Annotated in this window: 55 protein-coding genes, 4 tRNA genes and 1 riboswitch (2 of these 60 cut by a window edge); of the genes, 14 read left to right on the top strand and 45 right to left on the bottom strand. The window is 59.9% G+C overall.

Features of this window, described 5'->3' with window-relative positions:
- The 14 genes from AACW30_RS13760 to AACW30_RS13825 form a co-directional block, all read right to left on the bottom strand.
- On the bottom strand, window positions 1-129 hold the start of the coding sequence (locus AACW30_RS13760; protein ID WP_124418283.1) for a GTP 3',8-cyclase MoaA. Its footprint begins 840 nt before the window's first position; 129 of the gene's 969 nt are visible here — the first part of the coding sequence; the start codon lies at window positions 127-129; the stop codon falls past the left edge of the window.
- A 139-nt stretch (window positions 130-268) separates the two neighbouring features.
- A complete protein-coding gene (locus AACW30_RS13765; protein ID WP_200622855.1) occupies window positions 269-937 on the bottom strand; it encodes a TetR/AcrR family transcriptional regulator in 669 nt (222 codons plus the stop codon).
- Between the two features lie 443 nt (window positions 938-1,380).
- Window positions 1,381-2,166 carry a TatD family hydrolase gene (locus AACW30_RS13770; RefSeq protein ID WP_200622856.1) on the bottom strand — a complete coding sequence of 262 codons (786 nt, stop codon included), beginning with the start codon at window positions 2,164-2,166 and terminating at the stop codon, window positions 1,381-1,383.
- 63 nt (window positions 2,167-2,229) lie between these two features.
- Window positions 2,230-3,219 carry a DNA polymerase III subunit delta' gene (locus tag AACW30_RS13775; protein ID WP_106576160.1) on the bottom strand — a complete coding sequence of 330 codons (990 nt, stop codon included), beginning with the start codon at window positions 3,217-3,219 and terminating at the stop codon, window positions 2,230-2,232.
- On the bottom strand, window positions 3,212-3,844 hold the full coding sequence (tmk, locus tag AACW30_RS13780) for a dTMP kinase (RefSeq protein ID WP_119741997.1): 633 nt from the start codon (window positions 3,842-3,844) through the stop codon (window positions 3,212-3,214). Before tmk ends, AACW30_RS13775 begins: the two co-directional genes overlap by 8 nt.
- 19 nt (window positions 3,845-3,863) lie before the next feature.
- Window positions 3,864-5,009 (bottom strand): endolytic transglycosylase MltG, encoded by a 1,146-nt coding sequence (gene mltG, locus AACW30_RS13785; protein WP_119741995.1) that lies wholly within the window; start codon window positions 5,007-5,009, stop codon window positions 3,864-3,866.
- Between the two features lies 1 nt (window position 5,010).
- Window positions 5,011-5,826: an aminodeoxychorismate lyase gene (pabC, locus tag AACW30_RS13790; protein WP_106576157.1), complete on the bottom strand. Its 816-nt coding sequence runs from the start codon at window positions 5,824-5,826 to the stop codon at window positions 5,011-5,013.
- Window positions 5,826-7,070 carry a beta-ketoacyl-ACP synthase II gene (gene fabF / locus AACW30_RS13795; protein ID WP_106576156.1) on the bottom strand — a complete coding sequence of 415 codons (1,245 nt, stop codon included), beginning with the start codon at window positions 7,068-7,070 and terminating at the stop codon, window positions 5,826-5,828. Before fabF ends, pabC begins: the two co-directional genes overlap by 1 nt.
- A gap of 144 nt (window positions 7,071-7,214) precedes the next feature.
- Window positions 7,215-7,451 (bottom strand): acyl carrier protein, encoded by a 237-nt coding sequence (gene acpP, locus AACW30_RS13800; RefSeq protein WP_016973676.1) that lies wholly within the window; start codon window positions 7,449-7,451, stop codon window positions 7,215-7,217.
- Between the two features lie 192 nt (window positions 7,452-7,643).
- Window positions 7,644-8,387: a 3-oxoacyl-ACP reductase FabG gene (gene fabG, locus AACW30_RS13805; protein WP_106576155.1), complete on the bottom strand. Its 744-nt coding sequence runs from the start codon at window positions 8,385-8,387 to the stop codon at window positions 7,644-7,646.
- Between the two features lie 32 nt (window positions 8,388-8,419).
- Window positions 8,420-9,358, bottom strand: a complete 939-nt coding sequence (gene fabD / locus AACW30_RS13810; protein ID WP_179609588.1) for an ACP S-malonyltransferase — start codon at window positions 9,356-9,358, stop codon at window positions 8,420-8,422.
- A gap of 144 nt (window positions 9,359-9,502) precedes the next feature.
- Complete coding sequence (gene plsX, locus AACW30_RS13815) at window positions 9,503-10,513, bottom strand: phosphate acyltransferase PlsX (RefSeq protein WP_200622858.1); 1,011 nt, start codon at window positions 10,511-10,513, stop codon at window positions 9,503-9,505.
- A gap of 4 nt (window positions 10,514-10,517) precedes the next feature.
- Window positions 10,518-10,700, bottom strand: a complete 183-nt coding sequence (gene rpmF / locus AACW30_RS13820; protein ID WP_008152339.1) for a 50S ribosomal protein L32 — start codon at window positions 10,698-10,700, stop codon at window positions 10,518-10,520.
- A gap of 13 nt (window positions 10,701-10,713) precedes the next feature.
- Entirely contained in the window at window positions 10,714-11,244 is a 531-nt protein-coding gene (locus tag AACW30_RS13825) for a YceD family protein (protein ID WP_032886799.1), read from the bottom strand.
- A 105-nt stretch (window positions 11,245-11,349) separates the two neighbouring features.
- Here AACW30_RS13825 and AACW30_RS13830 point away from each other — a divergent pair, with 105 nt between their 5' ends.
- A complete protein-coding gene (locus AACW30_RS13830; protein ID WP_200622860.1) occupies window positions 11,350-11,928 on the top strand; it encodes a Maf family protein in 579 nt (192 codons plus the stop codon).
- 130 nt (window positions 11,929-12,058) lie between these two features.
- Here the strand turns inward: AACW30_RS13830 and AACW30_RS13835 are convergent, their stop codons facing one another.
- From AACW30_RS13835 to rluC, 3 genes are read right to left on the bottom strand one after another with little or no spacing between them, the layout of a single operon-like run.
- Complete coding sequence (locus tag AACW30_RS13835) at window positions 12,059-13,042, bottom strand: S49 family peptidase (protein ID WP_200622862.1); 984 nt, start codon at window positions 13,040-13,042, stop codon at window positions 12,059-12,061.
- A gap of 21 nt (window positions 13,043-13,063) precedes the next feature.
- On the bottom strand, window positions 13,064-13,726 hold the full coding sequence (locus tag AACW30_RS13840; protein ID WP_200622864.1) for an HAD-IA family hydrolase: 663 nt from the start codon (window positions 13,724-13,726) through the stop codon (window positions 13,064-13,066).
- A complete protein-coding gene (gene rluC / locus AACW30_RS13845; protein WP_058427510.1) occupies window positions 13,713-14,672 on the bottom strand; it encodes a 23S rRNA pseudouridine(955/2504/2580) synthase RluC in 960 nt (319 codons plus the stop codon). Before rluC ends, AACW30_RS13840 begins: the two co-directional genes overlap by 14 nt.
- Window positions 14,673-15,431: 759 nt before the next feature.
- Here rluC and rne point away from each other — a divergent pair.
- Window positions 15,432-18,644 carry a ribonuclease E gene (rne, locus tag AACW30_RS13850; RefSeq protein ID WP_442793481.1) on the top strand — a complete coding sequence of 1,071 codons (3,213 nt, stop codon included), beginning with the start codon at window positions 15,432-15,434 and terminating at the stop codon, window positions 18,642-18,644.
- 121 nt (window positions 18,645-18,765) lie between these two features.
- Here rne and AACW30_RS13855 read toward each other — a convergent pair whose 3' ends face one another.
- From AACW30_RS13855 to AACW30_RS13865, 3 genes are all read right to left on the bottom strand, one after another.
- A complete protein-coding gene (locus AACW30_RS13855) occupies window positions 18,766-19,356 on the bottom strand; it encodes a nucleotidyltransferase family protein (protein WP_106576146.1) in 591 nt (196 codons plus the stop codon).
- A complete protein-coding gene (locus AACW30_RS13860) occupies window positions 19,353-20,339 on the bottom strand; it encodes an XdhC family protein (protein ID WP_200622868.1) in 987 nt (328 codons plus the stop codon). The genes AACW30_RS13855 and AACW30_RS13860 overlap by 4 nt, the downstream gene beginning before the upstream one ends.
- A 258-nt stretch (window positions 20,340-20,597) precedes the next feature.
- Window positions 20,598-21,929: a dicarboxylate/amino acid:cation symporter gene (locus AACW30_RS13865; protein ID WP_106576144.1), complete on the bottom strand. Its 1,332-nt coding sequence runs from the start codon at window positions 21,927-21,929 to the stop codon at window positions 20,598-20,600.
- Between the two features lie 339 nt (window positions 21,930-22,268).
- Here AACW30_RS13865 and AACW30_RS13870 point away from each other — a divergent pair, with 339 nt between their 5' ends.
- On the top strand, window positions 22,269-23,267 hold the full coding sequence (locus AACW30_RS13870) for an AraC family transcriptional regulator (RefSeq protein WP_200622869.1): 999 nt from the start codon (window positions 22,269-22,271) through the stop codon (window positions 23,265-23,267).
- Window positions 23,268-23,397: 130 nt separating this feature from the next.
- Here the strand turns inward: AACW30_RS13870 and AACW30_RS13875 are convergent, their stop codons facing one another.
- From AACW30_RS13875 to AACW30_RS13885, 3 genes are read right to left on the bottom strand one after another with little or no spacing between them, the layout of a single operon-like run.
- Entirely contained in the window at window positions 23,398-24,744 is a 1,347-nt protein-coding gene (locus AACW30_RS13875) for an ATP-binding protein (protein ID WP_106576142.1), read from the bottom strand.
- Window positions 24,741-25,418: a response regulator gene (locus tag AACW30_RS13880; protein ID WP_017138377.1), complete on the bottom strand. Its 678-nt coding sequence runs from the start codon at window positions 25,416-25,418 to the stop codon at window positions 24,741-24,743. The genes AACW30_RS13875 and AACW30_RS13880 overlap by 4 nt, the downstream gene beginning before the upstream one ends.
- A gap of 18 nt (window positions 25,419-25,436) precedes the next feature.
- Entirely contained in the window at window positions 25,437-25,745 is a 309-nt protein-coding gene (locus tag AACW30_RS13885) for a hypothetical protein (RefSeq protein ID WP_200622870.1), read from the bottom strand.
- 138 nt (window positions 25,746-25,883) lie between these two features.
- Here AACW30_RS13885 and AACW30_RS13890 point away from each other — a divergent pair, with 138 nt between their 5' ends.
- On the top strand, window positions 25,884-26,600 hold the full coding sequence (locus AACW30_RS13890) for a 4'-phosphopantetheinyl transferase family protein (protein ID WP_200622876.1): 717 nt from the start codon (window positions 25,884-25,886) through the stop codon (window positions 26,598-26,600).
- Between the two features lie 84 nt (window positions 26,601-26,684).
- Here the strand turns inward: AACW30_RS13890 and AACW30_RS13895 are convergent, their stop codons facing one another.
- Together AACW30_RS13895 and AACW30_RS13900 are read right to left on the bottom strand one after the other, a co-directional pair.
- Complete coding sequence (locus AACW30_RS13895) at window positions 26,685-28,295, bottom strand: ATP-binding protein (RefSeq protein WP_200622877.1); 1,611 nt, start codon at window positions 28,293-28,295, stop codon at window positions 26,685-26,687.
- The gene (locus AACW30_RS13900) at window positions 28,292-29,017 is read right to left on the bottom strand and encodes a response regulator (protein ID WP_106576138.1); all 726 of its coding nucleotides are present in this window, start codon (window positions 29,015-29,017) and stop codon (window positions 28,292-28,294) included. The genes AACW30_RS13895 and AACW30_RS13900 overlap by 4 nt, the downstream gene beginning before the upstream one ends.
- Before the next feature lie 716 nt (window positions 29,018-29,733).
- Here AACW30_RS13900 and AACW30_RS13905 point away from each other — a divergent pair.
- Window positions 29,734-32,631, top strand: a complete 2,898-nt coding sequence (locus AACW30_RS13905) for a ribonucleoside-diphosphate reductase subunit alpha (RefSeq protein ID WP_200622878.1) — start codon at window positions 29,734-29,736, stop codon at window positions 32,629-32,631.
- An 89-nt stretch (window positions 32,632-32,720) separates the two neighbouring features.
- Here the strand turns inward: AACW30_RS13905 and AACW30_RS13910 are convergent, their stop codons facing one another.
- From AACW30_RS13910 to AACW30_RS13940, 7 genes are all read right to left on the bottom strand, one after another.
- Complete coding sequence (locus tag AACW30_RS13910) at window positions 32,721-33,815, bottom strand: hypothetical protein (RefSeq protein WP_200622879.1); 1,095 nt, start codon at window positions 33,813-33,815, stop codon at window positions 32,721-32,723.
- A gap of 189 nt (window positions 33,816-34,004) precedes the next feature.
- Window positions 34,005-35,315: a flagellar hook protein FlgE gene (gene flgE, locus AACW30_RS13915; protein ID WP_106576136.1), complete on the bottom strand. Its 1,311-nt coding sequence runs from the start codon at window positions 35,313-35,315 to the stop codon at window positions 34,005-34,007.
- Window positions 35,316-35,346: 31 nt separating this feature from the next.
- Complete coding sequence (gene flgD, locus AACW30_RS13920; RefSeq protein WP_106576135.1) at window positions 35,347-36,081, bottom strand: flagellar hook assembly protein FlgD; 735 nt, start codon at window positions 36,079-36,081, stop codon at window positions 35,347-35,349.
- A gap of 16 nt (window positions 36,082-36,097) precedes the next feature.
- Entirely contained in the window at window positions 36,098-36,550 is a 453-nt protein-coding gene (gene flgC, locus AACW30_RS13925; RefSeq protein ID WP_106576134.1) for a flagellar basal body rod protein FlgC, read from the bottom strand.
- A gap of 3 nt (window positions 36,551-36,553) precedes the next feature.
- A complete protein-coding gene (gene flgB / locus AACW30_RS13930; RefSeq protein WP_010208346.1) occupies window positions 36,554-36,961 on the bottom strand; it encodes a flagellar basal body rod protein FlgB in 408 nt (135 codons plus the stop codon).
- 434 nt (window positions 36,962-37,395) lie between these two features.
- Entirely contained in the window at window positions 37,396-38,223 is an 828-nt protein-coding gene (gene cheR, locus AACW30_RS13935) for a protein-glutamate O-methyltransferase CheR (RefSeq protein WP_200622880.1), read from the bottom strand.
- A 43-nt stretch (window positions 38,224-38,266) separates the two neighbouring features.
- Complete coding sequence (locus AACW30_RS13940; RefSeq protein WP_106576132.1) at window positions 38,267-39,199, bottom strand: chemotaxis protein CheV; 933 nt, start codon at window positions 39,197-39,199, stop codon at window positions 38,267-38,269.
- A gap of 81 nt (window positions 39,200-39,280) precedes the next feature.
- On the opposite strand from AACW30_RS13940, the gene flgA reads away from it, so the two are divergent.
- From flgA to AACW30_RS13960, 4 genes are all read left to right on the top strand, one after another.
- Complete coding sequence (flgA, locus tag AACW30_RS13945) at window positions 39,281-40,039, top strand: flagellar basal body P-ring formation chaperone FlgA (protein ID WP_106576131.1); 759 nt, start codon at window positions 39,281-39,283, stop codon at window positions 40,037-40,039.
- Window positions 40,040-40,181: 142 nt separating this feature from the next.
- Entirely contained in the window at window positions 40,182-40,505 is a 324-nt protein-coding gene (flgM, locus tag AACW30_RS13950; protein ID WP_106576130.1) for a flagellar biosynthesis anti-sigma factor FlgM, read from the top strand.
- A 48-nt stretch (window positions 40,506-40,553) separates the two neighbouring features.
- Window positions 40,554-41,024 carry a flagella synthesis protein FlgN gene (locus AACW30_RS13955; RefSeq protein WP_106576129.1) on the top strand — a complete coding sequence of 157 codons (471 nt, stop codon included), beginning with the start codon at window positions 40,554-40,556 and terminating at the stop codon, window positions 41,022-41,024.
- 96 nt (window positions 41,025-41,120) lie between these two features.
- Window positions 41,121-41,870 (top strand): flagellar brake protein, encoded by a 750-nt coding sequence (locus tag AACW30_RS13960; protein ID WP_106576128.1) that lies wholly within the window; start codon window positions 41,121-41,123, stop codon window positions 41,868-41,870.
- Between the two features lie 62 nt (window positions 41,871-41,932).
- Here the strand turns inward: AACW30_RS13960 and AACW30_RS13965 are convergent, their stop codons facing one another.
- Window positions 41,933-43,318, bottom strand: a complete 1,386-nt coding sequence (locus tag AACW30_RS13965; protein WP_106576127.1) for an MFS transporter — start codon at window positions 43,316-43,318, stop codon at window positions 41,933-41,935.
- A 280-nt stretch (window positions 43,319-43,598) separates the two neighbouring features.
- A tRNA-Arg gene (locus AACW30_RS13970) sits at window positions 43,599-43,675 on the bottom strand.
- 327 nt (window positions 43,676-44,002) lie between these two features.
- Between AACW30_RS13970 and AACW30_RS13975 the strand changes: the two genes are divergently transcribed.
- From AACW30_RS13975 to AACW30_RS13985, 3 genes are all read left to right on the top strand, one after another.
- Window positions 44,003-44,230 carry a hypothetical protein gene (locus AACW30_RS13975; protein WP_106576126.1) on the top strand — a complete coding sequence of 76 codons (228 nt, stop codon included), beginning with the start codon at window positions 44,003-44,005 and terminating at the stop codon, window positions 44,228-44,230.
- 10 nt (window positions 44,231-44,240) lie between these two features.
- The gene (locus AACW30_RS13980; protein ID WP_200622881.1) at window positions 44,241-44,420 is read left to right on the top strand and encodes a PA3371 family protein; all 180 of its coding nucleotides are present in this window, start codon (window positions 44,241-44,243) and stop codon (window positions 44,418-44,420) included.
- Window positions 44,421-44,812: 392 nt separating this feature from the next.
- Window positions 44,813-45,139 (top strand): Arc family DNA-binding protein, encoded by a 327-nt coding sequence (locus tag AACW30_RS13985; protein WP_003193592.1) that lies wholly within the window; start codon window positions 44,813-44,815, stop codon window positions 45,137-45,139.
- 116 nt (window positions 45,140-45,255) lie between these two features.
- Here the strand turns inward: AACW30_RS13985 and mgtE are convergent, their stop codons facing one another.
- The 8 genes from mgtE to ltaE form a co-directional block, all read right to left on the bottom strand.
- The gene (gene mgtE, locus AACW30_RS13990) at window positions 45,256-46,698 is read right to left on the bottom strand and encodes a magnesium transporter (protein ID WP_053257609.1); all 1,443 of its coding nucleotides are present in this window, start codon (window positions 46,696-46,698) and stop codon (window positions 45,256-45,258) included.
- A 339-nt stretch (window positions 46,699-47,037) separates the two neighbouring features.
- A tRNA-Arg gene (locus tag AACW30_RS13995) sits at window positions 47,038-47,114 on the bottom strand.
- A 72-nt stretch (window positions 47,115-47,186) separates the two neighbouring features.
- A tRNA-Arg gene (locus AACW30_RS14000) sits at window positions 47,187-47,263 on the bottom strand.
- Window positions 47,264-47,371: 108 nt separating this feature from the next.
- Window positions 47,372-47,462: transfer RNA gene (locus tag AACW30_RS14005), tRNA-Ser, on the bottom strand.
- A 62-nt stretch (window positions 47,463-47,524) separates the two neighbouring features.
- On the bottom strand, window positions 47,525-47,713 hold the full coding sequence (csrA, locus tag AACW30_RS14010) for a carbon storage regulator CsrA (RefSeq protein WP_003175645.1): 189 nt from the start codon (window positions 47,711-47,713) through the stop codon (window positions 47,525-47,527).
- Window positions 47,714-47,888: 175 nt separating this feature from the next.
- Window positions 47,889-49,130 carry an aspartate kinase gene (locus AACW30_RS14015; RefSeq protein WP_056861669.1) on the bottom strand — a complete coding sequence of 414 codons (1,242 nt, stop codon included), beginning with the start codon at window positions 49,128-49,130 and terminating at the stop codon, window positions 47,889-47,891.
- Window positions 49,131-49,227: 97 nt separating this feature from the next.
- Window positions 49,228-51,846 (bottom strand): alanine--tRNA ligase, encoded by a 2,619-nt coding sequence (gene alaS, locus AACW30_RS14020; RefSeq protein WP_106576124.1) that lies wholly within the window; start codon window positions 51,844-51,846, stop codon window positions 49,228-49,230.
- Between the two features lie 146 nt (window positions 51,847-51,992).
- Window positions 51,993-52,997 (bottom strand): low-specificity L-threonine aldolase, encoded by a 1,005-nt coding sequence (ltaE, locus tag AACW30_RS14025; protein WP_200622882.1) that lies wholly within the window; start codon window positions 52,995-52,997, stop codon window positions 51,993-51,995.
- Between the two features lie 192 nt (window positions 52,998-53,189).
- Window positions 53,190-53,359: riboswitch (FMN riboswitch) on the top strand.
- 113 nt (window positions 53,360-53,472) lie between these two features.
- Between ltaE and AACW30_RS14030 the strand changes: the two genes are divergently transcribed.
- Complete coding sequence (locus AACW30_RS14030) at window positions 53,473-53,979, top strand: 6,7-dimethyl-8-ribityllumazine synthase (protein ID WP_119741967.1); 507 nt, start codon at window positions 53,473-53,475, stop codon at window positions 53,977-53,979.
- Window positions 53,980-54,126: 147 nt separating this feature from the next.
- A complete protein-coding gene (locus tag AACW30_RS14035) occupies window positions 54,127-55,641 on the top strand; it encodes a M91 family zinc metallopeptidase (RefSeq protein ID WP_200622883.1) in 1,515 nt (504 codons plus the stop codon).
- A 5-nt stretch (window positions 55,642-55,646) separates the two neighbouring features.
- Here AACW30_RS14035 and astE read toward each other — a convergent pair whose 3' ends face one another.
- The 3 genes in view from astE to astB are tightly spaced (at most 36 nt apart) and all read right to left on the bottom strand, a layout consistent with a single transcriptional unit that may run on beyond the window.
- On the bottom strand, window positions 55,647-56,651 hold the full coding sequence (gene astE / locus AACW30_RS14040) for a succinylglutamate desuccinylase (RefSeq protein WP_106576120.1): 1,005 nt from the start codon (window positions 56,649-56,651) through the stop codon (window positions 55,647-55,649).
- A gap of 11 nt (window positions 56,652-56,662) precedes the next feature.
- The gene (locus AACW30_RS14045; protein ID WP_003214319.1) at window positions 56,663-56,953 is read right to left on the bottom strand and encodes a hypothetical protein; all 291 of its coding nucleotides are present in this window, start codon (window positions 56,951-56,953) and stop codon (window positions 56,663-56,665) included.
- Window positions 56,954-56,989: 36 nt separating this feature from the next.
- Window positions 56,990-57,078, bottom strand: the end of a protein-coding gene (gene astB / locus AACW30_RS14050; protein ID WP_200622884.1) for an N-succinylarginine dihydrolase. 1,258 nt of this gene lie beyond the right edge of the window; the window shows 89 of its 1,347 coding nt (coding positions 1,259-1,347); its start codon lies beyond the right edge, outside the window; its stop codon occupies window positions 56,990-56,992.

The following is a 57,078-nucleotide window of genomic DNA, read 5'->3' on the forward strand; positions in this document are numbered from 1 at the left end:
CGAGAGTTCGTCCTGGGCAGCCACCAGCCGCTTGCCATTAGGCACGCAGTAGGTACACGCGTAGTTGCAGGCTGAGGTCAGGCTGATTCGCAAGTTGCGAAATCGCCTGCCTTGACGATCAACGATCATGGATCACTCCGGCAGAGGATGATTCGGGCGCGCTAAAAGCTGACTTATAAATCAAATTTTAGCAAGGTCCTTGCCTGAGTATATTCCTGGGGTACTGCAACTGGCAGTAAATCATTGCGCCATCACTGTCGGGAATAGCTCAAGCAGCGGGGGTTTCACCGCTCTTAGGCTCAGCGCCCGGCATTTCAGCACTGTGCTTGCGTTTGTTGCCCATGCGCACGCCGATGTCCATCAGGAACTGGAAGAAACCTTCCTGATCTTCCAGCACGTTGCTCCAGAACGGCGAGTGGTACAGCGCCACGGCGCCGTGCACCAACGCCCAGGCGGCGCAGTAGTGGAAATAAGGCGGCACATCTTCAAGCTTGCCTTCGCTGATACGACCTTTGATCAGCAGGGTCAGGCGCTCAAAGTTCGAGGCGCGAATCTTGTGCAGCTCCTCGACCATTTCCGGAACCTGATTGCCCTTGACCACTTTCTCTTCGAGCCGATCGAACAGACGGTAGCGCTGCGGATCACGCATGCGGAACTCGAAATAGGCGCGGGACAAGGCTTCCTTGTCTTTGTCGACATCGGCCGAGTGCAGCAGCTCGTTCAAGTCGCGCTCGTAGTCGAGCATCAGGCGCAGGTAGATCTCGGCCTTTGACTTGAAGTGCTTGTAGATCGTGCCTTTGCCGATACCCACGGCATCCGCAATCATCTCGACGGTGACGCTGTCTTCACCTTGTTCGAGGAACAGCTTGAGTGCAGTGTCGAGAATTTCCTGCTCACGGCGGCGAAACTCACGGACCTTACGGGGTTCTTTTTGCATGAGGGAGAAGTCTGCAGAGGTCAAAGTGGGAGGGTTGCGCAGGGCCAGTGATACGTGGCGATACGATTTACCCAGTGCGAGGGATTATCCCGACTGAACAGTCGTTGGGCAACGCCTATGTGAACCCGTTATGCACTTAACTTTCAGCGCGCCAACGTTTTCGCCGTTATCAGTCAGAAACAATACGCAATATTGACACCCGTGCACCTGCGCAATGAGAACTCAAGCGAAGCGCGCGTATTCCAAATCTGTTTAAAAAACGATCAGATGCGACTGGACTGAATGGGATCCTGATCAATACTTGAACTGTCGGCGTGGCATCTCCCCCAAGTGACGCGTCGACCTGGGTACCGACGGACTGTGTGCCCTTGTTTACTCCTAATGGTCTTAGCCCGGATTCACCCCCCAGAACCCGGGTTTTTTTTGCCTGCAATTTGGCTCCATCAGCCGGCGACGTGGGCCAGCGGGAACAGGCGCTTGAAGTTTTCGGTGGTCTGCTCGGCGAAGCGTTCGTACGACTCACCCCGCAGCATTGCCAGGTAATCCGCCACATCGCGCACGTATTCCGGCAGGTTCGGCTTGCCACGATGGGGGATAGGCGCCAGGTACGGCGAATCGGTTTCCACCAGCAGGCGATCGGCCGGCACTTGGCGCGCCACATCGCGCAGGGCGTCGGCATTGCGGAAGGTGACGATGCCCGACAGGGAAATATAAAAGCCCAGGTCCAGTGCGGCCTTGGCCATGTCCCAGTCTTCGGTGAAGCAATGCAGCACGCCGGCCTGGGGCAACGCAGCCTCGCGCAGCAGCGTCAGGGTGTCTGCGCGGGCGCCACGGGTGTGAACGATCACCGGCTTGCCGGTTTGCCGGGCGGCCTGCAGGTGCAGGCGGAACGACGCCTGCTGCAACTCAGCGGCCTCGGGCTCGTAGTGGTAATCCAGGCCGGTTTCGCCAATCGCCACCACGCGTGGGTGATTGAGTTCGCCCAGCAGCCAATCGAGGGCGGGGGCTTCGCCGGGCTTGAGGTCCAGCGGGTGGATGCCCACCGAACAATCGACATCGGCATAACAATCAGCCAGCGCTTTGACGTCGGCGGCATTTTCAGCGCTGACACCAATGCACAGGAAGTGCCCTACTCCACGCTGGCGCGCAGCTTCAAGGGCAGCGTCGAGGGAGCCACCATGTTGGGCAAGGTCGAGGCGATCAAGGTGGCAATGGGAATCTACGAGCATAGGAATTTACAACTTGAGTCACGGAAAGTGTCTGGCCGACGATACACCCGTCGGCCGCGGAAATTAACGCCGGCCGAGCAAGCCGACCCACTGCACCAGCAGTGCTTCGAGTAACAGCACGCGGTTGAGGTTGGCTTTGCCGAGCACCTTCTGGCGCTGGGCCAGAATCCAGTCCTGGATATTCAGCACCTTGTCCTGCGCGCTTTTCTGCGCCAGGTACTGCACCACTTTGCGCATGTCCGGCAGGCCCAGGCCGGTTTCATCCTGGGTCAACTGGTAGCGCAGGATGAGGCTCGACCAGTCACAGAACCAGTCGAACAGCAGCAATAACGGAATATCCTTCCAGGCGCTTTCGGCCAGTTGCGTCGCGGACAGCTCCTGCTTGAGCAGCTTCTTCACGCCATCGACCACCAGCGCACGTTGCTCACGCACGCCCTGGGCGTGCAGCTTGACGGCCGCCAAGGGAGAACCCGCGGCCAGGGTCAGCAACTCGACGCGTTCGTCTTCGCCGCACTCGGGCAGCGCCTGCGCCAGCCACTGCAGGCTCATCGCTTCACTCGGCAGTGGACAAGCCTGCTGCACACAACGACTGCGAATGGTCGGCAACAGACGGCTGGACTGGTGACTCACCAGCAACAGCACCGTATCGCCCGACGGCTCTTCCAGGCTCTTGAGCAAGGCGTTGGCGGCGTTGATGTTCATCGCCTCCACCGGCTCGATCAGCACCACTTTGCGCCCGCCCATCTGCGCGGTCTGCACCACGAAGCTGACGAGGTCACGCACCTGGTCGACCTTGATCGCCTTGTCGGCTTCCTCAGGCTCCAGCAGGTAATTGTCGGGGTGGCTGCCGGCTTTGAGCAGCAGGCAGGATTTGCACTCACCGCAAGCCTCCAGATTGACCGGGCGCTGGCATAACAGGCTGGCCATCAAGCGCTCGGCCAACGCACGCTTGCCGATACCCGCTGGCCCATGCAGCAAATAGGCGTGCGCATGCTGGGCACGCCCGGCCAGTTGCTGCCAGAGGCTGTCCTGCCACGGATAGGCCTCAGCCACGGGCGCGCTCCAGCAGCGTCGGCACCAAGGCGTCGATGGCTTGCTGTACCTGCGTCAGCGGCTGAGCCGCGTCCAGCAGGTGGTAGCGCGCGGGCTCCGCCTTGGCGCGTAGCAGGAATGCACTGCGCACCGCATCGAAAAACACGTGGCCTTCGAGCTCGAAGCGGTCCAGACGACCCCGGGCACTGGCGCGGGCCATCCCCACCTCCACCGGCAGATCGAACAGCAGGGTCAGGTCCGGACGCAAATCGCCCTGAACGAAAGTTTCCAACGTAGCGATACGCGCCAGGCACAAGCCGCGCCCGCCGCCCTGGTAGGCGTAGGTCGAATCGGTAAAACGGTCGCAAATCACCACTGCGCCACGCGCGAGGGCTGGGCGAATCACCTCGGCCAGATGCTGAGCGCGTGCAGCAAACACCAGCAGCAGCTCGGTGTCCGCGTTCATCGGTTCTTCACCCGGGGCCAGCAATACTTCACGGATGCGCTCGGCGAGTGGCGTGCCGCCGGGCTCGCGGGTCAATACCACCTCGATGCCCTCCGAGCGCAGGCGTTCGGCCAGGTAATCGCGGTTGGTGCTTTTGCCGGCGCCTTCCGGGCCTTCCAGGGTAATAAACAAGCCAGTCACAGGCAGTCCTTAGTCAGAGTCATTGCGGGCTTTGCGGCGTGGCGGTATCCGGCGCAGCCTCGACAGGCTTTTCAACCGGCGCTTCAATCGGCGTATCGGCAGGTGGCGCCGCGTCTTCCAGCGGTTTCACCGCCGGCGCAGGGCTGGAACGGTAATCGGCACGGCGCTTGAGCTGAAACTCGCGCACGGCGGCATTATGCGCATCCAGGTCATCGGAGAAAATATGGCTGCCATCGCCACGGGCGACAAAATACAGGCTGCTGCCCGGCACCGGGTTCAACGCAGCATGAATCGCCTCGCGGCCGACCATCGCGATCGGCGTCGGCGGCAGGCCGGCAATCAGGTAGGTGTTGTAAGGGTTGGCTTCCTTGAGATGCGCACGGGTCAACTTGCCGTTGTAGCGCTCGCCCAGGCCGTAAATCACTGTCGGGTCGGTTTGCAGCAGCATGCCGATCTTCATGCGCCGCACGAACACGCCGGCGATTTGCCCGCGCTCTTCCGGCACGCCGGTCTCCTTCTCGACCAGCGAAGCCATGATCAGCGCTTGGTAAGGGTCGGTGTAGGGCGCATCGGCGGCGCGTTTGCTCCACTCCTGGGCCAGTACATCATCCAGGCGGTTGTAGGCTTTTTTGAGGAACTCGACGTCGGTCATGCCGCGCACGAAGCGGTAAGTGTCAGGAAAGAACCGCCCCTCGGGGAACACGCCGGGGTGACCCAGCTTGTCCATCACTTCACTGTCACTCAGGCCCGACAGGGTCTGCACGATCTTTTCATGCTTGGCCAGGGCCGACCGCACCTGACGGAAGTTCCAGCCTTCGACCAGTGTCAGGCTGTATTGCACCACTTCGCCGCGCTGCCACAGGCCGATCAAGCCTTCGGCGGTGAGGCCTGGAGTCATGCGGTATTCGCCGCTGTGCAGTGGCTGGCCGTCGAGGTTGAAGCGCCAGTACAGGCGCAACCAAAAAGCATCATCCAGCACGCCCTCGGCTTCGAGGCGATTGAAGGTGCCCGTCGGGGTCGACCCGGCAGGCACATCGAGCAATTGTTCCTGGGTCAGATTCAGGGGCTGCTTCAAGGCAGAATCGAGCTTCCAGGCCGAGAAGCCCAGCAGCAAGCCTGCCGAGACCAGGCCGATCTGCAGCAGTAAAACCAGTTTTCGTATCAACTCAAATATCCAATAGCGCGCGAACAATGCCCTGCAGTTTACGGGTGAGCGGCCCAACCGACCAGCTCATCGCAGCGCAACTGCGCACCGGCCAAATGCCATAAACGCTGTTGCACACGAAGACTTCATCGGCCTGCTGTAACTGCTCAAGGCTGATGTCGGCCACGGCCAGCGGGATACCCAGTGCGTGCGCCTGGGCCAGAATCTCGGCGCGCATGACCCCGGCAACGCCACAACGATTCAGATCAGCGGTCAGTAACACGCCATTGCGCACCACGAACAGGTTGCTGAACACGCCCTCGATAACGCGACCAGACATATCCAGCATTAAACCTTCGGCATGCTCGGCATCCTGCCACTCGGCGCGGGCGATCACTTGTTCCAGACGATTAAGGTGCTTGAGCCCGGCAAGCAACGGCTGCTCGGCCAAACGGGTAGCGCACGCAAACAGGCGGATGCCGTCGGTTGCGTGAGCGTGGGGATAGGTAGCGGGCGGATTGCCCTGCAAGATACGGCGCACCGGGGCGCCGGGGTTGATCCCATAACCGCGCTGGCTGTCGCCGCGGGTGAGGATCAACTTGAGCACTGCGTCGCCAAGGGCGGCGGCGTAAGCCAAGACTTCATTGCGGATCAGTGCGTGATCCGTGATCAACGCAAGGCGCCGGCAACCCTCCTCAAGGCGTTGCAGGTGGCGGTCGAGCAGCACGGGCTGCCCGGCCTTGACGGCGATGGTTTCAAACAGCCCATCACCGTACGCCAGGCCGCGATCTTTCAGGGGCACGCTGTCCGCTGGCTGACCGTCGACCCAGCTGTGCATCACTCGGCGAACCGGCGGAACACCAGGGAGCCGTTGGTGCCACCAAACCCGAAGGAGTTGGAGATCACCACGTCAATTGGCATCGGCTGGGCTTCGTGAGGCACGAAGTTCAGGTCGCAGCCTTCGTCCGGCTCATCAAGGTTGATGGTCGGCGGAGCGACCTGATCCTTGATGGCCATCACGCTGAAGATCGCCTCGACCGCGCCCGCCGCACCCAACAGGTGGCCGGTCATGGACTTGGTGGAGCTGACCGCCAGCTTGTAGGCGTGCTCGCCAAACACCGACTTGATGGCTTCGGCTTCCGCCAGGTCGCCGGCCGGGGTCGAGGTGCCGTGGGCATTGATGTACTGCACCTGGTCGGGATTCACCTTCGCGTCGCGCAACGCGTTGGTGATGCAACGCGCAGCGCCGGCACCGTCAGACGGTGGCGACGTCATGTGATACGCATCGCCGCTCATGCCAAAGCCGATCAGCTCGGCGTAGATGGTGGCGCCACGCGCTTTGGCGTGCTCCAACTCTTCCAGTACCAGGGCACCGGCGCCGTCAGACAGTACAAAACCGTCACGGCCCTTGTCCCACGGACGGCTGGCACGGGTCGGTTCGTCATTGCGCGTGGAGAGCGCACGGGACGCGCCGAAGCCGCCCATGCCCAGCCCGCAGGCGGCCATCTCGGCGCCACCGGCGATCATCACGTCTGCCTCGTCATAGGCGATGTTGCGCGCCGCCATGCCGATGCAGTGAGTGCCCGTGGTGCACGCCGTAGCAATGGCGTAATTAGGCCCCTGCGCACCCAAGTGGATGGACAGGAAACCGGAAATCATATTGATGATCGAGCCCGGTACGAAGAATGGTGAAATTCGACGGGGGCCGGAATCGTGCAGCGTGCGGCTGGTTTCTTCGATATTGGTCAAACCGCCAATACCCGAACCCATGGCCACGCCGATGCGGTCACGGTTGGCGTCGGTGACTTCCAGGCCGGCATTACGCACCGCCTGAAAACCGGCTGCCAGGCCGTACTGAATGAACAGGTCGAGTTTGCGGGACTCTTTGATCGAGAGATATTCCTCGACATTGAAGCCCTTTACCGAGCCGCCAAAACGGGTGGAATAGGCAGAAAGGTCCGTGTGCTCGATCAGACCGATACCACTGTGGCCAGCCAGAATGCCCTGCCAACTGCTTGGCACATCCGTACCCAGTGGCGACAACATACCCATACCGGTGACTACGACGCGTCTACGCGACACAGCACTCTCCTTTTTTCTTGATGGCGACACTTCGCTTCAGCACGCATTTTATCAGCGCTGAAGTTTCATCAGAGCTAAAGAAAAAACCGCACGCCGTTACAGCAGTGCGGTTTTTCCCTAACAGCAAGCGACGACTACAAACTATTACGCCTGGTGGGCAGTAACGTAGTCGATAGCAGCTTGAACAGTAGTGATTTTTTCAGCTTCTTCGTCCGGGATTTCGGTCTCGAATTCCTCTTCCAGAGCCATCACCAGCTCAACGGTGTCAAGGGAGTCGGCACCCAGGTCTTCAACGAAGGAAGCGGAGTTGGTCACTTCTTCTTCTTTAACGCCCAGTTGCTCGGCAACGATTTTCTTGACGCGCTCTTCGATGGTGCTCATACCTTGTTTTCACTCCTAATGGACAAATTCAGGCAGCTGGCCAGTGGGTAAGTGTATAGAAAGCCATTTCAGCTTTTCAACTGAAAGCTTCACCCTGTACCCGGTCGGCCACCAGCCTATAAATTAAGTTGCAGCTTTATAACGGATTTTAGACAGCTCGTATGACATTTTTTTGAAGCGATCCGTCACAATTTAACTCATGTACATCCCGCCGTTCACCGGGATTGTAGCCCCAGTCACGTATGCCGCACCGTCGGATGCCAGGAAAGTGACCACATTTGCGATCTCTTGAGCCTGGCCCAGACGGCCCAGCGGAATCTGCGTCAGCAACGCTTCACGCTGTGCTTCCGGCAGTTCGCGGGTCATATCGGTGTCGATGAACCCAGGGGCCACCGAGTTGACCGTAATCGACCGCGAACCGACTTCACGCGCCAATGCACGGCTGAAACCTTCCAGACCGGCTTTGGCCGCCGCGTAGTTTACTTGGCCTGCGTTGCCCATGGCACCCACTACGGAGCCAATATTGATAATTCGGCCCCAACGCGCCTTGGTCATGCCACGCAAAACACCCTTGGACAGGCGAAACAGACTGTTCAAGTTGGTATCGACCACGTCGTACCACTCGTCGTCTTTCATGCGCATCATCAGGTTGTCGCGGGTGATACCGGCGTTGTTCACCAGAATAGCCGGTGCGCCAAATTGTGCAGTGATTTGAGCCAGCACAGCGGCAACCGACTCATCGTTGGTCACGTTCAGCTCAAGGCCAGTGCCCTGAACGCCGTTTTCCTTCAAGGTGGCGGCGATACGCTCGGCACCCGAGGCGGATGTCGCGGTGCCGATGACTACGGCGCCCTGACGGCCCAGTTCCAGGGCGATCGCCTGGCCAATGCCACGGCTCGCGCCGGTAACCAGTGCAACTTTACCTTGCAGACTCATGCAAGCTTCTCCTAAGTTCGGGGATCAGGGATTCAGGCCAGTGCCGCGCGGGCGGCAGCGAAGGCATCCGGGGTATTGAGGTTGGCAGTCGAGACGCCCTCGGCGCAGCGCTTGTTCAGGCCAGCCAGGACTTTGCCCGGGCCGCACTCGACAAGCTCGGTGGCACCCTTGGCCGCCAGGGTCTGAACCGACTCAACCCAGCGCACAGGCTTGTAGAGTTGCTCCAGCAGGTCGCGCTTGAGGGTCTCGAGGTCGGCGGCAACGGCCGCACTGACGTTCTGCACCAGCGGAATCTGCGGCGCCTGCCAGTTGATGGCGGCGATGGACTCGGCAAACCGCTCGGCAGCCGGGCGCATCAGCTCACAGTGGGACGGCACGCTGACCGGCAATGGCAAGGCGCGCTTGGCGCCTCGGGCCTTGCAACCCTCGATGGCACGTTCAACGGCAGCCTTGGCACCGGCGATCACCACCTGGCCAGGGGAATTGAAGTTCACTGCGCTGACGACCTCGCCCTGGGCCGCTTCGGCACAGGCTTGGATCACCACGGCGTCGTCCAGACCCAGGATAGCGGCCATGCCGCCCTGTCCGGCCGGAACGGCTTCTTGCATCAGTTGACCACGACGCTCGACCAACTTGACCGCTTCGCCCAGGGTCAGGCTGCCCGCCGCCACCAGGGCGCTGTATTCGCCCAGGCTGTGACCGGCCACGTAGGCCGGGCGCGCGCCGCCTTCAGCCAGCCACAGGCGCCACAGCGCGATCGACGCGGTGAGGATGGCCGGCTGGGTTTTATCGGTTTGATTGAGTTGTTCTTCCGGCCCTTGCTGGGTCAGCGCCCACAGGTCGTAACCCAGGGCGTCGGAAGCTTCCTTGAAAGTGTCCAGGATCAACGGATGTTGCGCGCCCAGCTCGGCCAACATGCCGAGGGACTGCGAACCCTGCCCTGGAAAGACGAATGCGAGGGATGTAGACATGTAACAAGCCCCTAATGATCTGGTCGTCAAAAATGAACGCTCCCGATTTTGAGATGAATCCCCGGGTGGGAGCGCACGAAACTGACAGATTGGATGGTCAATTGAACTGGCCGGTCACATTTAAGCATTCCCGGGCCGATTCGCCTAAGGCAACAAGTCCTCAAGACGGCCGTGCAAGCGTTGCGGCAGGTTTTCCTGGATCTCGATCAGCGCCCGCGCAATCGCACTTTGAAAACCTTGCACCCCCGCCGAGCCATGGCTTTTCACCACAATGCCCTGCAACCCCAGAAAGCTCGCACCGTTGTGCCGCGCCGGTGCCAGATCGGCCTGCAAGCGGCGCATCAACGGCAACGCCAGGGCGCCGACCATGCGCGAGGCCAGGTTCTGCTTGAACAAGGCCTCGATACGCGTAGCGATCATGGTTGCCAGGCCTTCGCTGGACTTGAGCAGGATATTGCCGACAAACCCGTCGCATACCACCACGTCGGCTTCGCCACGGTACACACCGTCACCTTCGACGAAGCCGATGTAGTTCACCCCTCGCGCATTTTGCAGCAAGGTGGCGGCGAGCTTGACCTGCTGATTGCCCTTGATGTCTTCAGTGCCGATATTCAGCAACGCCACCCGCGGCCGGGTCACGCCCAACGCCTCAGCGGCCACCGAGCCCATCACCGCGAACTGGAACAGGTGCTCGGCACTGCAATCGACGTTCGCGCCCAGGTCCAGCAACTGGCAGTAGCCTTCTTGCGTAGGGATGGCCGCGACCATCGCCGGGCGATCGATCCCGGGCAGTGTCTTGAGCACATGCCGCGACAACGCCATCAAGGCTCCGGTATTGCCGGCACTGACACAGGCTTGCACCTTGGCATCACGCAACAGCTCAAGGGCCACCCGCATCGAAGAGTCGGGCTTGCCACGCAGGGCTGCCGCCGGCTTGTCATCCATGCTGATGGTTTCGCTGGCTGGCGTAATCGTCAGGCGCGCGCGATCCACTGCCGGATGGCTGGCAATCAATTCTTCAAGAAGGGAGGGTTGACCGACGAGGGTCAGGTGCAGCGAGGGCGTAGCAGACAGGCTGGCAATGCAAGCCTGAACAATGCTGCGGGGACCGAAGTCCCCGCCCATTGCGTCAATCGCGATGACTTGAGCAGACAAGTGATTACTCGTCAGCGCCCTTGTCGATCACTTTACGACCACGGTATACGCCTTCTGGCGATACGTGGTGACGCAGGTGAATTTCACCGGTGGTTTTTTCTACAGACAGAGTGCTTGCCGTCAGGGCATCGTGCGAACGACGCATGTCACGGGCAGAGCGGGATTTTTTGTTCTGCTGAACAGCCATAATTGATTAACTCCTAAACGTTTGGGTCACGCTTTAACTGCGCCAATACACTGAACGGGTTGGACCGCGTTACCTCGTCCTCGCTCGGCTCGGCCTCGTCATCGAGACCCTCCGGCTGCTGGCATTCTTCCGGATGATGAGCAGGCACAATGGGCAAGGCGAGCAAAAGCTCCTCCTCGATCAGTGCATGCAGATCCAAAGGATCTTCGCCCAGTTCCAGCACGTCATAACCTTTCGGCAACGACTGGGTATTCGCACCCTCCTTCACCACAGCGTAACTGCATTCGCTGTGAATCGGCAGGGTGACCAGCTCAAGACAACGCTGGCAAACCATTTTGACTTCGGTGTCGATAAAACTGTGGATTACCACAGACTTACGTTCATCTCGTTCAAAAACAAATTTGGCCTGCACCGTACCGACAGTGTCGGAAAGCGGGTCGCAGAGTCTCTCCAAATCGGCCAGCAGCAATTCACCTTGAAGGGAAGTGCCACGATCTGCCAATTTGCGCGGGTCAACGTGAGGTGGAATCGGGTCATTCAACATAGGCGCAGCATTATAGGGATGCACCCAGCCATGTCAAAGGAAATTCAGCCCTGTGCGTCAGCCGGTCACCCCGCTAGAATCCCCGGCTGCTCTGAGGAGACGCCTATGCTGCCTTTATTACTTGCATCCAGCTCGGTTTATCGCCGGGAATTGCTGAGCCGCCTGCACCTGCCGTTCATCTGCAGCTCGCCTGATATCGACGAAAGCCACCGTGAAAATGAATCCGCCATCGAGCTGGTCAAGCGCCTGGCCGAACAGAAAGCTCGCGCCCTCGCCGGCAGCCATCCGGGGCATTTGATCATTGGCTCCGATCAGGTCGCTGCTCTGGAAGGCCGCATCATCGGCAAGCCCCATACCTTCGAGAACGCGCGCGCACAACTGCTGGCAGCGAGCGGCAAGCGTGTCAGCTTCCTTACCGGGTTGGCGCTGCTGAACAGCCAGACCGGGCACTGCCAGGTCGACTGCGTACCGTTTACGGTGCACATGCGCGAACTGAGCGCTGAACGCATCGAGCGCTACCTTCGGATCGAGCAACCTTATGACTGCGCCGGCAGCTTCAAGGCCGAAGGGCTGGGCGTGAGCTTGTTCCAAAGCACCGAAGGGCCGGATGCAACCAGCCTGATCGGCCTGCCACTGATTCGCCTGGTGGATATGCTGCTGGCTGAAGGCGTGCAGACCCCCTAAGCCCAGCACAAAACCAATGTGGGAGCGGGCTTGCCTGCGATGCAGACACCTCGGAACATCAGTCGCACCGAGGTGACGCTATCGCGGGCAAGCCAGCTCCCACATGTTGAACCCTGTCGCTTTCGAGGTATCAGCGCAGCGTCGGGCCCTGGAAGCCCATGTACATCACCAGCTTCTCGGCCACGCTGGCACCCAGTTTCTTGGAAAAGCGATCAAACGGCGATTCCTCAACGGTGAAATCCACCAATTCCTTCTCGCCAATCACATCCCGCGCCACCGAACTGGCACTGCCCAGCCCATCGATCAAGCCCAGCGGCAACGCCTGCTCACCCGACCACACCAGCCCGGAGAACAGCTCCGGATGGTCTTTGTCCTTCAGTCGATCGCCACGCCCCTGCTTCACGCTGGCAATGAACTGACGGTGAGTGGTATCGAGCACGCCCTGCCAGAACTGAGTCTCATCGGCTTTTTGCGGCTGGAACGGGTCGAGGAACGCTTTGTGCTCACCCGAGGTGTAAGTGCGACGCTCAACCCCCAGCTTCTCCATGGTGCCGACGAAGCCGTAACCGGCCGCCGTCACGCCAATGGAGCCGACCAGGCTGGCCTTGTCGGCGTAGATCTGGTCAGCGGCGCTGGCGATGTAATAGGCGCCCGAGGCGCCCAGGTCGGAAATCACCGCATACAACTTGATATCCGGGTGCAGGCCGCGCAGACGGCGAATTTCGTCATACACATAACCCGACTGCACCGGGCTGCCACCTGGGCTGTTGATGCGCAGGATCACGCCCTTGACCTTCGGGTCTTCAAACGCCGCGCGCAGGCTGCTGACAATGTTGTCGGCGCTGGCGGACTCTTTGTCGGCGATCACGCCACGCACTTCGATCAAGGCGGTGTAATTGCTGCCGCGGGTAGCGCTTTTTTCCATGTCCATCAGTGGACTGAACAGCACCAGCATCGCGAGCAGCCAGATAAAGGTCAGCAGCTTGAAGAAAATCCCCCAACGCCGCGCACGGCGCTGCTCCTGAACGCTGGCCAGGAGAGTCTTCTCCAGCAGCTTCCAGCTTTTATCATCACTGCTATCCGCCTTTTCCGGCGCCTTCCACTCGTCACTCATGCCATTAACCCCAGCAAAGACTTATTGGGCCCGGCTGAGCCAGGCCTGCAGTTCGGAAAAATGATCAATCGTCAGCCTCGGCTCGTACTGCTGCAAGGTCTCGGCAGACTGAGCGCCGTAGCTGACCGCCACACTGTCCATGCCCGCATTGCGCGCCATCATCAGGTCGAAGGAGGCGTCGCCCACCATCAACGCCTGGCGCGGCGACACACCGCAATGGGCAAGGATCTGCTCAAGCATCAGAGGATGAGGCTTGCTGGCGGTTTCATCCGCCGCCCGGGTGATGTCGAAATAATTTTCGAAATTGTGCGCCTTAAGGACCCGATCCAACCCGCGACGGGCTTTGCCGGTGGCGACTGCCAAGTGATAACCCTGGGCACGAAAGGCCTCAAGCGATTGCACCACACCGTCGAACAGCGGCGAAGGCGTGGCCTCCAGCGCGATGTAGTGGTCGGCGTAGTGGTCGCGAAACGTCACCAGCTCAGCGTCACTGATCTGCGGGTACAAGGTACGGATGGCTTCAGGCAAGCCCAGGCCGATGATGCCTTTGACCGCGAGATCGGTGCACAACTCAAAGCCCGAGCGGGTTGAAGCTGCGTGCATTGATTCCACGATCCGCCCAATGGAATCGCACAGGGTGCCGTCCCAGTCAAAGATCAGCAGCTTGTAATCAAGGTGCGACACTCAAACGCTCCACGGTCTTGGCCCACATTTCGTCGACCGGCGCCTGCAGCTTCAGCTCACCGCCGTCAGGCAGCGGAACTGTCAGCATGTAGGCGTGAAGAAACAGGCGCTTGCCGCCCAGATCGCGAATTTCCTTGGAGAAATCCTCGTCGCCGTACTTGGTGTCGCCGGCGATGCAGTGGCCTGCGTGCAGGGTATGCACACGAATCTGGTGAGTACGCCCGGTCACCGGCTTGGCCTCGACCATGGTGGCGAAGTCACCGAAACGGCGCAGCACTTTGAACAGGGTCAGGGCTTCTTTGCCCTCCTCGTCCACTTCGACCATACGCTCGCCGGAGCGCAGGTTGCTCTTCTGCAGCGGCGCACGAACGCTTTTGATCGAGCTCGCCCAGTTGCCACGCACCAGCGCCATATAGCGCTTGTCGACACCATCGCCACGCAGAGCGGTATGAAGGTGGCGCAACATGCTGCGTTTTTTGGCGATCATCAGCAGACCAGAGGTGTCGCGGTCCAGGCGGTGGACCAACTCCAGTTCCTTGGCATCCGGGCGCAACTGACGGAACGCTTCGATCACGCCGAAATTCAGGCCGCTGCCGCCGTGCACCGCAATGCCGCACGGTTTGTTGATCACGATCAGCTTGCTGTCTTCGAAGACAATTGAAGCCTCAAGGCGCTGCAGCAGGCCCTGGGCCAGCGGCACGGGCTCGTCACGCTCAGGCACGCGAACCGGCGGCACACGGACGATGTCGCCCGCCTGCAGCTTGTACTCCGGCTTGATGCGGCCCTTGTTCACGCGCACTTCGCCTTTACGCAAGATGCGGTAAATCAAGGTCTTGGGCACGCCTTTGAGCCTGGCCAGGAGAAAATTGTCGATGCGTTGGCCGGCATATTCCGGCGAGACCTCGAGCAGCTGGACGCTGGGGGTCTGGGGGGCGGTAGTCGTCATGGCGGCGATGATAACAATTTTTTATGGAATTGAAGCACTTAATCATTGCTGCTATAGTCGCGAACGCCGCCAAAAGCGGCCTGGACAGAGGACTTGCGGCAAACTGCCGGCCCTGACCATCGCAATTCATCAGGACGCGAGGCCGTCCTACGGGGCTTTTGCCACCTTGGAAGGCTCGAGATTGTAACAAGCGCAGGTGACATGAGGCCTGAAGCGAGTGCAGAAAGCAGAGTGAATACTCGCGTTCTGCGCCGATATTTACGGCCAGTTCACAAAGTGCAGTCAGTCTTGAGCCAGACCATGGCGAAAGCTTCGGAAACAACGCCTGTTAAGAGCTGAGTGAGAGCGCAGTCGCCCACACCTAGTCTTGTTTAGCCATGAGCGTGGACTCCCCATTGGAGAACACGGTAAATGCCAACCCGCTGCGGATTCTGCGCGCGGCAGCACCCGAATTATCAGGGATACGTGTAGGGTGGAGATGCACAACCGTCGGACCGTGTAGCACTAGGCTTATATTTAGACGCTTCATCTCGTCCACAACCGCCGGTTGATTCCTCCTCCTGACCTTAGCTTTTGTTGAAGTGGTGCCTTTGTCACCACCGCTAACAAGCAGGACGCGTCCGTCGCGATACCGGCCCAATTGGCTCGTTATTGCTGGACACTGGAGTGGCCAACCACTCTTGACGCACCTGACACCGACCGTGAGAAGTCGTGTGTGCCGAACGCCGTTTCCGGCAGCCCGGAAACCGACGGTACAACATGAAAAGAATGCTGATTAACGCAACTCAACCCGAAGAGTTGCGTGTTGCACTGGTAGATGGCCAACGCCTCTACGACCTGGACATCGAATCCGGTGCACGCGAGCAAAAGAAGGCCAACATCTATAAAGGCCGTATTACTCGCATCGAACCAAGCCTTGAGGCTGCCTTTGTCGATTTCGGCTCCGAGCGCCACGGCTTCCTGCCCCTCAAAGAAATCTCCCGCGAATACTTCAAGAAAGCCCCAGAAGGCCGCGTGAACATCAAGGACGTCCTGAGCGAAGGCCAGGAAGTCATCGTTCAGGTCGAAAAAGAAGAACGTGGCAACAAGGGCGCCGCCCTGACCACTTTCATCAGCCTGGCCGGCCGTTACCTGGTGCTGATGCCAAACAACCCACGTGCCGGCGGTATTTCCCGTCGCATCGAAGGCGAAGAGCGCAACGAACTGCGTGAAGCGCTGAACGGCTTGATTGCACCAGCCGACATGGGCCTGATCGTGCGCACTGCCGGCCTTGGCCGCAGCAGCGAAGAAATGCAGTGGGACCTCGACTACCTGCTGCAACTGTGGACCGCTATTAAAGAAGCGTCCCTGGATCGTTCCGCGCCGTTCCTGATCTACCAGGAAAGCAACGTGATCATCCGCGCCATCCGCGATTACCTGCGCCAGGACATCGGCGAAGTGCTGATCGACAGCGTTGAAGCCCAGGACGAAGCCCTGACCTTCATCCGCCAGGTAATGCCGCAGTACGCCAGCAAGATCAAGCTGTACGAAGACAGCGTTCCGCTGTTCAACCGCTTCCAGATCGAAAGCCAGATCGAGACCGCCTTCCAGCGCGTAGTCGAACTGCCTTCCGGTGGCTCCATTGTGATCGACCCGACCGAAGCCCTGGTGTCCATCGACATCAACTCGGCGCGTGCGACCAAAGGCAGCGACATCGAAGAAACCGCTCTGCAGACCAACCTGGAAGCGGCTGAAGAAATCGCCCGCCAACTGCGCCTGCGTGACATCGGCGGCCTGATCGTGATCGACTTCATCGACATGACCCCGGCCAAGAACCAGCGCGCCGTGGAAGAAAAAGTCCGCGAATGCCTGGAAGCTGACCGTGCCCGCGTACAGGTCGGCCGCATCTCGCGCTTCGGCCTGCTGGAAATGTCCCGTCAGCGCCTGCGCCCATCCCTGGGCGAAAGCAGCGGCATCGTCTGCCCGCGTTGCAACGGCACCGGCATCATCCGTGACGTTGAATCGCTGTCCCTGGCGATCCTGCGCCTGATCGAAGAAGAAGCCCTGAAAGACCGCACCGCCGAAGTCCGCGCGCAAGTGCCGATCCCGGTTGCAGCTTTCCTGCTCAACGAAAAACGCAACTCGATCACCAAGATCGAACTGCGTACCCGTGCCCGTATCGTCATCCTGCCGAACGATCACCTCGAAACGCCGCACTTCGAAGTGCAGCGCCTGCGTGATGACAGCCCGGAAGCACACAGCGGCCAGTCCAGCTACGAAATCGCTGCTGCCGCGGCTGAAGTGGAAGAAGTCCAGCCAGCTGCCGCAACCCGCACCCTGGTTCGCCAGGAAGCTGCCGTGAAGACCGCACCGGCCCGTGCCAACGCACCGGTACCTGCCGAAGTAGCCGCCCCGGTTGCCGCGCCAGCCGCCCTGCCTGAGCCAAGCCTGTTCAAAGGCCTGGTGAAGTCGCTGGTCAGCCTGTTCGCCACCAAGGAAGAGCCAGTTGCTCCGGTAGTGGTTGAAAAACCTGCCACCGAGCGCCCGGCCCGTAACGAAGAACGTCGCAACGGTCGCCAGCAAAGCCGTAACCGCAACGGTCGCCGTGATGAAGAGCGCAAGCCTCGCGAGGAACGTGCTCCGCGTGAAGAACGCGCGCCACGTGAAGAGCGTGCACCTCGCGAAGCCCGCGAAGAAACCCCAGCCGTAGCCCGTGAAGAACGTGCACCGCGTGAAGAGCGCGCACCACGTACCCCACGCGCCCCTCGTGAAGACCGCAAGCCGCGTGGCGAGCGTGAAGAACGTGTGCGTGAACTGCGCGAGCCACTGGACGCAGCTCCAGCCGTGGCTGCCGAAGCGGCCAGCGAAGAACGCCCGGCTCGCCAGCCGCGTGAAGAACGTGCCCCACGTGAAGAGCGCCAGCCGCGCCCACCGCGTGAAGAGCGTCAACCACGCGCCGAGCAAGCCGCTGCCGCCAGCGAAGAAGAAGTGCTGACGAGCGAAGAGCAACTGCAGGAAGACGGCCAGGACAACGCCGAAGGTGATCGTCCACGTCGCCGCTCCCGTGGCCAGCGTCGTCGCAGCAACCGTCGCGAGCGTCAACGTGACGCCAACGGCAATGTCATCGAAGGCTCGGAAGAGTCTGGCGAAAACGCAGAAGCCGCCACCGCCGAGCCGACTGGCGCCGAACTGGCTGCCGGCCTGGCTGTGACAGCCGCCGTGGCCACCTCGGTCATCAGCGCACCTGCTGAAGCCCAGGCTCACGAGCAAGCTGAACGCGCTACTGCCGCCGTCGAAGACACCTCTGTTGTAGAAGCGCCAGTCGCTGAAACGCCAGCGGTTGAAGCGCCAGTGGTTGAGGCCCCGGCAGTTCAAACGCCGGTAGTTGAAGCTCCAGTCGTCGAAGCAACGACCCCGATCGAAGCCCCAGTGGTGCCGGAAGTGGAAGTTGCACCGGTTCGCGAAGCTCAACCAGCAGTGGATGTCACCGCGGTCGAGCCTGCACCGGTAGTTGAGCCTCAGCCAGCGGTTGAAGCCGTGGTTGAAGCGCCGGCTGTCGAAGAGGCCGCCCCGGCAGTGCGTGAAGTTCGCGAAGAACAGACCGCCTTCCAGTGGACTGCCGAGCCAGCCACTCCGGTTGAAGCGCCAACCCCTGCCCCTGTGGCAGAAGAAGCGCCAGCACCGGTTGCCGAAGTGGTTGAAGCCGCTCCGGTTGTGGTTGCCGAGCCTGCGCCAGTGGTTGAAGCGCCAGTGGTTGCCGAAGTTGCCGCCCCGGTGGTTGAAGCAGCCCCTGCCAGCGCACTGACCGAAAATGGCCGCGCGCCGAACGACCCACGTGAAGTGCGTCGCCGCCGCAAGGAAGCTGAGGCCGCCGCCGCTGCAGCCGCTGCCGCACCGGCTGCTGCTGAAGTAGTCGAGGCGCCAGCCCCGGCTGCCGCGGAGCACGCCCCAAAGGCGTTGGAAGCAGAACACGAGCCTAAACCTCTCGTCTGATTCCATCAGCCACTAAAAAGCCCCGCCTGAGTGATCAGGCGGGGCTTTTTTATGGGCGATGATTTGAGACCTGCGCAGATTGACTGACATCCAGCATTCGCGAGCAAGCCCGCTCCCACATTCAGTCGGCGTTGAAATTCAGCCTCTGTGGCAGGTCCACATCCCAAAGCACACCCGGATCATTGACGTGAACCTGCGCCACCTTCGCCTGAGCGAACAGAGGCTTGGCGCCACGATCCCCAGTCAACGCCATCAGGCCTGGCCCGAACGCACGACCAAACGCCACAGGATGGCCGCACGTTCCCGCATGCACCGGCACGCTGATACCCTCCTCCTGCAGCGCGTCCAGCACCTGCTCAATGCTCGATGCTTGAATAAACGGCATGTCGCCCAATACCACCAACCAGCCGTCTGCCGCGCCACTGGCCGCAACCACCGCAGCAAGGCTGTCGCCCATGCCGGCGGAATGCAGCAACAGGACTTCACAGCCGTAAGCCTGTGCCAGGCGAATCACCTCCAACCGGTCCGGCGAAGTCACCACCCAGCGCTTTACAACACGCGCAGGCAAGTTCACAAGCACCTGCTCGATCACCGGCCGCGTCACACCATCGCGGCCCACGCAATCGGCCAGCAACTTGTCTTTATCTGGCCCCGCCTCAGCGCGGAAACGACTGCCCTGCCCTGCCGCCAGCACAATCGCGACAACAGTCATGGGGCCGCCACCGGCAACGGCTTTTTCTGCAGTGTCGCCACGCCGTTCTTGATCGCAACGATTTCGGCCATCAACGACAACGCAATTTCCGACGGTGTATGACTGCCGATGTGCAAACCGATCGGCCCATGCAAGCGGGCAATGGCTTGCGTCGAGAGGCCCAGCGCCGCCAGGTTCTCTCGGCGCTTCTGGCTGTTGACCCGTGAACCAAGGGCGCCAATGTAGAACGCCGTAGAATTGAGCGCCGTCAGCAGCGCCATGTCATCCAGGCGTGGATCGTGGGTCAGACAAACGATGGCAGTGCGTTCATCGGTCTGGATATTGAGCACCGCTTCATCCGGCATGCCCGGCACAAAGCGGCCGTGCTGCTCTTCCCAGCCATAGACGAATTCTTCACGAGGGTCGCAGATCAGCACTTCGAAATCCAGCAACCGTGCCATCTCAGCCACGTAGCGTGACAACTGGCCCGCACCGATCAGCAACAAACGCCAACGGGGGCCATAGATCGCACGCAGGCGTTCGCCATCGAAGGTCACGGCATCGGTCTTGCTCGCACCGCTCAAGTTCACCTCGCCAGTGGCCAGGTCCAACTCGCGCGCAACGATTTCATGCGCCTCACACCGCGCCAGCAATTCGGCGACCCAAGCCCAGCTGTCCACGCGCTCTTCGGTCAGGCGTAATGTCCCGCCGCAAGGCAAGCCAAAACGCGCAGCCTCATCCCGGGTGACGCCGTAGGTCACCAGTTGCACCGGCGGCCCATCGTCCGGCAAGCGACCGTCCTGCAGGCGCGCGATCAAGTCATCTTCGATGCAGCCACCGGACACCGACCCAATCACGACACCGTCGCCTCGCAAGGCCAACATCGCCCCTGGCGGGCGCGGCGCACTGCCCCAGGTCTGGACCACGCTGTAAAGCACCACTCGGTGCCCAGCGCGGCGCCAATCGAGCACGCTGCGCAAGACATTCAGATCCACACTGTCCATCGAAACTCCTGCAAGCGATTGCAGCGCAAACATGCGGCTGGCTAATGGGTTTTAGAGCGGACACCCCGGCGCGAGTTTCATCAGCATAGTCCGGCCAGGGCCAACAAACGCCGGTAGATACCAGCCTCATCGCGGTTTGATGAAGTGATTGCTGACTGTAAATCAAAAGAACCGAAAAGTGACCCCGCAGAAACGCAAACGCCCCGATCAAGTCGGGGCGTTTGCAGAGCGTCTGACGCGATTCACGCCTTCGGCATGTTACTTGACCGCAGGAGCAGGACCTTCAGCCACGCCCAGGTCATCTTCCGGACGGGTGTCGGAGATGCCAGTGCCGCCGGACGCCAGCTCGCTGTGCAGCTTGTCGGTGTCCAGTTCCTTGACCCACTTGGCCACAACGATGGTGGCAACGGCGTTACCGACCAGGTTGGTCAGTGCGCGGGCTTCGGACATGAAGCGGTCGATACCCAGGATCAGCGCCAGGCCGGCAACCGGCAGATGGCCAACAGCCGACAGGGTGGCCGCCAGCACGATGAAGCCCGAACCGGTCACGCCTGCAGCGCCTTTGGAGGACAGCAGCAGCACCAGCAGCAAGGTGATCTGGTGGGTGATGTCCATGTGGGTGTCGGTCGCCTGAGCGATGAACACGGCCGCCATGGTCAGGTAGATCGAGGTACCATCGAGGTTGAAGGAGTAGCCGGTCGGAATCACCAGGCCTACTACGGATTTCTTCGCGCCCAGACGCTCCATCTTGATCAGCATGCGTGGCAGTGCCGATTCCGAGGAGGAAGTCCCCAGTACGATCAACAGCTCTTCACGGATGTAGCGAACCAGCTTCAACACGCTGAAACCGTGTGCGCGGCAGATGGCGCCCAGCACCACGACCACAAACAGGACGCAGGTGATGTAGAAGCAGATCATCAGCTGACCCAGCTGAACCAGCGAGCCTACACCATAGGCACCGATGGTGAACGCCATGGCGCCCAGGGCACCCAGTGGCGCGAGCTTCATGATCATGTTGATGATGTTGAACATCACGTGCGCGAAGCGATCGATGAAGTCCAGCACCGGCTTGCCGTAGGCACCCAGGCGGTGCAGGGCGAAACCGAAGATCACCGAGAACATCAGCACTTGCAGGATATCGCCGTTGGCGAAAGCGCCAACGATGGTGTTCGGGATCACGTTAAGGATGAAGCCAACCACGCTCTGGTCTGCACCGGCAGTCACGTAGGCCGCGACTTTGGAGGCGTCCAGGGTAGCCACGTCGATGTGCATGCCGGCGCCCGGCTGCACGACGTTAACCACGACCAGACCGATCAACAGGGCGATGGTGGAAACAACTTCGAAGTACAGCAGCGCGTAGCCACCGGTTTTGCCAACCGATTTCATGCTTTGCATGCCAGCGATGCCGCTGACAACGGTGCAGAAGATGATCGGGGCGATGACCATTTTGATCAGCTTGATGAAGCCGTCACCCAGTGGCTTGAGCGCCACGCCGGTCTGCGGGTAGAAGTGACCGAGCAAAATACCGATAACGATTGCAACGATCACCTGGAAATACAGGGATTTGTACAGTGGCTGACGAGTCGTCATTGCAAAGTTCCTCAATCGCACCGTGTGGCAAATATCCGCCATTGCCCACGACACTTGAATTGCGAACCCTCCTGCACTGGAGGGATTTGTTGTTTGCGAGGTCCGTTGAAACCGGCCTGCGCTGTTCTCTGTATCGCAAACGCCGTGCCACATCGCTTAAAAACGCTGAAGGCCTTTAGACATCAGGGCTGGGGGCACGACGACGGCCTTGCACACCTTGGGAGATGTGGCGGAATTCCGCCAGGCCACCCGGTCTCGTCCTACAATTTGGCGGATATCCGCCTTGTCGCCCCTCCCGGTGATGGCTAACATCCGCCACTCCATGGACGAGGCCCTCACATGCGTGAACGTACCATCGCCAGCCACTACGCCCGAGCCGCCCTCGGTGGTGCGCGCCGGGCGGGCTACGACTACTCGGGCCTGCTGCTGCAGGTGGGCATCACCCCAGAGCTGTTGACCGAACCCCGCGCCCGCATCGCCCCCGAGCAATTTACCCGGCTGTTGCAGATGTTGTGGCTGGCGCTGGACGACGAATACCTGGGGTTCGCCGAAGGTCCGAGCAAGCGCGGCACCTTCGCCATGATGTGCCACGCGCTGATCCACTGCCGCACCCTGGAGAAGGCTCTGGAACGCGGCTTATTATTTTATAGCCTATTCCCACAGGGTCCGCGCTGGCAGCTGACGAGAGAAGGCGACATGGCTCGGCTGAGCCTGGACGATTCGCAGTTGTGGGACCCGGATCACTTCCTCAGTGAGTGCCTGCTGGTGATCTGGCATCGCCTGGGCAGTTGGTTGATCGGCCAGCGTATCCGCTTGCAACAGGCAACGTTCAGTTACCCGATGCCGGCCCATGCCGGCGAATACGACCTGCTCTTTCCCTGCCCTCAGGCATTCGGCGCGCCACACAGCAGCCTGGTGTTTCCCAGCCGCTACCTGAGCTTGCCGCTGCTGCAGGACGAACGCACCCTCAAGCATTTTCTTGAGCGCTCCCCCGCCGACCTGCTGTCGCGGCCGGATGAAGGCGACAGCCTGAGCAGCCAGCTGCGCCGCTTGTTGAGCCGTGACCGCACGCCCTGGCCGGACCTCGAAGCGGTCGCGCAGCACCTGCACATCAGCCCTCAAACCCTGCGCAGGCATTTACGTGAGGAAGGCACCAGCTTTCAGGCGCTCAAGGATGAATTGCGCCGGGACATTGCCATCTATCACTTGGGACGGGCCGATTTGTCTTTGCAGGAGATTGCCGAGCAGCTGGGGTTTTCTGAGCCTTCGGCGTTTCATCGGGCGTTCAAGAAGTGGACGGGCTTGACGCCTGGGGCGTATCGGGCGCAGGAGAGTTAGCGGTGTGGTGCCATTGCCGGCCCCTTCGCGAGCAAGCCCGCTCCCACATTCGACCGCATTCCTACAGGATAAACGCGGTTAAATGTGGGAGCGGGCTTGCTCGCGAAGAGGCCAGTGGAGTCAACAGAGATCACAAGGCCGGAAAGTGAATCTTGAACGCCGCGCCGCCCAATGGTGAGTCGCCCAAGGTCAATCGCGCGCTGTAGCTTTCGATAATGTCCTTGACCACCGCCAGACCGATGCCCTGCCCCGGATGCTGGCGGTCCAGCCGCTCGCCCCTTTGCAGGATTCGCGCACGCTGATCAGGTGGCACGCCAGGCCCGTCATCTTCAATGCACAGCTCGGTGCCTTCGAGGCTTTCTGTCAGGCTGATGCGCACTTCGCTCAGGCACAGGCGATAGGCGTTTTCCAGCAAGTTGCCGAGCATTTCGAGCAACGCGCCCTTCTCGATCGGCACATCGCATTCGGCGGGCAACTCAAAGGTCACCGTCACGCGTTTATCGCGATAGACCTTGTCCAGCGTGTCGCACAGGCTTTGCAATACCGGCTCAAGGCGCACCTGGTGGCGCACCAGGCCGCTTTTACGCAGGCTGGCACGCTGCAGCTGGTAGCCGATCTGCTGGCTCATCCGTTCGATCTGCGATTGCAATACCCAGGCCTGGCCGCGATCTTCCGGGCGCTGGGCCATGTCCTCACTCACACCCTGCAACACGGCCAGCGGCGTTTTCAGGCTATGGGCCAAGTCGTCGAGGGAATCGCGGTAGCGCGCCCGTTGTTCACGCTCGCTGTGCAGCAACCGGTTGAGAGAGCCCGTCAGACGCAGCAATTCACGGGGATGCTCCTCGGAAAGGCTTTCGCGGGTGCCGCCTTCGATCTGGTCAAGTTCCTGGCTCAGGCGCCGCAGCGCCTGCAGGCCCCACGTCAGGCCCAGCCACAGCAACGTCAGCAACACCAGCAAGGCCGCGCCGAACCCCAAATAAAGGTTTTCCCGCAGGCCTTCAAGGGTCAGCTGGTATTCGCGCACCGGCTGCAGGGCCACGATACTGAACGCCGCGCTCTTGCCGCCCAGCAGCTTGACCTCGACGTCATACACGAAAAATTCCTGACCATTGGCTTCGCGAATGCGCGCGAACTCGTTACCGCGCCCGTCGTAGCGCGGCTTGTAGTTGATATTTTCTTCCTGAGTAGCGCGTGAGCGCCATACCAGATGGCCTTCACGGTCGTAGATATAGCCAAGCAGACGGCTATCGGTGAGGTTGAAACGTTCGTCCGGCAACTGCGCCGGCATCAGCAGGCGGTTGTTTTCGACGCGCGCGGCGGAAATCAGGGTGGTGACGTCCGACGCCAGGCGCTGCTCGATGGAATCCTGCAGCGCCAGGCTGAACGCCCCTTGCATGGCGGGCAATAAGCCCAGCATAAACAACACGGCCAGGGTGGTGGCCGCCAGCATCAAGCGCACACGTAACGAGCGTATCAACGGCAGCGCTCATTAAACAGGTAACCCAGGCCCCGCACGGTGTCGATCGGCTTGAACCCCGCCGGCCCTTCCAGCTTGCGGCGCAGGCGGCCGACCAGCACTTCGATCACGTTTGGATCACGCTCGTCGTCATCGGGATAAAGCTGCTCCATCAAGCGGTCCTTGGCGACGACTTGCTGATGGTGGCGCATCAAGTATTCGAGAATCCGATACTCATAGGCGGTCAGCGCCAGCGGCTGCTCATCCAGGGATGCTTGCTTGCGATTGAGGTCCAGCAGCAAGGGCCCGGCAACAATGGTCGACTGGGTGAACCCGCTGGAGCGGCGCAGCAAAGCGTTCATCCGCGCCTCCAGTTCTTCGAACTGGAACGGCTTGACCACATAGTCGTCAGCGCCGGCCGCCAAGCCTTCGACCTTGTCCTGCCAGTTGCCGCGGGCGGTGAGGATCAGGATCGGGAAGGTCTTGGCCTGGCTGCGCAGTTGGCGGATCAGGTCCAGGCCGCCCATGCCGGGCAGGCCCAGGTCGATGATGGCCAGGTCATGGTTGAATTGCCCGGTCTGGTACAGGGCTTCCTCGGCATTGGCCACGGCCTCGACCACGTGCCCGCTGTCGGTCAGGCGGGTGAACAGGTGATGACGCAACAGCGCCTCATCTTCCACGACCAGCAATTTCATAAGGCTCTCCAAGGCAATTCAACTGTCCGACAGGGGGATATCATAGCGGCCCTGCAAGTCTTGCGGGCGCAGTTTAATGCCATTGTATTGGCCCGTCAGGTGTTCGTAACCGGTGCGGTAGGCAGGTTGCGCGGCGCTCAGGCCCAGGGACTGGCCCCACGGCGCGGCCTGGGTGCCCGCGTCTTCGAAGCTGACACGATGGATCAGGTTGCTGGACTTTTTGGTTTTCTCGCCACCAAATGCCGCAAATGCACTGTCCGACGCCTGGACGCCGGCAGTGGCACTGAGCATGGTTAACGCCAACATCAGCTTTTTGATCGCAGTCATGGTGCTTACCTCTACGCGTTTTGGCTGTTGAGCCCAGACTACGCAGGCGCCCCTGAACTCCCCCTGAACGGGCTCTGAACCGCGCCTGAACCGTGACGGGCTATCCACTGGCGCGCCAACTGACGCAAAATACCGCGCATGACGCCCCTACCCGCTTGCTGCACCCCACTTGATGCCCATTGGCCGCTGCCCGCTCCGTTGCCGGGCACGGTGTTTCTGAGCACCCGTTTCGATCCGGCCTTATTAGCTGCCGGCGATTTCCAGCGTTGCGCGGTGCCGCCTCCGGCCAGCATCCAGCGCTCGGTGGCCAAGCGCCAGGCGGAGTTTCTCGCCGGCCGCCTGTGCGCCCGCGCGGCACTGCAACAACTCGATCACCTTGATTGCGTGCCGCCCATCGGCGAAGACCGTGCGCCGGTGTGGCCTGAACACATCAGCGGCTCAATCACCCACAGCACCGGGCACGCTGCGGCGATTGTCGGGCACAAGGCGCAATGGCGTGGGCTGGGGATGGATCTGGAGAATGTGCTGGCCCTGGACCGGGCCGAACGCCTGGCCGGGGAGATTCTGACGGCTGAAGAAATGCAGCGCATGGCAAGCGTGCCGCGCGAGCAGGTCGCCTTGTTGGTGACGCTGACGTTTTCGGCCAAGGAAAGCCTGTTCAAGGCGCTCTACCCGATCGTGCAGAAGCGCTTTTACTTCGAACATGCCGAGGTGGTGGAGTGGTCCGAGACCGGGCAGGTGCGACTAAAGCTGCTAACCGACCTTTCGGCTGAGTGGTGCCATGGCACAGAGTTGGAGGGGCAGTTTGGGGTGGACGGGGAGCAGTTGTTGAGCCTGGTGGCCATCCGGGCCTGATCTACCGCCATCGCAGGCAAACCAGCTCCCACTTTTTTTGCATGCATTCGCCCTGTGGGAGCTGGCTTGCCTGCGATAGCGATCTCAAGCCTTCTCCTGATCCCGTGGCCAGCTCAAACTGAAACACGCCCCGCCCAGGTTGTTGCTCTTGCTGATCAACGCCCGCCCGCCGTGCCAATAGATGATCCGCCGCACAATCGACAACCCCAGGCCGTGCCCGCCCGAGGCGCGGGTGCGGCTGTCGTCCAGGCGCAGAAACGGCGTGAAAATGCGCTCCCAGGCGCTTTCCGGCACACCGGGGCCGTCGTCTTCCACATCGATGCGGCACCGCACCTGGCCGACCTGGTAGCTGATCAACACCTGGCCCTGGGCGTGGCGCATCGCATTGCTGACCAGGTTTTGCACGGCGCGGTGCAGGTAGCGCGGCTCGGCATCGACCCAGGCATCGTCCCAATGCGCCGACGACAAGCAAATACCGCGGGCCACGTTGACCTGAGGGCGCAGTGGCGACAATTCGCCGATCACCTGATCGAGCAACGCGCTGAGGTCGACCCGCTGGAAATTCAGCTCCGGCGCGCCCTGCTCCAGGCGCGCGTAGGTGAGCATTTCGTCAACCAGGCCATCCAGGTCTTGAATGTCGCTGTCCATGCCATCCATGTATTTGCGCCGCGCCTCGGGGCTGGCGGCGGCGCCGATCATCTCCAGGCCAAAGCGCAGGCGTGCCACCGGAGTGCGCAATTCGTGGGACACCGCCCGCACCAGCTCACGCTGAATCGCCAGTAACTGCTGCAAGTGCTCGGCCATGCCATTAAAGGCCGCCGCCAGCCGCCCCACCGAGTCGGCGCCGCGTGCCGGCACGCGGACCTCCAGATTGCCTTTAGCGATACGTGTAGCCGCCGCTTCCAGCCCCTTGAGCCGCCGCTCGAGCTGGCGCACCAATAAATACACGATCAAGCCGATCAGGGTCAGGCTGATCAAGGCGATCAGGATCAGCCACTGCGGCGGGTAAGGGTTCATTTGGTACAGCGGGCCGATTTCCAGTACCCATGGCGTCCCGACCATGCCGGCAAACACGCGGATCGAATCGCCGCCCTTGCCCAAGGCCATCACCGTGTCGCCTTCCGACACCCGGCGACGCTGATCGTCGTCCATGTCCGCTTGATCCAGGGTCATCAGGTGCATGTCAAAACCAAAACCTTTGGCTTGCTTGATGTCGGCCAGCTTTTGCGGTTGCTCGGCGACCGGGAAGCGCACCAGTTCGTCCGCCAACAGGTAAATCGTCGCGCGGGCCAGTTGCTCGCTGATCTGTTGCACTTCGCCGGTGAGTACCAGCTGTTCCTGCTCGCTGACCAGGCGCAGCACCCGCGCGGCATGCGGCCCGGTCTGCTCGACCAGCACCTGGCCGCGTTGCAGGCGGTTGCGTTGGCTCAGGTCCAGTTGCGCGTCGGTGAGTGTGCGCAACTCCAGGGGAATGCCCAGCAAACGCTCCCACACCGCCAGGGCGCGCTGGCGTTCGATGGCGCTCATGGGCTGCAGGTTGTCGCCCATCAACGCGAAGGTGCCGTGGGCCAAGCGTTCACGGTATTGACCGCTGCGCACTTCATTGAGCAGGTGCAGGGCCAGTACGCCCAGCAGCGCGACCAGGATCAGCGCCGCGCACATGCCGCCATAGATGCGCAGGAAGATCGAGTTCACAGCGGCATATCGGCAGCGGCTTCGGGGACGAACAGGTAGCCTTTGCTGCGGATGGTCTTGATCAGGCGCGGATGGATTGGGTCGTCGCCGATTTTGGGGCGAATGCGTGAGATGCGCACATCGATGGAGCGGTCCTGGCCGTCATAGCCGATGCCGCGCAGGGCGATGAAGATTTCTTCGCGCGACAGGATGCGCCCGGCATTCGCCACCAGTAGCCATAACAGGTCGAATTCGGCACTGGTCAATTCGATACCGCCTTCGTGCAGCCAGGCTTCGCGCAGGGCGTTGTCCACCACCAAAGGGCCAAATTGCAGGCGACGCTGGTTTTCCACGGCAATCGGCAAGGCCGGCTCACTGCGCCGCAGCAGGGCCTGGATACGCGCCAGCAACAGCCGCGGGCGCACGGGTTTGCACACGTAATCATCGGCGCCCATGTCCAGGCCCTGCACCTGGTCCATGTCATCGGTGCGTGCAGTGAGCATCAGGATCACACCGTCATAGCGCTCGCGCACGCTGCGGCAGATGCTCAGGCCATCTTCGCCGGGCAGCATCAGGTCGAGGATCACCAGGTCGGGCTGTTCGGCAATGATGCGTGCCGCCGCCAGGGCGCCGTCGCTTTCCACCGCCACCCGCAGGCCGTTGCTCTCCAAATAATCACGGGTCAACTCGGCCAATCGCTCGTCGTCCTCGACGATCAATATCTGCCAGGCTTCTTGCTCCATGCGCTACCTCGGTTCTAATTATTGTCATCTACGGGGCACACACTACTGCCTCTATTGAAGGCCGATTGTAGCCATGCGCCAGCCCTCTGGCACAAGCCGGGAAATCCATTCGGTGATCACGTTTTTTTGTGGTAGGGTTCGCGCCCTCAAAATTCCAATCGGCTGTTTTTACCTTGGAATATTCGGTGACAAACGGCGCGATCCAGTAGTACTGCGGCCTACACGGGCGTTCTACGTTTCATACACATTTTACCCACAGCGTTATCCACAGGTAGTGCGTTGCTAAGCCCCCCAAAACGCATTATCTTGTACCTCGGCGCTAAAAAAACCCTACATGTAGGGTTTTAAGCGAAAAAACCAAACACAGATCAGACAAGAAACTCAAGCGCTTTCTTGCTCCCGTTTGGTTGGAACCAACGCATTTTTTAAAAGCCCAAACCGCGCACGCGGATGGCAGCCGTTTTCCAGCCTCCAGGGCAGAAAGCGGTACGGGTGTTGCAGTGCTTGAAGCGAGCAACTGTCACCCACCAGGAATACGGCGAAGGGCGCCTCAAGGCCCGAACCGAAGACTTCGGCATGGAAGCGGCGCGATGAGCTCCCTTCCTCCTGTCCCGAAGTTGTTATGCCAGGCCCAGGCCTGCTGTAAGTGCTTCAGGACGGAACGGTGGGCACCGTGATGGTGCCCAAATAAATATAGAATGTGGAGACAACCCCCCATGCAAACCGACACAACTCGCGAGAACCCGCAGGGCTCCGTGCCGCAGGCCGCTGATTCGAACCTGGATCTGTCCGCCACTGCACCTGGCCAACTGCGAGTGATCAAGCGTAACGGCACTGTCGTTCCTTACACCGATGACAAAATCACCGTCGCCATCACCAAAGCGTTTCTTGCAGTTGAAGGCGGCACCGCTGCTGCCTCGTCGCGCATCCATGACACCGTTGCCCGCCTGACCGAACAAGTCACCGCAACCTTCAAGCGTCGCATGCCCTCGGGCGGCACCATCCACATCGAAGAAATCCAGGACCAGGTCGAACTGGCCCTGATGCGTGCCGGCGAGCAGAAAGTTGCCCGCGACTACGTGATCTACCGTGACTCGCGCGCCAAGGAACGCGCGGTACGCACCCCGGCTGAAGAAGCTGCCGTGCAAGCTCACCCGTCGATCCGCATCACCCTGGCTGACGGCACATTTGCACCGCTGGACCTGGGCCGCCTGAACACCATCATCACCGAGGCCTGCGAAGGCCTGGAAGAAGTCGACGGTGACCTGATCCAGCGCGAAACCCTGAAGAACCTGTACGACGGCGTGGCCCTGACCGACGTCAACACCGCCCTGGTGATGACCGCCCGTACCCTGGTTGAACGTGAGCCGAACTACTCGTTCGTGACCGCGCGCCTGCTGATGGACACCCTGCGTGCCGAAGGCCTGGGCTTCCTGAAAGTCGCCGACAGCGCCACCCACCACGAGATGGCTGACCTGTACGCCAAGGCCCTGCCTGCCTACATCGCCAAGGGTATCGAATTCGAATTGCTGAACCCGATCCTGGCCACCTTCGACCTGGAAAAACTCGGCAAGGCGATCAACCACGAGCGCGATCAGCAGTTCACCTACTTGGGCCTGCAGACCCTGTACGACCGTTACTTCATCCACAAGGACGGTATCCGTTTCGAACTGCCGCAAGTGTTCTTCATGCGCGTGGCCATGGGCCTGGCGATCGAAGAGAAGCACAAAGAAGACCGCGCCATCGAGTTCTACAACCTGTTGTCGTCCTTCGACTACATGTCGTCGACCCCAACCCTGTTCAACGCCGGCACCCTGCGTCCACAGCTGTCGAGCTGCTACCTGACCACCGTGCCGGATGACCTGTCGGGCATCTACCACGCGATCCACGACAACGCCATGTTGTCCAAATTCGCCGGCGGCCTGGGCAACGACTGGACCCCTGTGCGTGCACTGGGTTCGTACATCAAGGGCACCAACGGCAAGTCCCAGGGCGTTGTACCGTTCCTGAAAGTGGTGAACGACACCGCTGTAGCCGTGAACCAGGGTGGCAAGCGCAAAGGCGCTGTGTGTGCCTACCTGGAAACCTGGCACATGGACATTGAAGAGTTCATCGAGCTGCGCAAGAACACCGGTGATGACCGTCGTCGTACCCACGACATGAACACCGCCAACTGGATCCCTGACCTGTTCATGAAGCGTGTCTTCGATGACGGCCCGTGGACCCTGTTCTCGCCATCCGAAGTGCCAGACCTGCACGACCTGACCGGCAAGGCCTTCGAAGAGCGTTACGAGTACTACGAAGCCCTGTCCCAGTACCCAGGCAAGATCAAGCTGTTCAAGACCATCCAGGCCAAAGACCTGTGGCGCAAAATGCTGTCCATGCTGTTTGAAACCGGCCACCCATGGCTGACCTTCAAAGACCCGTGCAACCTGCGCAGCCCGCAGCAGCACGTGGGCGTGGTCCACAGCTCGAACCTGTGCACCGAGATCACCTTGAACACCAACAAGGACGAGATCGCCGTTTGCAACCTGGGCTCGATCAACCTGCCGAACCACATCGTCAACGGCAAGCTGGACACCGCCAAGCTGGAACGCACCGTGAACACCGCCGTTCGCATGCTCGATAACGTTATCGACATCAACTACTACTCGGTACCACAGGCGCAGAATTCCAACTTCAAGCACCGTCCGGTCGGCCTGGGCATCATGGGCTTCCAGGACGCGCTGTACCTGCAGCACATTCCTTACGGTTCGGACGCTGCGGTCGAGTTCGCCGACAAGTCGATGGAAGCGGTCAGCTACTACGCGATCCAGGCTTCCTGCGACCTGGCCGACGAGCGCGGTGCCTACGAGACGTTCCAGGGTTCGCTGTGGTCCAAAGGCATCCTGCCGCTGGATTCGCAACAGATCCTGATCGAGCAGCGTGGCCAGAAGTACATCGACGTTGACCTGAACGAATCCCTGGATTGGGCGCCGGTACGTGCCCGTGTGCAGAAAGGCATTCGTAACTCCAACATCATGGCCATCGCACCGACCGCGACCATCGCCAACATCACTGGCGTATCGCAGTCGATCGAACCGACCTACCAGAACCTGTATGTGAAATCGAACCTGTCGGGCGAATTCACCGTGATCAACCCGTACCTGGTTCGCGACCTGAAAGCTCGCGGCCTGTGGGACTCGGTCATGATCAACGACCTGAAGTACTACGACGGTTCCGTGCAGCAGATCGAGCGCATCCCGCAAGAACTCAAAGAGCTCTACGCAACTGCGTTCGAAGTGGACACCAAGTGGATCGTTGACGCGGCCAGCCGTCGTCAGAAGTGGATCGACCAGGCGCAGTCGCTGAACCTGTACATCGCCGGCGCTTCGGGCAAGAAGCTGGACGTGACCTACCGCATGGCCTGGTACCGTGGTCTGAAAACCACTTACTACCTCCGTGCCCTGGCCGCGACCAGCACCGAGAAGTCGACCATCAACACCGGTAAGCTGAACGCTGTTTCCAGCGGCGGCAACCACGGTGATGATTCGGTTCTTGCGGCACCAGCCGGTCCAGCGCCAGTGCCAAAGGCCTGCGCGATTGATGAGCCGGATTGCGAAGCTTGCCAATAAGCTGAGCTGATCCCGGGCTTGATTGCCCGGGATTGAAAAAAACCGATAGACCCTGCTGCAATGGGTTTATCGGTTTTTTTGTTTTTACGCTAAACGAATTCGTAGGCGTTGCCTTCCTGGGGAGCGCCGCCTCGCCCTCCCCACAACTCTACGCGACCGCCAATCACCGCCATTGAATGGCCGCCGTAATCCACCACGCCCAGTGCACCGCTTGCCAGCGCCGAACTCGAAGAGTCTTTATAGAGACCATTCAATCCAAGCCGGTCCAGCGCCTCTCGCCCCATCTCGCCATTGTTCAAGCTTTGCATCGCATGCGCGAAACTCTGCTTGGCGACCTCGGGATTGTCATCAAAACCATTCCCTTCCATCTGTGCACGCTTGGCACTTACGGCGTACATGAAGTTGGCGTCGGTCATCATCGAGGGATTATCCCCCTTGAACTGTGCGTAACTGGCGGCGTGCCTCAGTTCAGCTTTGGATAAATCCAGTTCGAAGCCATCGCGCATCTTGACGTGATAGCCACCAGCGGTCTCATGCACCTCAGCGAAAACATCAGTGGGCTTCTGCCCAAACTTCATCATCGCCCCCTTTATCGCGGCAACCGTGACGCAATTACCATCGGGCCCCTGGCTGAATCCACTCCAGATATTGTCCGGTTTCTTGCCCGGGTTACTTGCGTCCGGCTTGTAGTTGAAATGCTTGGAGCCTTCGGTAATCGGCAGATTACTCATGGGCTCACTGCCGCCAAAATCGCTTGGACTAACCCGACCGCCATCACCGCCACCGCCGCCGCCACCACCGCGGTCTGGCGAGGGTGTTGGTGAAGGTGCTGGAGACGGAGTTGGCTCATCTGCAAACAGCTCTGGAAACAGCCTCTTCAACAGCGCAAGAAAATCTGTAACCGCCTCCCGCTTCAACTGCTCAAGGATCGCTTTGAATTTTTCCTCTCCCAGCGCGTTTCGCTTTTCATTGAGCTTGTCGCGCAGGTCCTGGACAGTCTGGTTTTTGGCGGTTTTCTCGGCGTCATCCAACTGCCTGAGAAGCTGCGTGACCGCGTCTTTATCGACATCGACCGCATCCCGGCTGCCCTCTGACCGGCTGACTCCACTCAGGTACTGCCCCGCCCACCCCACGCCATAACGCACACCTCCAGCCCCCTGGCCGGACATCGACGAACTTCCCATACCGAGCCACCTTGTGATCGAACACGTTGAGACTTGATGAGTGGGAAGAACCGTGTGGCCGGTTCCAACACGGGCCTGTCGGCTGTGATCAGGCCAGAGGTGGGAATATTCCCCGATGCCAAATGGCAGGCAAAAAAAAGCCCCTCGATCGAGGGGCTTTCGTTGCGCGTGCGCGTCAGGCCAACAGCATCAGGTCATCTGAATGATGGTCTGCATGATGGTGCTCTGAGTGGAGATGGTCTTGGCGTTCGCCTGATAGTTGCTCTGGGCCTTGATCAGGTCCACCAGTTCGTTGGTCAGGTTGACGTTGGAGTTCTCCAGGGATTTGGACACGATCGAACCCAGGGTGCCGGCTTGCGGGGTGTCGTAACCCGGCTGACCCGACGCATAGGTTTCTTTCCAAGTGGTGCCGCCCGCCGGCTGCAGGCCTTGTTCGTTGTTGAAGCTGGCCAGGGAAAGCTGGCCGATGGCCTTGCTCTGCTGGTTGCTGAAGGTCGCGAACAACACGCCATTACCGTCAATGTTCAGGCCGGTGATCTGGCCGGTGGCGTAGCCATCGGTGACCGGTGGGTTACGGTAGGTGGCCGAGTTGTACTGGGTGATGTTGCTCATGTTGATGGCAATCCCGCCAGGGTTGGCGTTCGCACCGTTTTTGGTCCACACGCCGTTGGTCACTGTGCCCGGCACCCAGCCGGTCAGCTGCAAGGTGGTGCTGGAAGTGGTGCCCGTAACAATCCCGGTGAGCTTGCCGGAACCGTCGAAGCTCAACGTCGAGGCGACCGGCGGCGTCGAGCCTGTGCCGGTAGGCGCCGAACCGTCAGGGTTGCGGCCATCGATCAGGGTGTAGGATTTCCAGGTGTTGGAATCCGTTTTCACCAGGTATTGCACCATTGGGTGGGCGTTGCCCTGGGTGTCATACAAGGTGGTGTTGTATTGAGTGCTGAACGTGGTGGAGTCAGTTGGATCAAACGGCTTGGTCGTCTGATCAATCACCGGCGACGACGAGTTCAGGTTGCTGGTGGAGTCGACTTTGGTGGAGGCCTTGGGCGGCAGGTTCGACAGGTTCAATTGCAGGTCGGTCAGCGCGCCCTTGATGATATTGCCGTCGGCGTCCGCCGCGTAGCCTTGCAGGCGCGAGGTGCCGGTGTTGTTGGTGACGTAGCCGTCTTTATCCGAACGGAAGGCACCGCTGCGGGTGTATTCCAGCGAGCCGTCACTGCCCTTCTGAACGAAGAAGCCGCCGCCCTGGATCGCCATGTCCAGCAGACCGCCGGTATTGTTGACGTCGCCCTGGGTGAACTGCTGGGAAACGGCCGCCAGGTTCACACCACTGCCGACACTGTTCTGGCCGGTGCCCAGCTTGGACGCGGCGTAGATGTCCGAGAACTCGGCACGGGACGATTTGAAGCCCGTGGTCGCGACGTTGGCGATGTTGTTGCCGGTCACGTCCAGCTGTTTGTTGGCCGCATAGAGGCCGCTAAGGCCGATGTTAAAAGACATGTTTCTCTCCTTCTGCCGTATTTAGCCGGCTCTATGTACCGATAGTCTGAATTTGCGACAGCTTGACGCTGCCCATGCCGCCGGCAAGGTTGAGCAGCATTTCGCCGCCGGTCTTGCTCAACGTCACGCTGGTCACTGTTGCCGGCAGCGAGGTCAACAAGGCAACCGAGTCGCCCGTATCATTTTTGGTGCTGGCCGCGAAGGTATAAGTCCCGGCGGGGGCGACCTCGCCTTTGTCGTCCTTGCCATCCCAGATAAAGCTGGAATCACCGGCGCTTTGGGCGCCCATGTCGAGGGTGCGGACCACATTGCCGTCTTTGTCGGTGATCTTCACGGAGACGTTGCCCGTCGCCGCGGTCACCGCCACCGAGCCGGTCATGCTCTTGCTGGTGTCAACCATGGCCTTATCGGTCTGGGTGATGATCGAACGCCCGACCAGCGACGATGCCTGCAGCGCTTGCGAGGAACTGAAGTTGCTGGAGATCGCATTTACCGAGTCGTTCAGGGTGTTGATGCCTTCCAGGCTGCTGAACTGAGCCAGCTGGGCCACAAACGCACCGTTGTCCTGTGGCGACAGCGGGTTCTGGTTTTTCAGCTGGGTGACCAGCAGCTGCAGGAATGCATCTTTACCCAGCGCCTGGTTACCGGTGGCCGCGCTGGCCGCCGAAGCGAGGCCGCTGTTGTCTGTCGCGGTCTTGACCTTGGAGTTGAAAAGGTCCTGAACCGGCGTGTTGGGTGTCGTAGAAGTGGTATCAACAATGGCCATTATTTGGCGCCCCTTATCACTGACCCAGGGTCAGGACCTTCTGCATCATGGTTTTGGCGGTGTTCATCATTTCCGCGTTGGTTTGGAACGAGCGGCTGGCGGAAATCATGTCGGCCATTTCCTCGACCACGTTGACGTTGGGGTAGTACACGTAACCCTTTTCGTTCGCGGCGGGATGGTTGGGTTCGTAGCGGGCTTCCAGATTGCTTTGGTCTTCGACCACGCCAAGCACCTGCACGCCCTGGCCTGCGGCATCCTGGTTCTGGAACAGCGAGTCGCCGCTACCGCTTTGGCCACTCTGGCCGTCCTGAAACATGGTGGCGAACACCGGGTGACGGGCACGGTAGGTCTGGTCAATGCTCGAAGACACAGTCTCGGCGTTGGCGATGTTACTGGCGACGGTGTTCAGGCGCGTGGTCTGCGCGCTCATGCCACTGCCGGCAATATTGAAAACACTGGCTAAGGACATGGCTTACTCTCCACGCAGGGCTGACATCAGCCCTTTGAATTTGCTGTTGAGCAGGGTGAAGCTGGCCTGGAAGTTCACCGAGTTTTCGGCGTAGGCCGATTGCTCCAGCTGGGCGTCGACGGTGTTCTGGTCGATCGATGGCTGCATCGGCGTGCGATACAGCAACGACTCGTCACCATTGCTCAAGCCTTGCGCTTCGATATGACGGCTGTTGGTCATATTCAAGGCGAAGGTGCCGTTCTTGGTCTTGTCCTGCTGTGCGGCGAGCACGGCAGAGAAGTCCAGGTCCCGAGCCTTGTAGTTCGGGGTGTCGGCGTTGGCAATGTTGTTGGCCAGGACTTCGGCACGCTGGGCGCGGAAGCCCAGGGCTTGTTCGTGGATACCGAGCGCTTTATCGAAGCTGATGCTCATGGCGGAAACCTTTAGGCTGACCTGCTTTTCGTAACAGGGTTATAGCAAGGCGCATGCCAATTCCATCGGGGCCCGTAATTCAAGGGTTTGCGGGGAGTTTGCCGGTGGCAATGCCAGAAAAGCGGCAACGGCCTTCCGCGTGGCGCCAGTAAAGCGGCAATACCGGTTGCCGCTTTTATGCAGACTGCCGGTAGTGCCACGGCTGATTGAACGCCAGGCTCAGCAGGCAGCCTTTCAATGCAACGGCCTGAACACTGATCATTGCGTCGCCTGGGTTCGAACAGGATTCGGCGAAGCGCTTTGCGGCTGAACACCTGGTTACGGTCGCCGACGCCAGCGCTCAGGAAGTCATCGAGATGAAGCCTGCCGAATCGCGCGCATTAAAAAACGGGAGGCCTTTGGGGGCCTCCCGTTTTTTAATGCTCATGGGCCGATCACTTGGCCTGGTAAATGATACCGGGACTGCACTGCACCATCTGGTAATGGTCCGGCAACCCATTGAGCGCCTCGGACGCACCGAGGAACAGGTACCCACCACGCTTGAGCGTGCCGTGGATGCGCAACAGGATGTCTTTCTTCACTTCGGCCGAGAAATAGATCAGCACGTTGCGGCAGAACACCATGTCGAACTTGCCCAGGCTGGCGTAGCTGTCGAGCAGGTTGAACGAACGAAACTCTACCCGGCTCTTGATCGGTGCCTTGACCGCCCAGCGTCCCGCCCCTTTGGGGTCGAAGTAACGTTGCAGGCGCTCCTGAGACAAACCACGGCCCAAGGCCAGGCTGTCGTACTCACCGGTCTTGCAATTGGTGAGCATGGTGCCGGACAAGTCAGTGGCGACAATCTGCGCCCCGGCCTTCAACTGGCCCATGTTGGTGCGCTCGAACTCGTCGATGGACATCGAGATCGAGTACGGCTCCTGCCCCGAGGAGCAAGCGGCCGACCAGATACGCAAGCGCTGGCCCGGACTGGCCTTGATGGCCTCCGGCAGCACTTTGTTCTTGAGCACTTCGAAGGGGTAGGTGTCACGAAACCACAGGGTTTCGTTGGTGGTCATGGCATCCACCACCATTTCCTTGAGCCCACTGCGCGGCTGGCCCTGAATACGCTGGACCAACTCGCCCAGGGACTTGATGCCCTGCTGCTCCATCAGTTTGTTGAGACGGCTGGATACCAGGTATTGCTTGTTTTCACCGAGCAATATGCCACAGGCTTTTTCCAGGAAGATCCGGAACTGTTCGAAATCCAAATTACCCGTAGACAATGATACCGCCTCTTAAATCGTGTGACCGCCAGGGGAACTCCCCTTAGCCGTGATCTGCTGCCTTGATCCGGTCGACTACCCGGGATGCCAGGTCATCAGGACGGAATTTGGCCAGAAAGTCATCGGCACCGACCTTCTTGACCATCGCCTGATTGAATACGCCCGACAACGAAGTATGCAGGATGATATGCAGTTTTTGCATGCGTGGATCGTTGCGTATCTCGGCCGTGAGCGTGTAGCCATCCATTTCCGGCATCTCGATGTCGGAGATCATCATCAAAAATTCTTCTTCCGGCTTCTTGCCTTCGTCCACCAGCTTGCGCAGGTAATCCAGGGCCTGGCGACCGTCGTTGAGGGCCACCACTTCCACGCCGACGGTTTGCAGGCAACGGCTCACCTGTTTGCGCGCAACCGAGGAGTCGTCCACGGTCAGCACGCGCAGCGAGATCGCCTTGTGCGCCGTTTCGGCGTCGACGACGCCCACCGAAATCGATTCGGAGGTCGGTGCCACTTCTGCGAGGATCTTCTCCACGTCGATGATTTCCACCAACTGGTTATCGACCCGAGTCACCGCCGTCAGGTAGTGATCGCGCCCCGTGCCCTTGGGCGGCGGGTGGATTTCCTCCCAGTTCATGTTGACGATGCGTTCCACCGAGCGCACCAGGAAACCCTGGGTCTTGGTGTTGTATTCGGTAATGATCACGAACGGGTTCTGGCGGTCCTGCAGCCCCGCAGAGCCGGTGGCCAAGGCCAGGTCAAGAATGGGGATGGTCGCACCACGAATGTTGGCCACGCCACACACCACCGGACTGGACTTGGGCATGATCGTCAGCTTGGGACACTGCAACACTTCCCGCACTTTAAACACGTTGATGCCATACAGCTGCTTGCCGTCCAGGCGAAAAAGCAACAACTCCAGGCGATTCTGCCCTACCAGCTGTGTGCGCTGGTTTACTGAATCCATTACTCCTGCCATGCCCAGACTCCTACGCAAAAACCTTAGGGGTACGACGCGTACCCAACACTAAACGGCACGAGCTTTGCTATTTATTGATTTATGAACCTTAAAACGACAGTTTCCCGACGCATCCCACGCTACCGCAGAGTTGTCTGCGTCTGGCTGGCATTGCTTGCCTTGGGCGCAGGCACCACGGCCCGTGCAGATAATGTCACCTTGCCTGATCTCCTTATCGGCGTCACTCAAGGCTTTCTTGAATTCACTGTAGAAGATTATCTGGCGACCACGCAGGCACCGGGGCGTTATGAAATTCAGGTGAACCCGCTGGACCCGCGCCTGCGCATGCCCATGTGCGACAAGGAATTGACAGCCACGCTGGAAAGCCCCGCCCAGCCCATCGGCCGCGTGACGGTCAAAGTGCGCTGCGACGGCGCCTCGCCCTGGACCGTGTTCGTCCCGGCGCAGGTCAAACTGTTTCGTGATGTAGTGGTTGTCACACGTCCGCTCAAACGGACGGGCATCATCGGGTTTGAAGACGTTGCGCTGCGTGAACGGGATATCAGCTCGATCAATCAGGGTTATCTCACCTCGGTGGACCAGGCCGTCGGGCAAAAACTTACCCGACCAATGGTCACCGACCAAGTGATTACGCTGGTGCATCTGGAACAGGCTGAGGTGATTCGCAAGGGCGACCAGGTGGTGATTTCCGCCAGCAGCGGCGGGCTGACGGTAAAGATGCCGGGCGAGGCGCTGTCCAATGGCGGCATGAGCGAACAGATTCGGGTCAAAAACCTCAATTCCAATCGTGTGATCAAGGCACAGGTGATGGCGCCAGGCCAAGTCGAGGTCGCTTTATAGATCACTGGTATCAAGCGCCAGCTTTTCCTACACTGTGCGTTGGATGTCGACCTGTACAGGTTTATTGTCAATCGAGCCTAAAGTTTGTCCGGGTATGGCCGAAAACATGGCAAGCGTCCAAATACCCAGAGGTTTTTTTATCATGGTCATCGATTTCAGTCGTTTGAATAACACCCCGGCATTGCCCGGCAATACGCGCACCAGCGGTGCCAAGGACAGCGTAGAAGCCAAGGCCCAGCCAGCGCCCGCCAAGACCGAACAGGCCGGCGCCAGCCAGAGCGGGGAATCGGTTCACCTGAGCAATGAGGCTCAACAGTTGCAAAAGGTCACTGACTCGCTGCGCGACCAGCCGGTTGTCAATAAAGCCCGTGTGGCCGAGTTGAAACAGGCCATCGCCGATGGCAGCTATAAAGTCGACAGCAACCGTGTAGCCAGCAAGCTGCTCAACTTCGAAGCCGAGCGCTAGGCGAAGGCCTGCGCAGGGCTTTTGGACGCTTAAAACCCAAGGCCAGCCATGCACCACGACGAACATTTGCTTCAACTGATCATTGATGATCTGGCGCCGACGCAACATCTGCTCGAGCTGCTAAAGGAAGAATCCCTGGCCCTGTACGGCCGGGACATGCGCTTGCTGGAAGAAATCCTGGCGCGCAAGCAGTCGCTGATTGTGCTGCTTGAACAGCATGGCAAAAAGCGCAGCGAAATTCTTGTCAGCCTGGGCCTCCCGGCTGATCACGACGGCCTCGCACAACTGGCCAGCCACTCTTCGGTGGGCGATCAGTTGCTGGCGCAGAGCACCGCACTTAATCAATTGCTTGCCCAGTGCCAGGAAGCCAACCTGCTCAACGGTCAGTCGATCCAGCTGCAGCAAGCGACGACTGCCAACCAGTTGCGCATACTTCACGGCGGAGAACCCCCAGCGCTGTACAACGCCCAGGGTTCCACCTCGCGCCTGGTCAAGCCAAGCACCCGCAGCCAAGCCTGACAGTGGTTTACAGCGCGCACTATCCAAGGCGCGCTACATGCTGGCAAAATGCCGGTTCTTGCGTGTAGTCGTATTTTGTCTGGAGATGGAAGAACCGTGTTCAACGCCCTTAATGCGGAAGATGCTCCGCAGCCACCCAAGGTGCTCGCCACGCCTCTGGAAATCGCCAGCACATTGCGGATGCTGCAAGAAAGCCATGATCCACTGATCATTACATTCCATGAACGCAGCCAGCGCTTTCAGAGCTACCTGGTGGACGTTGACCGGGACAGCAAGACGCTGATCCTGGACGAAATGATTCCGCGTGACGGTGAACGCTACCTCGAGAATGGCGAACCTTTCCGCATCGAAGGCTTCCACGATGGCGTACGCGTCGCCTGGGAAAGCAACGGCACACTGACCATCAGTGAAAAAGACGGCCACCGCATCTACACCGGCAGCATGCCCGACGAGGTGGTCTACCACCAACGCCGCAATGCCTTTCGCGCGGCGTTGAAGCTGGCACAACTGGTCAGCATCGAACTGGGCGGCGAGAAGCTCAAGGCGCCGATCAGCGGCAAGCTCCTGGACATTTCCGCCACCGGCTGCAAATTGCGCTTTGAAGGCGACATTTCCGAGCGCCTGCAACTGGGCCAGGTCTATGACCGTTTTATTGCCGCCCTGCCCTTTGGCAGCATGACCACCTCTGTCGAGCTGCGTTACCTGCACTTCGAAGACAAGATCAACACCACCTTCGCCGGCGTGCGCTTTCACAACATGAGCGGGCTGGTGCAGCGCCAGGTGGAGCGGTTTGTGTATCAGCTGCAGCGCGAGGCGCGACGCTTTGACAAGGACGACGATCTCTAAGCGTTAACGATCGGGGCAAAAAAAAACGGGCAGATCCTGATGGGATCTGCCCGTTTTTGCATTCAGGGGCGCGCCCTGCTCAAATCGTGAGGATGCTCCTCCGGCCCCAGAGGTTCCGGCGGGCCTTCGAAGGCTGGCTCGTCTGCGGGCGGCTGTGGATCAGCGTCAGGTTCAGGATCGGGCACGGTAGTCTGCATTTGCTCCTGCACCACCGCCTCATCTACCCGGGGATCCAGGCATGCCACCAGCGGCGAGCTGGACATGCTGTCAGGCATCGCCACGTGGTGCAGCGGCGCATCGTCCACTTGGTGCAGGTTGGTCACCGCCTTCGGCCGGATACGCCACACCAGAATCAACGCACACAGGCTGAAAAACGCATACAACATATGGCTGCCGAAGAGCTTCATGACCACGCCCGCCAGCAACGGTCCGACACTGGCGCCGATGCCGTAGGTGACCAGCAACATCGCGGTCAACGACACCCGCCGATCGCCCTCGACGTGGTCATTGGAAAACGCCACCGCCAACGGATAAAGGCAGAACTGCACCAGGGAACACAAGAACCCGGCCACGAACAGCACTTCCAGAGGCACCTTGGTCAGCAGCGCCAGCGGCAACGCTGCCACTGCCAGGCACAAGGCAAAACACCGAATCAGCAAGGCGCGGTCATAACGGTCCGACAGCCAGCCCAAAGGCCACTGCACCACCAGCCCGGCGAAAATGCAGCTACCCATGAACAGACCCACTTGCTCGGTAGTCAGGCCTTGCTGCGAAGCATAGAGCGGCGCCAGACCATAGAACGAACCGACGATCAGCCCCGCGCCCAGCACGGTACTAAGTGACTGCGGCACGCGCTTTATAAAGAAGCGCGGCTCCATTGGCGCAGGATGCAAAGGCGCCGGGTGAATGCGCCGGGTCATGGCGACAGGCACCAGGCACAGGGCGAAGCACAGCGCGACCAACATCAGCAGCTCGAGGCCGAGTTCCGGGTGCATCACCAGGATCAGTTGACCCAGCACCAGCCCAAGGTAGGAGGCAATCATATAACCGCTGAACACCACGCCACGCTGCTTGGCGTCCGCCTGCTCATTGAGCCAGCTCTCGATGACCATGTACTGGCACATCATCCCCAGGCCCACGATCATCCGCAGTACGATCCAGGCGGGCAGCCAGTTGATCAGGCCATGGCCCAAAACGGCCGCCCCGACAATCCCGGCGCAGGTGGCATAGGCGCGAATGTGCCCGACGCGAGCGATCAGGCGGTGCCCGATCTTGCCGCCCAGCACCAGGCCAAAGTAGTTAGCCGCCATCAGCGCACCCACCCACAGGCTGTCGACGTGGTCGGCTGCCAGGCGCAAGGCAAGGTAGGTGCTGAGCAGGCCGGACCCGATCAACATCATCAAGGAGGCGAAATAAAGGGCTCGAAAAGATTTCCAGATCTGGCGCATCGGCGTTCCGAGCGGCTCCTTGCAGTGAGAGTCAGGGCTATCGGCATGATAGTCCGGGGTTGCCGGGTCCGGACAGGCGATATCGGCTGTATCCGGGGAATATTTTGCATATGGCTCAGACGCTGCCTGGCCGTGTGCAAGGTACACAGTTTGCGATAAATACACCGCGCACCTGCTGTGAACCCTCAACGGCGGCAAGGTTCGACCGGTGTTCACCAAGCGCGCACAAAAAAGCCCCGCCAGAGCGCTCTGGGCGGGGCTTTTTCACAGGTGCTGAATCTGGTGTCCCAGGGCCGGTTCGAACGGCCAACCTTCCCCTTAGGAGGGGGATGCTCTATCCAATTGAGCTACTGGGACAAATGACAGCCACCGGACCAGGGGCGCGGCGACGGACGGCGTGCATGTTAACGGCCGAGGTAGGTTTTGTCATGTCGTCCGTTGGCTTTTTGCGCGTAGGCCTGTCCTTGTTCTGCAGAGCGCCGTCTGAGTCCGTAAAACCGGGGGATTCGTCTCCGTCGTGCAAAATGCACTCCCCCAAAATGCCAGCATTGCAAATTGCAACCCTACGGGCCATTAAAGTAGACTTAAGGCACTGATTTTATTGAAATAATAGTTTGGCACGAGACCTGCAATACTTCTCCTACAAAACCTAATCGGCCACGGCGTTAAGCGGAGAACATGACCATGAACAGTGCCCTTCTGTTAGCCCTCAACACCGTAGCCCTCGCTGCACTGGTGACCTTCCATTTTCAATCGACTGGCAGCAATGATCCTGCACAGATCAGCCAGGCGGTGCCGCACCACTTGCAACAACGCCCACAATTGGCGGTGATGACGCCCAACGCACAATCGCCGGTACACCTGACCCAGGGCAGTCAGGCCGCGCCAGCATCTGAACACTGGGTTTTCTGAGGGATCGTGAATGACTAAATCTGCCTGGCTGTTTTTGTGCCTGACCGTTGCAACCGGCATCGCAGGCCTTGGTGCCGATGCCCAAGATGCGCAAACCACTGCTTTTGTCGCTACCGGTGTATGTGCAAGCCTCCTGCTGCTGACGCTCATCGTGGGCCGCAGAATCAAATTCGACCCCGTCTTGCGCTGATCCTTCCCTCCTGCTTATCCCCCTACCTTATGTCGCCTCGTGCTAGTAAATCGGCAAATTGCCACTAGTCTTAAACACGAGGGCAAAAGGCCATATTGCTATAGGATGTGCGACCTCAAACCCCGTCGCGGCCTGGACTTGCGAGAAGTTCCTTTGCGGAATTACTCATTGAAAAGTTTTCAAACCAGTCCGCAAAAATGCAAATGAGTGCTGGCATAAAGCCTTTAGGCAGTTCAATATTTGTCACAGAATTGACGCCAAGGAAATGTCAAATCTGAGGCATGATGCGGCCTCTTTGTAATTCGGGTTGAACTTTGGTCGTGAGCCTTGTCTTAACACTCATCTTGCGGCCAATTCCAAAAACCGCTCCCCTGAACTAACCGGTTAAATATATGCGCCCATTGAAACAGGCAATTTATTCCAGCCGTACGGCTGACAAGTTCGTCGTACGTCTGCCAGACGGAATGCGGGAACGCATTGCCGAGGTGGCTCGCAATCATCACCGCAGCATGAACTCCGAAATCATCGCGCGCCTGGAACAGAGCCTTATTCAGGAAGGTGCGCTGGGCGAAGAGTTGAGCATGCGCCTGGACAGCCCCGAGCTGTCACTGCACGAACGCGAACTGCTGCAGCGTTTTCGTCAGCTCTCCCACCGCCAGCAAAATGCTCTCGTCTCGCTTATTGCGCACGACGTCGAGGCGGCCGCAGAAGCCAATTGATCTGCAGTTGAAAGCCGAAGCCAGCCATGTGCTGGCTTTTTTTTGCCTGCGATTTGATCAAGGAGTGTCGAGAACAGACAGCAAAGCGGGAGCAGAGGTGCTCCCGCCGAGGGGGATCAGAGCAGAAAGATCGTCGCCAGGCCCAGGAAGATGAAGAAGCCGCCGCTGTCGGTCATGGCAGTGATCATCACACTGGCACCCATCGCCGGATCACGCCCAAGGCGCGCCAGGGTCATGGGGATCAACACCCCCATCAACGCCGCCAGTAGCAGGTTGAGGGTCATCGCGGCGGTCATCACAACGCCAAGCGACCAACTGCCATACAGCAAGTAAGCCACCACGCCGATCACGCCACCCCACACCAGGCCATTGATCAGGCCCACGGCCAACTCTTTGCGCAACAGTCGCGAGGAATTGGCCGTACTGACTTGGTCCAATGCCATCGCACGCACAATCATCGTGATCGTCTGGTTACCGGAGTTGCCGCCGATACCCGCCACAATCGGCATCAGCGCCGCCAAGGCCACCAGCTTCTCGATCGAACCTTCAAACAGCCCGATCACGCGCGAGGCGATGAAGGCTGTGATCAGGTTGATCGCCAGCCAGGCCCAACGGTTATGCAGAGAGCGCCAGACCGACGCAAAAATGTCTTCCTCTTCACGCAAACCGGCCATGTTGAGGACTTCGGTTTCACTCTCTTCACGAATCAGGTCGACCATTTCGTCGATGGTCAAACGGCCAATCAGCTTGCCGTTCTTGTCGACCACCGGCGCCGAGATCAAGTCGTAACGCTCAAACGCCTGCGCCGCCTCGTAGGCATCCTCATCCGGGTGAAAGCTCACGGTGTCGCTGGCCATCAAATCCGCAACTTTCTTGTCCGGATCATTTACCAGCAGACGCTTGATTGGCAGCACGCCCTTGAGGATGCCTTCGTAGTCAACCACAAACAATTTGTCGGTGTGACCGGGCAACTCTTTCAGGCGACGCAGATAACGCAGCACTACTTCCAGGCTGACGTCTTCGCGGATGGTGACCATCTCGAAGTCCATCAACGCGCCGACCTGGTCCTCGTCGTAGGACAGCGCGGAGCGCACTCGCTCACGCTGCTGGCTGTCGAGCGCTTCCATCAGCTCATGGACAACATCACGGGGCAGCTCAGGAGCGAGGTCGGCCAGTTCGTCGGCGTCCATCTCCTTGGCTGCAGCCAGGAGCTCATGATCGTCCATGTCGGCGATCAGGGTTTCACGGACCGAGTCGGATACTTCGAGGAGAATATCGCCGTCGCGGTCGGCCTTGACCAACTGCCAGAGGGTCAGTCGATCATCCAGCGGCAAGGCTTCGAGGATATAGGCAACGTCGGCGGAGTGCAGGTCATCGAGCTTGCGTTGCAGCTCGACGAGGTTCTGCCGGTGCACCAGGTTTTCGACGCGGTCGTGATGCGGACCTTCCTGGCGGTGCGTGAGGTCTTCGACCACGCGCTGGCGCTGCAGCAGCTCAATAACTTGAGCCAGACGATCCTGCAGGCTGTCTTGTGTTTTCTTTACTTCTACTTCGGTCATAGGCGAACTCCACTCCCAGCAGCGGGGCACGCCGGAAGGATCAATCAGTCAATTCATGATTGGTAAAACGGGGTACTAAGTAACTACTGGGTAAGTCCATGGAGGTATTCCACAAGCCCCGGCGGGGCTGACGGGCGCAATGATACACCGTGCGTCCGGTTTAAACGTTAAAAAACTGGAAAGAACAAGCGCTTGCGAGCCAAAGCTGAGCATTGGCTGCATCTATGAACTGCGACGACACGGCGAATAAGGAAAACACATGGCGCAGGAGAAAAAGATAAAATCCCACACAAACCCCAGACGGCAAAAAGCCCGCACTAGGCGGGCTTTTTGTTTGTATGGTGCACTCGACAGGATTCGAACCTGTGACCGCTCGGTTCGTAGCCGAGTACTCTATCCAGCTGAGCTACGAGTGCAAATTGTGTTTTTAGACCAGATCACAACTGGTTGAAGCCGAGTCACCTGCATTACTGCAACTGACTCTTAAATGGTGCACTCGACAGGATTCGAACCTGTGACCGCTCGGTTCGTAGCCGAGTACTCTATCCAGCTGAGCTACGAGTGCATTTGTTGCCGCGCATTATAGGCCGTTCAATCTCTATGTAAAGCTATTTTTTCGAGTAATTTCAACAACTTACCGAAAAAACCAGATTGCAACGTACTAAGCAAATAATGGCGGAGAACGGGGGATTCGAACCCCCGACACCCTTTTGAGGTGTACTCCCTTAGCAGGGGAGCGCCTTCGGCCACTCGGCCAGCTCTCCGCAACACGGGGCGTATATTAACCACGTTCATCCCCGTTTGCAAACATAAAAAACGATAAAAATTAAAGGCTTGGTTCTTCGTCCTTCTCTTTCTTGATCCGCAGGTAAATTTCCTCGCGGTGGACCGCTACCTCTTTCGGAGCGTTAACCCCGATACGTACTTGATTGCCTTTGACGCCGAGCACGGTCACGGTGATTTCGCCATCACCGATAATCAGGCTTTCTGCGCACCGACGAGTCAGAATCAGCATACCTTTCTCCTCACGCATTTCAGTTCAGGAACAACAGTCTGCAAAAAAAAGGCGTTCGACCTACGACGTGAAAGCCGCAGCCCTAACGGCCTAAGTATTGTCGAGCACACGCAAAAGACCATGCGCCCCACAAAAAAATGAAAGGCGCGGTAAACCGCGCCTTCCTGGCATCGCATCACTCGCCCTGTCGGGCCGGAGCGTCCAGCTCAAAAGCGGTATGCAGCGCGCGTACAGCCAGTTCCAGGTACTTCTCTTCGATCACCACCGAGACTTTGATTTCCGAGGTGGAGATCATCTGGATGTTGATGCTTTCCTTGGCCAGCGCCTCAAACATGCGGCTGGCAACGCCGGCATGAGAACGCATGCCCACGCCCACAATCGACACTTTGGCAATCTTGGTATCGCCGACTACTTCACGGGCGCCAATCTCGCTCGCCGTGTTCTGCAGGATCCGCTCCGCCGCATCGTACTCGTTACGGTGCACGGTGAAGGTGAAATCGGTGGTGTTATCGTGCGAAACGTTTTGCACGATCATGTCGACTTCAATGTTCGCGCCACTGATAGGACCGAGGATCTTGAAGGCCACGCCCGGAGTATCCGGCACGCCACGGATCGTCAGCTTGGCTTCATCGCGGTTGAAAGCGATGCCGGAAATGATCGGCTGTTCCATGGATTCCTCTTCATCAATAGTAATGAGGGTGCCCGGACCCTCTTTGAAGCTGTGCAATACGCGCAGCGGAACGTTGTACTTGCCGGCGAACTCCACCGCGCGGATCTGCAGCACCTTGGAACCGAGACTGGCCATTTCCAGCATCTCTTCAAAGGTGATCTTGTCCAGACGCTGGGCCACGGACACCACACGCGGGTCGGTGGTGTAGACGCCGTCCACATCGGTATAGATCTGGCATTCGTCAGCCTTGAGGGCCGCTGCCAGCGCCACGCCGGTGGTGTCTGAACCGCCACGCCCCAGGGTCGTGATATTGCCCTGCTCGTCCACACCCTGGAAACCGGCTACAACTACCACGCGCCCGGCTTTCAGATCTGTGCGGATTTTCTGATCATCAATCTGCAGGATGCGCGCCTTGGTATGTGCACTGTCGGTCAGGATGCGCACCTGGCTGCCAGTGTAGGACACCGCCGGTACACCACGCTTGTTCAGCGCCATGGCCAACAGGGCAATAGTGACCTGTTCACCGGTGGACACGATCACATCCAGCTCACGCGGCAGCGGCTGTTGATCACCGCTGATCGCCTTGGCCAGATCGATCAGGCGATTGGTCTCGCCGCTCATGGCCGACAGCACCACCACCAGGTCGTCGCCGGCGTCGCGGAATTTCTTAACCTTGTCGGCGACCTGCTCGATTCTTTCGACAGAACCGACCGAGGTGCCTCCGAATTTCTGTACGATCAAAGCCATTTCTAAGCCGCCTCAGCCCGTAAAGGGGCGCCCAATAAACAAATCTTCCAGCAACTGAACAAGCCCATGACTAGACCATGGGCTCATTAACAGCGCCTTAAATACCGGCCTCGACAAACGGCACAGTCAGGGCCAGGGCCGCGTCCAGGGCACCGGCGTCTACACCACCGCCTTGCGCCATGTCCGGACGACCGCCGCCCTTCCCGCCCACTGCCGCAGCGGCTTGCTTCATCAAATCACCAGCCTTGAGTTGGCCAGTCAGGTCTTTGGTTACACCGGCAACCAGAACGACCTTATCCTCATGGACACTGCCGAGCAGGATCACTGCGCGGCCGAGCTTGTTCTTCAACTGATCGACCAAGGCCAACAGCGCCTTGCCGTCCTGACCATCCAGGCGCACGGCCAGGACCTTCACGCCCTTGACGTCCAGGGCAGAGGCCGACAGATCATCACCCGCTGCGCTGGCAGCCTTGGCCTGCAACTGCTCCAGCTGTTTTTCCAGCTGGCGGTTGCGCTCCAGTACCCCAGAGAGCTTGTCGATCAGGTTGTCGCGGCTGCCCTTGACCAGGCTGGCCGCTTCCTTGAGTTGTTCTTCGGCCGCATTGAGGTAGGCCAGTGCCGCAGCACCGGTGACCGCTTCAATACGCCGTACACCCGAGGCCACACCGCCCTCGCTGATGATTTTCAGCAGACCGATGTCGCCGGTACGGTTGGCGTGGATACCGCCACACAGCTCCACCGAGAAGCTGCCGCCCATGCTCAGTACGCGTACTTCGTCGCCGTACTTCTCGCCAAACAGCGCCATGGCGCCTTTGTTTTTGGCGGTTTCGATGTCGGTTTCTTCGGTTTCCACCGGAGTATTCTTTCGAATTTCGGCGTTGACGATGTCTTCCAGCGCCTTGATCTGCTCAGGCTTGATCGCTTCAAAGTGGCTGAAGTCGAAACGCAGGCGCTGGCTATCAACCAACGAACCCTTCTGCTGCACGTGCTCACCCAGCACCTGGCGCAAGGCGGCGTGCAGCAAGTGAGTGGCGGAGTGGTTCAAAGCAGTTGCATGCCGCACGTCGGCATCCACCTGAGTGTCTACCGGCGCGCCGACGGTCAAGTTGCCCAACACCAACACGCCGTGGTGCAGGAATGCGCCGCCGGTCTTGGTGGTGTCGCGCACCTCAAAACGACCGGACGTCGAGCTCAGGTAGCCGCAATCGCCCACCTGGCCACCGGATTCGGCGTAGAACGGCGTCTGGTCCAGGACCACAACAGCCTCTTCGCCTTCATTGAGCACGTCGACCGATTTGCCGTCTTTATAGATGGCCACGATCTTCGCCGCGCCAACGGTCGCCTTGTAGCCGATGAACTCGGTAGGCACATCAACCTTGACCAGCGTGTTGTAGTCCAGACCAAAGGAGCTGGCAGAGCGAGCGCGCACGCGCTGGGCTTCCATCTCACGCTCAAAACCCGCTTCATCGACGGTCAGCTCGCGCTCGCGGGCGATGTCGGCAGTCAGGTCCATAGGGAAACCGTAGGTGTCGTACAGCTTGAACACCACGTCGCCCGGCACCACGGTGCCTTTGAGCTCGGCCAGGTCCTGCTCCAGAATCTTCAAGCCGTGTTCCAGGGTCTTGGAGAACTGCTCTTCTTCAGCCTTGAGCACGCGCTCGATGTTGGACTGCTGCTGCTTGAGTTCCGGGAAGGCATCGCCCATCTCGGCCACCAGTGCGGCAACGATCTTGTAGAAGAAGCTGCCGCTGGCACCCAACTTGTTACCGTGACGGCAGGCGCGACGGATGATCCGGCGCAGCACGTAGCCGCGGCCTTCGTTCGATGGCAGTACGCCGTCGGCGATCAGGAAGCTGCAGGAGCGGATGTGGTCAGACACCACCTTGAGCGAAGACTGACCTTCGTTGGCGCAGCCGATGGCGGCGGCCGAAGCGCTCAGCAGGTTGGTGAACAGGTCGATTTCATAGTTGGAGTGAACGTGCTGCATCACCGCACTGATCCGCTCCAGGCCCATGCCGGTGTCGACCGACGGGGCTGGCAACGGATGCAACACGCCATCGGCGGTGCGGTTGAACTGCATGAACACGTTGTTCCAGATCTCGATGTAACGGTCACCGTCTTCTTCCGGCGAGCCCGGTGGGCCGCCCCAGATGTCGGCGCCGTGATCGTAGAAAATCTCGGTGCACGGGCCGCATGGACCGGTATCGCCCATGGTCCAGAAGTTATCGGAGGCGTAAGGCGCGCCCTTGTTGTCGCCGATGCGAATCATGCGCTCGACCGGCACGCCGACTTCTTTGGTCCAGATGTCATACGCTTCGTCGTCCGTGGCGTAGACGGTGACCCAGAGTTTTTCCTTGGGCAGCTTCAACACGCCGGTCAGGAAGGTCCAGGCGAAGGTAATCGCATCTTTCTTGAAATAGTCGCCGAAGCTGAAGTTACCCAGCATCTCGAAAAAAGTGTGGTGACGGGCGGTGTAACCGACGTTTTCCAGGTCGCTGTTCTTGCCGCCGGCGCGCACGCACTTCTGGCTGCTGGTCGCGCGGGTGTAGGCGCGCTTTTCCTGGCCCAGGAAGCAGTCCTTGAACTGGTTCATCCCCGCGTTAGTGAACAGCAGGGTGGGGTCATTGCCTGGGATCAAGGAGCTGGAGGCTACACGGGTGTGGCCTTGCTCTTCGAAGAAGCGAAGGAAGGCTTCACGGATTTCTGCGCTTTTCATTAGGTTCTTCCACGGAGTCTGCGGCCAAAGGCCAGTGCGCAACATCATCAGACGGAGCGACGGCAAAGGGCCGCATTATATCGGCCCTTTGCCGGTGGTACAGCGTGTTTATGTGATAGAAACAGTCAATTAGACGGTCTGCACCGTCATTTGCGTGAAAACTCGGCAAATGTCTGCACGACTTGCTCGATCTGTGCCCGGCTGACATCCAGGTGAGTGACCATGCGCAGACGCGGCGCAGCGCTCAACTTGATGCCGCGCTCGGCAGAAAAGGCTTTCAACGCGTCGGCGCGGTCACCGATCTGTACGTAGACCATGTTGGTCTGCACCGGCTCCACCGCATAACCGATCTTGCGCAGTTCATCGCCCAGCCACTGGGCGTTGGCGTGGTCATCGGCCAGGCGCTGCACCTGATGATCCAGGGCATACAGCCCGGCCGCCGCCAGCGAGCCGGCCTGGCGCATACCGCCGCCGACCATTTTGCGCAGACGACGCGCCTTCGCGATCAACGCGCGCGAGCCGCACAACACCGAGCCAATCGGTGCACCAAGGCCCTTGGACAGGCACACCGAAACCGAGTCGAAGTGCTGAGCAATTTCCCGCGCGTCCACCCCAAGCTTGACCGCGGCGTTGTAGATCCGCGCGCCATCCAGGTGCAACGACAGCCCATGCTCACGGGTAAACGCCCGCGCTTTCGCCAGGTAGTCCAGCGCCAGTACCTTGCCTTGCATGGTGTTTTCCAGCGCCAGCAGGCGGGTGCGGGCAAAGTGGAAGTCATCCGGTTTGATCGCCGCCAGCACATGCTCCAGGTCCAGCGAGCCGTCCGCCTGCACCTCCAGCGGCTGCGGCTGGATCGAACCGAGTACCGCCGCGCCACCGCCTTCGTATTTGTAGGTGTGGGCCTGTTGGCCGACGATGTATTCCTCGCCACGCTCACAGTGAGCCATCAACGCCAGCAGGTTGCTCATGGTGCCGGTGGGCACGAACAGCGCAGCTTCGAACCCCAGACGCTTGGCCATCTCGGCCTCCAGCAGATTGACGCTGGGGTCTTCGCCGTAGACGTCATCACCACTGACGGCGCTGGCCATCGCGTCGAGCATGCCGGGGCTGGGTTGGGTCACGGTGTCGCTACGCAGGTCGATCACAGACATGAAACAGGCCTCTAACGGGGTAATGTGATGTGCTCTTGTGGGTGATTACTGCGGGCAAAGCCACGGAATATCAAGCCCCAATTGGCTTCAATCGAATACCAACCAAACAAACCGATATAGGTTATCAATACGGCGCTCGTGCAGTTTTTGAAAAACCATGTTAAAAACTCTCCGCCGCCAGGGTTCTGGTGGCAACGTTCTCAGGGCGGGGTGTAATTCCCCACCGGCGGTAATTGCACGCAATGTGCATAGCCCGCGAGCGCTTGGCGCCTCGAACTGCTCACGCAGGACGGCGACAAGGTCAGCAGACCCGGTGTGATCCCGGGGCCGACGGTCATAGTCCGGATGAAGAGAGAACGGGATTGGCACCTAAGGGCCGCGCGCTGGGTTCATGCTTGCATGAGCCAGTGGTTCGTACCCTTAAATCCCATTCGATTCATAACGCCCTGTTTTTTTCTTAAACAGGAGTCAGAACATGCAACCCACCGCAATCGACAGCAAACTCAAGAACCATCACGGCGAGCGCGTCGCGTTTATCCAGGCCTGCTGGCACAAGGATATTGTCGACCAATCGCGTAAAGGCTTCCTCGCCGAAATGATCGCCCAGGGCTATCAGGAATCGGACATCGATTTCTTCGAAGTCGGCGGCGCCTTTGAACTGCCCCTGCACGCCAAGCTGCTGGCCAAGACCGGCCGCTATGCCGGCATCGTCGCAGCCGCACTGGTGGTGGACGGCGGCATCTACCGTCACGAATTCGTCGCCCAATCGGTGGTCAGTGGCCTGATGCAAGTGCAGCTGGAAACCGAAGTGCCGGTGTTCTCGGTGTCCCTGACGCCGCATCACTTCCACGCGGGCAGCGAACACCACACCTTCTTCTACGAGCACTTCGTCCACAAGGGCCAGGAAGCCGCGCGCACCTGCGCCGACACCTTGCACAAAGTGCGTGCAATCCGTCGCAGCGAGCAGAAACTGGCGGTGTAAGTCGCCCCCGAAAACGCCCCGCCCACCCTGGTGAGCGGGGCGTTTTTCGTTCAAGCATCTACCACCGCGCCATGACGTATCTGCGGTCTAGTGAGCCACACGCCGGGCAACCGCCCGCCTTCTCACCTGACCGAGAGCCATCACGCCATGCACCGCCCTCTTTTTGTACCCGACACCCCCAGCGCCATTCACACCGTGCACGGGGGAAACCTGACGCCCACCGACGCAGAAAAAACCGCCAACCTGGGCGGTGCCCCAGCGCGTGCGCAGGTCTATCGGGACACGGCCGTTCGGGTCGAACGACTCAGGCAGCAGACCCGCCAGGATAAAGCGCCGCGCAGAGATACCTTGAGGTTTGCATTCACCGCCGATCAACGCGAACTCTGGCTCAGCGCGGCGGGCGATCACCTGCACCTGTACGTCGGCACGGCGCTCTATCAGATAACGCCATCTTCGCCGACGCAAATCATCGAGCTAGTCACCGGCCATGGCGCCGACTGCATCCATGTCGATGACAGCCTCCAGAACCCCGTCAGCATTGATGCAGGCGCTGGCGACGACTACCTGCGCGTCGGCGGCCGTCACTCGACGATCCTGTCCGGCGAGGGCGATGACACGCTACGGATCAGCGCCGAGCACTGCACCGTCGACAGCGGCCCCGGTAATGACAGCACGCAAGTCATCGGCGCCGGCACCGCCCGTATCTACGCGGGTGACGGCGCCGACAGCATTCACGGCGGCGCCGGGCTCAACTTTATCGATGGCGGCCCGGGCGACGACGTGATTGTCGGTGGCAGCGGCCATCACCTAATCAGCGGCGGCGACGGCAATGACACCATCAAGGCCGGCAGCGGCACTAACGTCATCTATCCGGGTAACGGCCATGACCATGTCAGCAAACTCAAGACGACAGACCGGGTTTATGGCCTGCCCGGCGACACCCTGGTCGCCATGACCAACGACGAACGCTATGCGTGGTTGCTTGAAAAACTCGCCAGCCTGCCAACCCCGTCGCTCGAACAGGTGATGGCGGTGCTGTTCCCCACCGACCTCGACACAGTCCACCCATCGCTCATGGCGTCCGACGAGGCCGGTAAAACGGGTCTGTCGATTGGGGGAAACAGGCAGTTTGTTGCGCGCGTCGAATCCGATCTCAGCGTGCTGCGCGTATCGCCCAATGGGCAAAAACTGCTCCACGCACTGGATATGGCGGCACAACGCAGTGGGCAACCCGTCAGCATTGAACCGGGTGACGAAAACAATGCCAGGTTCACGCCCTCCACCGACGCCGACACGCTGATGATCCGCGACGGCCAGCCCGGCACGCCGGCCTACGGCGGGCTGATCGAGTACAACCCCTTTTTCAGCCCACCGGGCTCGTTGCCGATCATCGGGCTCTATCACGAGCTGTGTCACGCCTATAACGCCGTCACCGGTACCGTGGCGCCCGGCACCACCGATGAAACTCACGGAGGCAAAAGCGTTGCGATCAAAAACGTGGAGCGGCAAGCCGTGGGCCTGCCCATTGATCTGGCGCCTTTTGACTTCGATCTGAACCCCGACACCCCGCCCACGCGGACCAACCCCGAGGCCTTTACGGAAAATGCGCTGCGCAAGGAATTCGGGTTGCCGACTCGCGACGCGTACCTGGCGAAGCCTTGAGGGAACTAGACCAGCGCCGCGTCGGTGGTGGGCACAATCAGAATCCCGGCCCGCAAACCATTCTTAACTTTCGGGTTCGGGAAGATAATGCGTGCGCCCTCCTCCTCGATTACCCAGCGGGTCTTGGCAACGTCTTCGGCCAGCAGGTAGCCCTTGGCCAACGGCGAGAAGTTTTCCACGTCCGCCGGCAAGTGCAGCAGGAACGCATCACTGTGCTTGATCACTTCACGCGATACCGCAAACAGTTGCAGGCCGTCCAGGCTGTCAGTGGCCGGCTCGCTGCCTTCGATGATCTGCGTCAGGCGCGTCTCCAGGCGGGAAACATCCACGCCCTGGTTCTGGCCGAACGGCCGCGCCTTGCCCAGTTCCAAAGTGAAAGCCTCGGCGTTCAGTTGCTCATAGGTGAACGCGGTGAAGGTGATCGACGTCTTGTTCTGCAACAGCACCGCTTGCATGCCAGCAGCACACAGGCGCGCCAGTTCGTGACGTGAATGCTGGCGACCTTCTTTCCACGGGTACAGCGCGAATTGCTCGATCTTCGAACCGCGAATGGCCGTGTGCAGGTCGTAATGCAGGCGCGAGCGCTCAGGCAGGCTGAAGAACGTGCGGGCCAACTGCTCAAGCTCAGCGGCGCGCATGGCCTCAGGGCCAATGTTTTGTTCGTGGCGGCCATTGAACAGCCGGTTGACGTCCAGCTCGAGGTAACGCTCGCCGCGGCGCATGGCCTCGGGGTTACCGAACAGGAACAGAATGCGGGTGCGGGGTTTGATTTCCCCACGGGCAATGCCATGCAACAGGCGGTCGAGCAATTCGATCGGCGCGGTTTCGTTGCCATGGATGCCGGACGACAGCAGCAGGTCGCTGCCGTTGTCCAGCGCTTGCGGCGGGCGCACTTCGAGCGCGCCCTCGCTGAGCCAGCGCATCTGCACGCCGTCGACAGTCAGTTGAATTTTTTGCGCCGGTTCGCGACCGGCGAGGGTCAGTTCAAGCAATTTGCCGAGGGCGAGCATAAGCAGCTTCCTTAGTGGTTGCAGCCAGGGCCGTGAACGTGATCGTCGTCATCACCTTCAACGTCGGCCGGTTCCATTTCCAGTTGCAGGCTCATCAGGTTGGTGGCCAGTGGACGCATCAGCAGGTTGGCGTACTCAGCGTCGCCTTCTTCCACGTCCACACCAATCAGCAACTGGCCACGGCCGTCGTGCTGGATCCAGATTTCCTTGCCCTGCCAGACCACGGCGACGCGGGTGCAGGAGGTTTCCAGCTGGGTGCCGTCGGTGTCTTCAAGAATCAGTTTCAGGGTGTCGGTGGTCATAAAAAGTTCTCAGCCATAGGGTGTAAAAAAGTGACGCTAGTTGATCTGGAAAGGATAAACCGAGCCCAGTTTAAGGATTTGCGTCAGTTCATCCAGTGCCGTCCGGCACTCAAGCAGCAATTGCG

It is taken from the genome of Pseudomonas sp. MF6747, assembly GCF_963890955.1.
Classification (GTDB): Bacteria; Pseudomonadota; Gammaproteobacteria; order Pseudomonadales; family Pseudomonadaceae; genus Aquipseudomonas.

Coding starts and splice junctions, on each gene's coding strand:
- AACW30_RS13835 (WP_200622862.1), bottom strand. CDS start 13,042: ATGAGTGACGAGTGGAAGGCGCCGGAAAAGGCGGATAGCAGTGATGAT.
- astE (WP_106576120.1), bottom strand. CDS start 56,651: ATGCTCGCCCTCGGCAAATTGCTTGAACTGACCCTCGCCGGTCGCGAA.
- rpmF (WP_008152339.1), bottom strand. CDS start 10,700: ATGGCTGTTCAGCAGAACAAAAAATCCCGCTCTGCCCGTGACATGCGT.
- AACW30_RS13955 (WP_106576129.1), top strand. CDS start 40,554: ATGCACCACGACGAACATTTGCTTCAACTGATCATTGATGATCTGGCG.
- flgE (WP_106576136.1), bottom strand. CDS start 35,315: ATGTCTTTTAACATCGGCCTTAGCGGCCTCTATGCGGCCAACAAACAG.
- flgC (WP_106576134.1), bottom strand. CDS start 36,550: ATGTCCTTAGCCAGTGTTTTCAATATTGCCGGCAGTGGCATGAGCGCG.
- fabD (WP_179609588.1), bottom strand. CDS start 9,358: ATGTCTACATCCCTCGCATTCGTCTTTCCAGGGCAGGGTTCGCAGTCC.
- AACW30_RS13905 (WP_200622878.1), top strand. CDS start 29,734: ATGCAAACCGACACAACTCGCGAGAACCCGCAGGGCTCCGTGCCGCAG.
- rluC (WP_058427510.1), bottom strand. CDS start 14,672: ATGACGACTACCGCCCCCCAGACCCCCAGCGTCCAGCTGCTCGAGGTC.
- ltaE (WP_200622882.1), bottom strand. CDS start 52,997: ATGTCTGTGATCGACCTGCGTAGCGACACCGTGACCCAACCCAGCCCC.
- flgD (WP_106576135.1), bottom strand. CDS start 36,081: ATGGCCATTGTTGATACCACTTCTACGACACCCAACACGCCGGTTCAG.
- AACW30_RS13860 (WP_200622868.1), bottom strand. CDS start 20,339: ATGGACAGTGTGGATCTGAATGTCTTGCGCAGCGTGCTCGATTGGCGC.
- mgtE (WP_053257609.1), bottom strand. CDS start 46,698: ATGACCGAAGTAGAAGTAAAGAAAACACAAGACAGCCTGCAGGATCGT.
- AACW30_RS13885 (WP_200622870.1), bottom strand. CDS start 25,745: ATGACTGCGATCAAAAAGCTGATGTTGGCGTTAACCATGCTCAGTGCC.
- AACW30_RS13965 (WP_106576127.1), bottom strand. CDS start 43,318: ATGCGCCAGATCTGGAAATCTTTTCGAGCCCTTTATTTCGCCTCCTTG.
- AACW30_RS13900 (WP_106576138.1), bottom strand. CDS start 29,017: ATGGAGCAAGAAGCCTGGCAGATATTGATCGTCGAGGACGACGAGCGA.
- AACW30_RS13855 (WP_106576146.1), bottom strand. CDS start 19,356: ATGACTGTTGTCGCGATTGTGCTGGCGGCAGGGCAGGGCAGTCGTTTC.
- AACW30_RS14030 (WP_119741967.1), top strand. CDS start 53,473: ATGCAACCCACCGCAATCGACAGCAAACTCAAGAACCATCACGGCGAG.
- AACW30_RS13825 (WP_032886799.1), bottom strand. CDS start 11,244: ATGTTGAATGACCCGATTCCACCTCACGTTGACCCGCGCAAATTGGCA.
- AACW30_RS13880 (WP_017138377.1), bottom strand. CDS start 25,418: ATGAAATTGCTGGTCGTGGAAGATGAGGCGCTGTTGCGTCATCACCTG.
- AACW30_RS13980 (WP_200622881.1), top strand. CDS start 44,241: ATGACTAAATCTGCCTGGCTGTTTTTGTGCCTGACCGTTGCAACCGGC.
- AACW30_RS13890 (WP_200622876.1), top strand. CDS start 25,884: ATGACGCCCCTACCCGCTTGCTGCACCCCACTTGATGCCCATTGGCCG.
- pabC (WP_106576157.1), bottom strand. CDS start 5,826: ATGCACAGCTGGGTCGACGGTCAGCCAGCGGACAGCGTGCCCCTGAAA.
- csrA (WP_003175645.1), bottom strand. CDS start 47,713: ATGCTGATTCTGACTCGTCGGTGCGCAGAAAGCCTGATTATCGGTGAT.
- flgB (WP_010208346.1), bottom strand. CDS start 36,961: ATGAGCATCAGCTTCGATAAAGCGCTCGGTATCCACGAACAAGCCCTG.
- AACW30_RS13830 (WP_200622860.1), top strand. CDS start 11,350: ATGCTGCCTTTATTACTTGCATCCAGCTCGGTTTATCGCCGGGAATTG.
- AACW30_RS13975 (WP_106576126.1), top strand. CDS start 44,003: ATGAACAGTGCCCTTCTGTTAGCCCTCAACACCGTAGCCCTCGCTGCA.
- AACW30_RS14035 (WP_200622883.1), top strand. CDS start 54,127: ATGCACCGCCCTCTTTTTGTACCCGACACCCCCAGCGCCATTCACACC.
- AACW30_RS13985 (WP_003193592.1), top strand. CDS start 44,813: ATGCGCCCATTGAAACAGGCAATTTATTCCAGCCGTACGGCTGACAAG.
- AACW30_RS14015 (WP_056861669.1), bottom strand. CDS start 49,130: ATGGCTTTGATCGTACAGAAATTCGGAGGCACCTCGGTCGGTTCTGTC.
- AACW30_RS13770 (WP_200622856.1), bottom strand. CDS start 2,166: ATGCTCGTAGATTCCCATTGCCACCTTGATCGCCTCGACCTTGCCCAA.
- AACW30_RS13765 (WP_200622855.1), bottom strand. CDS start 937: ATGCAAAAAGAACCCCGTAAGGTCCGTGAGTTTCGCCGCCGTGAGCAG.
- acpP (WP_016973676.1), bottom strand. CDS start 7,451: ATGAGCACCATCGAAGAGCGCGTCAAGAAAATCGTTGCCGAGCAACTG.
- fabG (WP_106576155.1), bottom strand. CDS start 8,387: ATGAGTCTGCAAGGTAAAGTTGCACTGGTTACCGGCGCGAGCCGTGGC.
- AACW30_RS13910 (WP_200622879.1), bottom strand. CDS start 33,815: ATGGGAAGTTCGTCGATGTCCGGCCAGGGGGCTGGAGGTGTGCGTTAT.
- alaS (WP_106576124.1), bottom strand. CDS start 51,846: ATGAAAAGCGCAGAAATCCGTGAAGCCTTCCTTCGCTTCTTCGAAGAG.
- AACW30_RS14045 (WP_003214319.1), bottom strand. CDS start 56,953: ATGACCACCGACACCCTGAAACTGATTCTTGAAGACACCGACGGCACC.
- flgA (WP_106576131.1), top strand. CDS start 39,281: ATGAACCTTAAAACGACAGTTTCCCGACGCATCCCACGCTACCGCAGA.
- AACW30_RS13865 (WP_106576144.1), bottom strand. CDS start 21,929: ATGACGACTCGTCAGCCACTGTACAAATCCCTGTATTTCCAGGTGATC.
- AACW30_RS13870 (WP_200622869.1), top strand. CDS start 22,269: ATGCGTGAACGTACCATCGCCAGCCACTACGCCCGAGCCGCCCTCGGT.
- rne (WP_442793481.1), top strand. CDS start 15,432: ATGAAAAGAATGCTGATTAACGCAACTCAACCCGAAGAGTTGCGTGTT.
- AACW30_RS13940 (WP_106576132.1), bottom strand. CDS start 39,199: ATGGCAGGAGTAATGGATTCAGTAAACCAGCGCACACAGCTGGTAGGG.
- flgM (WP_106576130.1), top strand. CDS start 40,182: ATGGTCATCGATTTCAGTCGTTTGAATAACACCCCGGCATTGCCCGGC.